The organism is Peribacillus asahii, from assembly GCF_003570725.1.
Lineage (GTDB): Bacteria > Bacillota > Bacilli > Bacillales > DSM-1321 > Peribacillus > Peribacillus asahii.
In genome coordinates this window covers 57,672-115,342 of sequence record NZ_QWVS01000028.1, presented here as the reverse complement: position 1 = coordinate 115,342, position 57,671 = coordinate 57,672, and the positions used below count along the sequence as shown (strand labels likewise).

The 57,671-nt window shown below is 35.7% G+C and carries 54 protein-coding genes, 1 other RNA gene and 1 riboswitch (2 of these 56 cut by a window edge); of the genes, 27 read left to right on the top strand and 28 right to left on the bottom strand.

Features of this window, described 5'->3' with window-relative positions; all coding sequences use genetic code 11:
- A protein-coding gene (locus D1953_RS14785) for a metal-dependent hydrolase (RefSeq protein ID WP_119117956.1) crosses the window boundary here: on the top strand, positions 1–303 show its 3' portion. The gene continues 324 nt to the left of window position 1, outside the view; the window shows 303 of its 627 coding nt (coding positions 325–627); its start codon lies beyond the left edge, outside the window; it ends in the stop codon at positions 301–303.
- Between the two features lie 60 nt (positions 304–363).
- Here the strand turns inward: D1953_RS14785 and D1953_RS14780 are convergent, their stop codons facing one another.
- Positions 364–1,476 carry an NAD(P)/FAD-dependent oxidoreductase gene (locus tag D1953_RS14780; RefSeq protein WP_119117955.1) on the bottom strand — a complete coding sequence of 371 codons (1,113 nt, stop codon included), beginning with the start codon at positions 1,474–1,476 and terminating at the stop codon, positions 364–366.
- A gap of 194 nt (positions 1,477–1,670) precedes the next feature.
- Here D1953_RS14780 and D1953_RS14775 point away from each other — a divergent pair, with 194 nt between their 5' ends.
- The 3 genes from D1953_RS14775 (at position 1,671) to D1953_RS14765 (ending at position 9,296) form a co-directional block, all read left to right on the top strand.
- Positions 1,671–6,014: a lamin tail domain-containing metallophosphoesterase family protein gene (locus D1953_RS14775; RefSeq protein WP_119117954.1), complete on the top strand. Its 4,344-nt coding sequence runs from the start codon at positions 1,671–1,673 to the stop codon at positions 6,012–6,014.
- A gap of 455 nt (positions 6,015–6,469) precedes the next feature.
- The gene (locus tag D1953_RS14770; protein ID WP_119117953.1) at positions 6,470–7,057 is read left to right on the top strand and encodes a branched-chain amino acid aminotransferase; all 588 of its coding nucleotides are present in this window, start codon (positions 6,470–6,472) and stop codon (positions 7,055–7,057) included.
- Positions 7,058–7,994: 937 nt separating this feature from the next.
- Complete coding sequence (locus D1953_RS14765) at positions 7,995–9,296, top strand: globin-coupled sensor protein (protein ID WP_281271565.1); 1,302 nt, start codon at positions 7,995–7,997, stop codon at positions 9,294–9,296.
- A 147-nt stretch (positions 9,297–9,443) separates the two neighbouring features.
- Here D1953_RS14765 and tatA read toward each other — a convergent pair whose 3' ends face one another.
- Entirely contained in the window at positions 9,444–9,668 is a 225-nt protein-coding gene (gene tatA, locus D1953_RS14760) for a twin-arginine translocase TatA/TatE family subunit (RefSeq protein WP_119117952.1), read from the bottom strand.
- A gap of 169 nt (positions 9,669–9,837) precedes the next feature.
- Between tatA and ssrS the strand changes: the two genes are divergently transcribed.
- The 5 genes from ssrS to D1953_RS14735 all read left to right on the top strand — a co-directional run bounded on the left by ssrS (position 9,838) and on the right by D1953_RS14735 (position 15,185).
- A non-coding RNA gene (ssrS, locus tag D1953_RS14755) (6S RNA) lies at positions 9,838–10,026 on the top strand.
- Positions 10,027–10,173: 147 nt separating this feature from the next.
- Positions 10,174–10,809: a GGDEF domain-containing protein gene (locus D1953_RS14750; protein ID WP_119117951.1), complete on the top strand. Its 636-nt coding sequence runs from the start codon at positions 10,174–10,176 to the stop codon at positions 10,807–10,809.
- 243 nt (positions 10,810–11,052) lie between these two features.
- Positions 11,053–11,253 carry a cold-shock protein gene (locus D1953_RS14745; protein WP_119117950.1) on the top strand — a complete coding sequence of 67 codons (201 nt, stop codon included), beginning with the start codon at positions 11,053–11,055 and terminating at the stop codon, positions 11,251–11,253.
- Between the two features lie 181 nt (positions 11,254–11,434).
- Positions 11,435–12,004, top strand: coding sequence for a TetR/AcrR family transcriptional regulator (locus D1953_RS14740; protein ID WP_119117949.1), 570 nt, complete (start codon positions 11,435–11,437; stop codon positions 12,002–12,004).
- A 64-nt stretch (positions 12,005–12,068) separates the two neighbouring features.
- On the top strand, positions 12,069–15,185 hold the full coding sequence (locus D1953_RS14735; RefSeq protein ID WP_119117948.1) for an MMPL family transporter: 3,117 nt from the start codon (positions 12,069–12,071) through the stop codon (positions 15,183–15,185).
- A 196-nt stretch (positions 15,186–15,381) separates the two neighbouring features.
- On the opposite strand, the gene mscL is transcribed toward D1953_RS14735, so the two are convergent.
- From mscL to D1953_RS14690, 9 genes are all read right to left on the bottom strand, one after another.
- Positions 15,382–15,762, bottom strand: coding sequence for a large conductance mechanosensitive channel protein MscL (mscL, locus tag D1953_RS14730; protein ID WP_119117947.1), 381 nt, complete (start codon positions 15,760–15,762; stop codon positions 15,382–15,384).
- Between the two features lie 105 nt (positions 15,763–15,867).
- Positions 15,868–17,103 carry an ATP-binding protein gene (locus D1953_RS14725; RefSeq protein WP_119117946.1) on the bottom strand — a complete coding sequence of 412 codons (1,236 nt, stop codon included), beginning with the start codon at positions 17,101–17,103 and terminating at the stop codon, positions 15,868–15,870.
- A gap of 143 nt (positions 17,104–17,246) precedes the next feature.
- A complete protein-coding gene (locus tag D1953_RS14720) occupies positions 17,247–18,266 on the bottom strand; it encodes a ThiF family adenylyltransferase (protein ID WP_119117945.1) in 1,020 nt (339 codons plus the stop codon).
- The gene (locus D1953_RS14715; protein ID WP_119117944.1) at positions 18,263–19,030 is read right to left on the bottom strand and encodes a thiazole synthase; all 768 of its coding nucleotides are present in this window, start codon (positions 19,028–19,030) and stop codon (positions 18,263–18,265) included. The genes D1953_RS14720 and D1953_RS14715 overlap by 4 nt, the downstream gene beginning before the upstream one ends.
- Positions 19,031–19,035: 5 nt before the next feature.
- Positions 19,036–19,242, bottom strand: coding sequence for a sulfur carrier protein ThiS (gene thiS, locus D1953_RS14710; protein ID WP_119117943.1), 207 nt, complete (start codon positions 19,240–19,242; stop codon positions 19,036–19,038).
- A 4-nt stretch (positions 19,243–19,246) separates the two neighbouring features.
- Complete coding sequence (gene thiO / locus D1953_RS14705) at positions 19,247–20,347, bottom strand: glycine oxidase ThiO (RefSeq protein WP_119117942.1); 1,101 nt, start codon at positions 20,345–20,347, stop codon at positions 19,247–19,249.
- The gene (gene tenI / locus D1953_RS14700) at positions 20,331–20,948 is read right to left on the bottom strand and encodes a thiazole tautomerase TenI (protein ID WP_119117941.1); all 618 of its coding nucleotides are present in this window, start codon (positions 20,946–20,948) and stop codon (positions 20,331–20,333) included. Before tenI ends, thiO begins: the two co-directional genes overlap by 17 nt.
- 91 nt (positions 20,949–21,039) lie before the next feature.
- Positions 21,040–21,149, bottom strand: a riboswitch (TPP riboswitch).
- 73 nt (positions 21,150–21,222) lie between these two features.
- Positions 21,223–22,482, bottom strand: coding sequence for a sensor histidine kinase (locus D1953_RS14695; protein WP_119117940.1), 1,260 nt, complete (start codon positions 22,480–22,482; stop codon positions 21,223–21,225).
- A 318-nt stretch (positions 22,483–22,800) separates the two neighbouring features.
- A complete protein-coding gene (locus D1953_RS14690; RefSeq protein WP_119117939.1) occupies positions 22,801–23,661 on the bottom strand; it encodes a DUF4352 domain-containing protein in 861 nt (286 codons plus the stop codon).
- Positions 23,662–24,038: 377 nt separating this feature from the next.
- Between D1953_RS14690 and D1953_RS21330 the strand changes: the two genes are divergently transcribed.
- Positions 24,039–24,176: a hypothetical protein gene (locus D1953_RS21330; protein ID WP_164853174.1), complete on the top strand. Its 138-nt coding sequence runs from the start codon at positions 24,039–24,041 to the stop codon at positions 24,174–24,176.
- 196 nt (positions 24,177–24,372) lie between these two features.
- The gene (locus D1953_RS14685) at positions 24,373–25,425 is read left to right on the top strand and encodes a zinc-dependent alcohol dehydrogenase family protein (RefSeq protein ID WP_119117938.1); all 1,053 of its coding nucleotides are present in this window, start codon (positions 24,373–24,375) and stop codon (positions 25,423–25,425) included.
- Between the two features lie 120 nt (positions 25,426–25,545).
- Here the strand turns inward: D1953_RS14685 and D1953_RS14680 are convergent, their stop codons facing one another.
- Positions 25,546–26,583 carry a PTS sugar transporter subunit IIC gene (locus tag D1953_RS14680; RefSeq protein WP_119117937.1) on the bottom strand — a complete coding sequence of 346 codons (1,038 nt, stop codon included), beginning with the start codon at positions 26,581–26,583 and terminating at the stop codon, positions 25,546–25,548.
- A 225-nt stretch (positions 26,584–26,808) separates the two neighbouring features.
- Here D1953_RS14680 and D1953_RS14675 point away from each other — a divergent pair, with 225 nt between their 5' ends.
- On the top strand, positions 26,809–27,249 hold the full coding sequence (locus tag D1953_RS14675; RefSeq protein ID WP_119117965.1) for a peptidylprolyl isomerase: 441 nt from the start codon (positions 26,809–26,811) through the stop codon (positions 27,247–27,249).
- 266 nt (positions 27,250–27,515) lie between these two features.
- Here the strand turns inward: D1953_RS14675 and D1953_RS14670 are convergent, their stop codons facing one another.
- From D1953_RS14670 to D1953_RS14645, 6 genes are all read right to left on the bottom strand, one after another.
- Positions 27,516–28,307, bottom strand: coding sequence for a DUF817 domain-containing protein (locus D1953_RS14670; RefSeq protein ID WP_119117936.1), 792 nt, complete (start codon positions 28,305–28,307; stop codon positions 27,516–27,518).
- Positions 28,308–28,351: 44 nt separating this feature from the next.
- Positions 28,352–28,570 (bottom strand): helix-turn-helix domain-containing protein, encoded by a 219-nt coding sequence (locus tag D1953_RS14665; protein ID WP_119117935.1) that lies wholly within the window; start codon positions 28,568–28,570, stop codon positions 28,352–28,354.
- 10 nt (positions 28,571–28,580) lie between these two features.
- Positions 28,581–29,063, bottom strand: a complete 483-nt coding sequence (locus D1953_RS14660; protein WP_119117934.1) for a DUF2975 domain-containing protein — start codon at positions 29,061–29,063, stop codon at positions 28,581–28,583.
- A 173-nt stretch (positions 29,064–29,236) separates the two neighbouring features.
- Entirely contained in the window at positions 29,237–30,433 is a 1,197-nt protein-coding gene (gene bioF / locus D1953_RS14655; protein ID WP_119117933.1) for an 8-amino-7-oxononanoate synthase, read from the bottom strand.
- Positions 30,430–31,224 (bottom strand): 6-carboxyhexanoate--CoA ligase, encoded by a 795-nt coding sequence (locus tag D1953_RS14650; RefSeq protein WP_119117932.1) that lies wholly within the window; start codon positions 31,222–31,224, stop codon positions 30,430–30,432. Before D1953_RS14650 ends, bioF begins: the two co-directional genes overlap by 4 nt.
- Positions 31,205–31,705 carry a hypothetical protein gene (locus tag D1953_RS14645; protein ID WP_119117931.1) on the bottom strand — a complete coding sequence of 167 codons (501 nt, stop codon included), beginning with the start codon at positions 31,703–31,705 and terminating at the stop codon, positions 31,205–31,207. The genes D1953_RS14650 and D1953_RS14645 overlap by 20 nt, the downstream gene beginning before the upstream one ends.
- Before the next feature lie 498 nt (positions 31,706–32,203).
- Between D1953_RS14645 and D1953_RS14640 the strand changes: the two genes are divergently transcribed.
- The 3 genes from D1953_RS14640 to D1953_RS21995 all read left to right on the top strand — a co-directional run bounded on the left by D1953_RS14640 (position 32,204) and on the right by D1953_RS21995 (position 35,429).
- Positions 32,204–34,783, top strand: a complete 2,580-nt coding sequence (locus D1953_RS14640) for a DEAD/DEAH box helicase (protein ID WP_342769259.1) — start codon at positions 32,204–32,206, stop codon at positions 34,781–34,783.
- A gap of 28 nt (positions 34,784–34,811) precedes the next feature.
- Positions 34,812–35,102: a hypothetical protein gene (locus D1953_RS14635; RefSeq protein ID WP_119117929.1), complete on the top strand. Its 291-nt coding sequence runs from the start codon at positions 34,812–34,814 to the stop codon at positions 35,100–35,102.
- A 201-nt stretch (positions 35,103–35,303) separates the two neighbouring features.
- The gene (locus D1953_RS21995; protein ID WP_281271562.1) at positions 35,304–35,429 is read left to right on the top strand and encodes a hypothetical protein; all 126 of its coding nucleotides are present in this window, start codon (positions 35,304–35,306) and stop codon (positions 35,427–35,429) included.
- Between the two features lie 115 nt (positions 35,430–35,544).
- On the opposite strand, the gene D1953_RS14630 is transcribed toward D1953_RS21995, so the two are convergent.
- The 3 genes from D1953_RS14630 to D1953_RS14620 form a co-directional block, all read right to left on the bottom strand.
- Positions 35,545–36,336, bottom strand: a complete 792-nt coding sequence (locus D1953_RS14630) for an alpha/beta fold hydrolase (protein ID WP_119117928.1) — start codon at positions 36,334–36,336, stop codon at positions 35,545–35,547.
- A 191-nt stretch (positions 36,337–36,527) separates the two neighbouring features.
- Complete coding sequence (locus D1953_RS14625; protein ID WP_245980165.1) at positions 36,528–36,794, bottom strand: hypothetical protein; 267 nt, start codon at positions 36,792–36,794, stop codon at positions 36,528–36,530.
- 184 nt (positions 36,795–36,978) lie between these two features.
- Positions 36,979–37,368, bottom strand: coding sequence for a thiol-disulfide oxidoreductase DCC family protein (locus tag D1953_RS14620; protein ID WP_119117927.1), 390 nt, complete (start codon positions 37,366–37,368; stop codon positions 36,979–36,981).
- Between the two features lie 251 nt (positions 37,369–37,619).
- On the opposite strand from D1953_RS14620, the gene D1953_RS14615 reads away from it, so the two are divergent.
- Entirely contained in the window at positions 37,620–38,009 is a 390-nt protein-coding gene (locus tag D1953_RS14615; protein WP_119117926.1) for a YidH family protein, read from the top strand.
- 92 nt (positions 38,010–38,101) lie between these two features.
- On the opposite strand, the gene D1953_RS21325 is transcribed toward D1953_RS14615, so the two are convergent.
- Positions 38,102–38,272, bottom strand: a complete 171-nt coding sequence (locus D1953_RS21325) for a hypothetical protein (RefSeq protein WP_164853176.1) — start codon at positions 38,270–38,272, stop codon at positions 38,102–38,104.
- A gap of 50 nt (positions 38,273–38,322) precedes the next feature.
- Positions 38,323–38,457: a YuzL family protein gene (locus D1953_RS14610; RefSeq protein ID WP_119117925.1), complete on the bottom strand. Its 135-nt coding sequence runs from the start codon at positions 38,455–38,457 to the stop codon at positions 38,323–38,325.
- A 172-nt stretch (positions 38,458–38,629) separates the two neighbouring features.
- Here D1953_RS14610 and D1953_RS14605 point away from each other — a divergent pair, with 172 nt between their 5' ends.
- The gene (locus D1953_RS14605) at positions 38,630–39,511 is read left to right on the top strand and encodes a hypothetical protein (RefSeq protein ID WP_119117924.1); all 882 of its coding nucleotides are present in this window, start codon (positions 38,630–38,632) and stop codon (positions 39,509–39,511) included.
- Between the two features lie 586 nt (positions 39,512–40,097).
- Here D1953_RS14605 and D1953_RS14600 read toward each other — a convergent pair.
- The gene (locus D1953_RS14600; RefSeq protein WP_119117923.1) at positions 40,098–40,580 is read right to left on the bottom strand and encodes a C40 family peptidase; all 483 of its coding nucleotides are present in this window, start codon (positions 40,578–40,580) and stop codon (positions 40,098–40,100) included.
- Between the two features lie 286 nt (positions 40,581–40,866).
- Between D1953_RS14600 and D1953_RS14595 the strand changes: the two genes are divergently transcribed.
- From D1953_RS14595 to D1953_RS14580, 4 genes are all read left to right on the top strand, one after another.
- Positions 40,867–42,021 (top strand): MFS transporter, encoded by a 1,155-nt coding sequence (locus D1953_RS14595; RefSeq protein ID WP_119117922.1) that lies wholly within the window; start codon positions 40,867–40,869, stop codon positions 42,019–42,021.
- Between the two features lie 351 nt (positions 42,022–42,372).
- Positions 42,373–43,407: a CapA family protein gene (locus D1953_RS14590; protein ID WP_425454281.1), complete on the top strand. Its 1,035-nt coding sequence runs from the start codon at positions 42,373–42,375 to the stop codon at positions 43,405–43,407.
- A gap of 129 nt (positions 43,408–43,536) precedes the next feature.
- Positions 43,537–44,703: an LL-diaminopimelate aminotransferase gene (locus D1953_RS14585; protein ID WP_119117920.1), complete on the top strand. Its 1,167-nt coding sequence runs from the start codon at positions 43,537–43,539 to the stop codon at positions 44,701–44,703.
- Positions 44,704–44,820: 117 nt separating this feature from the next.
- Positions 44,821–45,030 carry a LysM peptidoglycan-binding domain-containing protein gene (locus D1953_RS14580; RefSeq protein ID WP_119117919.1) on the top strand — a complete coding sequence of 70 codons (210 nt, stop codon included), beginning with the start codon at positions 44,821–44,823 and terminating at the stop codon, positions 45,028–45,030.
- A 470-nt stretch (positions 45,031–45,500) separates the two neighbouring features.
- Here the strand turns inward: D1953_RS14580 and D1953_RS14575 are convergent, their stop codons facing one another.
- The 3 genes from D1953_RS14575 to D1953_RS14565 form a co-directional block, all read right to left on the bottom strand.
- Complete coding sequence (locus D1953_RS14575; RefSeq protein ID WP_119117918.1) at positions 45,501–46,091, bottom strand: DUF502 domain-containing protein; 591 nt, start codon at positions 46,089–46,091, stop codon at positions 45,501–45,503.
- A gap of 129 nt (positions 46,092–46,220) precedes the next feature.
- Entirely contained in the window at positions 46,221–47,363 is a 1,143-nt protein-coding gene (locus D1953_RS14570; protein ID WP_245980164.1) for a CAP domain-containing protein, read from the bottom strand.
- Between the two features lie 130 nt (positions 47,364–47,493).
- Positions 47,494–48,183: a lysozyme family protein gene (locus tag D1953_RS14565; protein ID WP_425454280.1), complete on the bottom strand. Its 690-nt coding sequence runs from the start codon at positions 48,181–48,183 to the stop codon at positions 47,494–47,496.
- A 278-nt stretch (positions 48,184–48,461) separates the two neighbouring features.
- On the opposite strand from D1953_RS14565, the gene nhaC reads away from it, so the two are divergent.
- Positions 48,462–49,844, top strand: a complete 1,383-nt coding sequence (gene nhaC, locus D1953_RS14560) for a Na+/H+ antiporter NhaC (protein ID WP_119117916.1) — start codon at positions 48,462–48,464, stop codon at positions 49,842–49,844.
- A 237-nt stretch (positions 49,845–50,081) separates the two neighbouring features.
- Here the strand turns inward: nhaC and D1953_RS14555 are convergent, their stop codons facing one another.
- Positions 50,082–50,729, bottom strand: coding sequence for a 2OG-Fe(II) oxygenase (locus D1953_RS14555; RefSeq protein ID WP_425454279.1), 648 nt, complete (start codon positions 50,727–50,729; stop codon positions 50,082–50,084).
- A gap of 456 nt (positions 50,730–51,185) precedes the next feature.
- Here D1953_RS14555 and D1953_RS14550 point away from each other — a divergent pair, with 456 nt between their 5' ends.
- The 5 genes from D1953_RS14550 to D1953_RS14530 all read left to right on the top strand — a co-directional run.
- Entirely contained in the window at positions 51,186–51,590 is a 405-nt protein-coding gene (locus D1953_RS14550; protein ID WP_119117914.1) for a CidA/LrgA family holin-like protein, read from the top strand.
- Positions 51,560–52,252: an LrgB family protein gene (locus tag D1953_RS14545; RefSeq protein ID WP_119117913.1), complete on the top strand. Its 693-nt coding sequence runs from the start codon at positions 51,560–51,562 to the stop codon at positions 52,250–52,252. Before D1953_RS14550 ends, D1953_RS14545 begins: the two co-directional genes overlap by 31 nt.
- Positions 52,253–52,564: 312 nt before the next feature.
- Positions 52,565–53,440, top strand: coding sequence for a patatin-like phospholipase family protein (locus D1953_RS14540; RefSeq protein ID WP_119117912.1), 876 nt, complete (start codon positions 52,565–52,567; stop codon positions 53,438–53,440).
- Between the two features lie 157 nt (positions 53,441–53,597).
- Positions 53,598–56,855, top strand: a complete 3,258-nt coding sequence (locus D1953_RS14535; protein ID WP_119117911.1) for an ATP-binding protein — start codon at positions 53,598–53,600, stop codon at positions 56,853–56,855.
- Between the two features lie 127 nt (positions 56,856–56,982).
- A protein-coding gene (locus D1953_RS14530; protein WP_119117910.1) for a substrate-binding domain-containing protein crosses the window boundary here: on the top strand, positions 56,983–57,671 show its 5' portion. 520 nt of this gene lie beyond the right edge of the window; the window shows 689 of its 1,209 coding nt (coding positions 1–689); the start codon lies at positions 56,983–56,985; the stop codon falls past the right edge of the window.

The following is a 57,671-nucleotide window of genomic DNA, read 5'->3' as shown; positions in this document are numbered from 1 at the left end:
ACACTTACGGGAATCGGAGTTGTAGCAGCCGGTATATACATAGAAAAAAATTGGATTTTATTATTAGGTGTTTATATGATTATAGCTTCTTTTGTTGCGCATCGTAGTTATACCCATTCTATTATTGGGGTTCTTTTTTTTGGAATCATCGCTTATCAATTTGAAGCATCTGTTGGAATTGAGGGGATGTTTCTTACTTGCATGCTCGGTTATATCAGTCATTTAATTATGGATATGAAAGTGTTTCCCTTTAATAAAAGGGGAGTAAGATGGTTTTTACCTTTTTCAAAGAAGGAATTTTAATAACGTAATTTAAAAAGCACTATCCGTTTTTTTTTTTTTTCGGATGGTGCTTTTCAAATTTCACAAAGCAGTGCTCACATCATAGAGACTTAAATCAATTTCGACTTCTAGGCCTAAAGCCAGCTGAGCAAGCTGTTTTCCGATATAGGGGCCCATGGTCAAACCTGATGATCCTAGACCATTGGCCACAATTATCCCTCCCCAGCCCGGCAGCGCTCCTATTACAGGAAGAAAGCCTGGTGTAAAGGGGCGAAAGCCGACTCTTGCTCCAAGAAATGTACTATCTGCTAGACCAGGAGCGGTGTGCAGTGCTTTATTAAATACTTCCTGTAAGCCAGCTGTTGTCATCCGATAATCAAATTCTTCTATATTTTCATGGGTAGCCCCGGCTACAATTCGATGATTATCGAATGCAAGAAGATATTGATCACTTGGCGGCATAACGACAGGCCATTTATTTGTGTTTAGGTCCGGTAAAGAAAGATGAATAATTTGTGCCCGTTGAAAGCTTACTTTAAAGTCTACTCCTAGTGGCTGTAATAACTGTTTTGCCCAAGCACCCGCACAGACGATCACTTCATCGCTATGAATAAATGTATCGTTGACTGTTACGCCTGTAATCCGTTTTTCTTCATATTGAAGAATGGCATTTCCATGAATAAGCGTTACTCCATGCTTCTGCGCAGCGCGTAATAGCGCGTCACAAAGAGCACGGCCATCCACTCTTGCGGCTCCGCTTATATGTACGGACGCGTATTCTTCAGCGAGCGGGGGAAATAAAACATTCGTTGCTTCAGCATCAAGCCTTGTAATATTACCAATTTCAGGTGCATCCTCTCTTCGTTTTGTCGCTCGTTCCTCCATTCCAGCTAACTTTTTTTCCTCTGTATGTAAGCTAATCGCACCAACTTGGGCATATCCTGTATCGGTTTCTCCGTCCAATTCAAGCTCTTTGATTAAATGAGGGTAAAAGCGAGCTCCATTTTTAGCAAGTTGATACCAAGCTTTATTTCTTCTTTGTGAAATCCATGGACAGACAATGCCGGCTGCTGCTGCGGTTGCTTGTCCTTGGTCTTTTCGGTCTACAATAATTACTTCTACATCTTTCTTTGCCAGTTGATAGGCCGTCGAAGCTCCTAAAATTCCGGCACCAATTATAATGATTTTTTTCATGGTAAACATCCTTTTATATTCTTGTTTTACTTAGGAAACACTAATAGCTTGAAACGTATATCTTAATACTACTGTTATAGGCATTATTTTTCTACTTATCACGGCTTTTTTAGTGAGCATGTCACAAAGTATTTATTTTTTTATGAAGACGTTTATTTACGATATAAAATACATTCTACGATTAGGTGATTTCTATGAATAAGAAGTTTTTCCACTTCTCCTTTGCAGCTTATATCATGCTTTTATTATTATTTACGTCTATTCCTGTAGAAGCGAAGAAGCTAAGTGGAAGCCAGAGAAATCCAACTCTTTTTATTACAGAACTAGCAGTGGATACAACTAACCGTACAAAACAAGATGAATATGAGTTTATTGAGCTTTACAATAATAGCGATAAACCTGTCTCTCTTCACCATTTTAAGCTATTTGTCGAAGGTGTTGAATGGACGTTTACAGAGAACAAAACGATTCCTTCACAAAAAGCGATGGTCATATGGATTAAAAATAACAAGAATCAATCTTTAACGTTGAACGATTTTAATAAACATTATGAAACGAGTTTATCTAGTAAGCAGCTGACAACTGTCAAAGCAAATGGTTTATCGAATCAATCGAGACAAACACTTATACTCACTGATTTGGAAGGGAAGGCCCTATCAACGGCAACGCATCATCCGAAGCATGTAAATAAGAATAATGGCATTCACTTTCAAATTTCAATCAATAAAAAAAAGATGAAGGTGATGCAAGCTAAGCACCCCGCTACACCAGGATTCTTACTTACAAACCAAGTGCCGAAAAAACCTGTACATTTTATTGATCGAGAAGCACCTGTTATTAAGCATGAACCAATGAAATTGATTGCAGCAAAAGAAGACCTTTCTATTCAAGCAAAAGTGACCGATGAAACCAATTTAAAAAATGTGGAGCTTCAATATCGAACGAATAAAAATGATGTTTGGATTGAAAGCCCAATGAAAAAAACAGGTTCTAGTATATATACAGCGATCATTCCACAGGAAACATATAGCGGGAAGTATGTATATTACCGCATTTTAGCTCGCGACGGTACAAATACAAAGAAAACAAAGCAATATGCTGTTAAAATATATGACTCACAAAAAGTACCAGAATTATTAGTGACAGAATTAATGCCGCATTCAACGAATACGGGGAACTTCGATGCCTATCAATTCATTGAAATTTACAACAATACGACAAAAGCGATTAATTTAAAGGATTATCATATTCGGTACCGTTTTTCCCTCGAAGGGTATAATGCTGACCTTATTTGGAAGCCCCAAAAAGAAGATCTTATGCTTCCTTCTGGAGAAACTATGGTTTTTTGGATTATGAATGCTGGTAATCAAGATTTAACGATTGCAGATTTTAATCATCATTATGGTGTGAATTTAACTGAAAATGTTAACATCGTTCAAATACATTCTGTAGGAATGGCACATAGAGATCTTCGCGGGATTGTTCTTGCAACGAATACAGGCAAAGAAGTTTCGATTGCTTTTTATAATCAAGGGAATAAGAAAGACGCGAAAAAAAACAAAGCAATTCTCTACTCTTTTCCAAAAAAACCTGGTGATCTCTTAATGAAAAAATATAGCAGCAGGAAAAAGCCGGGGACACCGGGGAGAGTATCTAAAAGACAAGTACCATCTCAAAAGGTAATCCCAGTTGAGGATACACTCAAGCCAATTATCGAAGATCTTTCCAGCTATGAAGCACCGCTTTCTGAAATGAAGGATCTGTCATTAAAGTTCGATATAAAAGATAATCATGTTGTAAAAACAGCGCGATTATTTTATAAAAATAACAGTGAAAAAGAGTTTCATGCGGTCGATTTAACAGAAAGCTTTGATGATTCTTTGTTTCATTATACAATTGACTCCACAAATTTAATTGGAAAGCATTCACTTGACTATTATGTAGTAGCTTCGGATGGAGAAAATGAAACAAAAACGGAAATAAAATCAATTGCCATTCAACAAGAAGAGCCTCAACCAGGTGTGCGATTAAATATAACAAACAATCAAATATTACACGACAAAGTATTAATTAAAGCGTATGATATCGAAAACTTCTCACAAACCAAATTGCTGATTGATGAACAAGATGTAACAGACGCTGCATCGTATACGTTAGTAGAGCCTGCTTATTTTGCTTTTGATGTTAAAAATGTAAATCTTTATTTTAAAAACGCGGTGACGATTGGGAAGGAAACATTGTATACGCTTGATAATATTATCAATAAATATAAAGCAGTAACGATTCCAATTGATACAAAGTTTTTTAAAAGGGGAGAAAAGACGGTCATTTCCATTCGCTCAGGTACAAAAGTGTCTCCATTCGATCGACACTCTGAACAAAATCGGGATGACTTTTATATTAAAAATATTCGTCTAGTTTTAAAAGATGGGACCGTTATTTATGATCCTAAATACGCAGACCCAACAAAGGAACTGTTTATTGGTGACAGCAAACAAGCGAGGCCGATCGTTAATTTTACATTTTCTATCCCTAAAAATAAATATAAAGCGAAAATGTACAGCTGGGATACAACAAAGGTGGGGGAAGGCACTCATACAATCGAAGTGATCAATAATGGAAAATCAAAAAAATCAACCGTTATTGTCGATAATAGTGCACCTGTTATTATACCGTCTATTGAAGAAGGAAAAATATATAAAGGTGATATTAGGCTGCATGCTAAAACGAAAGATGCACTGTCTGGTGTTGAAACAATGACAGCGAAGCTCGATGGAAAGGATATTATATTGCCGTATCAAACATCATCAGCAACGCTTACGCCAGGAAAGCATTCGTTTCAGATTACAGCAGTGGATCGAGCAGGTAATAAAGCTTCTAAGACTGTACATTTTCAAGTTGCTGAGGAAAAGCCCGATAAACCTAAAGTTGTAAGTCCATTAAATGGTGCAAATCAGATATCATTAGCTCCAAAGCTTGGGGTGAGAGTATCTGACCCGACTAAGGATTCCCTCGATGTTTCTTTTATGAAGGGGTATCAATACAAAGCAAACGAACAGGAAAAAGTTGTCGTTTATCAAAATTCTGTTGATCATGAGCCGCCAAAAGAGATGATTCCTGAAGGAGAGAAAAAAGTTACAGCTTTACATGCTCTTACGGATGTTGATTCAAAATATGTGACAACAAAATCAACAAATCAATTTCCGTATCAGCGCTTTGAAATTACCCTTGATCAAAAAGTGAATCAGAACGACGAAGTAGAATTATATTGGGAAGGTAAGTCATTGATTGGTCGAAAAGTATCTATGTATGTTTGGAACTATGAAAAGTCGAAATGGGAACGAAAAAGTTGGAAAATTGCAGAAAACGAAGAGAACTTTAAGCTTCAGAGTATTGTAAAAGGTTCTCACTATGTAAAGGATCAAAAAGTGCAAGTCATGATTCAAGATGAAATTGCATCCACAAATCGATTTGATTATTCGTTTATTTGGATGTCGGATACGCAATATTATAGCGCTAGTTACCCTCATATTTATAAAAATATGACAGAATGGATTGTTGCTCAAAGAAAGGCGTTAAATATTCAATATGTGTTTCATACAGGAGATCTTGTAGATCGAGCAAGTGAGCCCAAGCAATGGACATATGCAGATGAATATATGCACTATTTAGAACATACAAAAATCCCTTATGGTGTTTTAGCTGGTAATCACGATGTTGGCCATAAAACAGGTGACTATCATCAATTTAGTAAATATTTTGGAGCTAATCGTTTTAAAAACAAAAATTATTATGGTGAGTCTTATCAGAATAACCGAGGTCATTATGATTTAATTAGCGTAAAGGGCAATGATTTTATTATGCTTTATATGGGGTGGGGAGTAAGTAATAAGGATATAGCTTGGATTAATAAAGTTCTTGCGGAATATCCTGAAAGAAAAGCCATTTTAAGCTTTCATGAGTATTTGCTTGTCACAGGAGAGCGCAGCCCGATTGGAGAGAAAATTTATAACGATGTTGTCTTACCGAATAAAAATGTGATTGCCGTATTATCTGGCCATTACCATGGCAGTGAAACATTAATTAATGAAATAGACGATAATCAAGATGGTGTCATTGATCGAAAAGTATATCAAATGCTTGCGGATTATCAAGGTGGGGCAGAAGGTGGACAAGGATTTTTGCGCATGATGCAGGTTAATACTGTAGAGAATAAAATCTATATGAAAACGTATTCTCCATATCTTAATCGATATAACTACTACAATCGGAAAAACTATCCTGGCAAAGATGAATTTGTCATAGAGACAGATTTAACACCGAAAGAAAAAGTGGTTTCCACCGATTTATTTGAAGTTAATATATACACTGATGAAAAAATTGGCGAAGTAAAGGATGTAGCGAATCAACAAATGGCAGAAATGGTATGGACAGGTCTTGAGAAAAATCGAGAATATGGCTGGTATGTAAAGGTGTCTGACAAGTATAACGGCCAGACTCGTTCAAAGGTTTGGACATTCCGGACAAACAATCGGTAATGTAAGAGGGAGCTTTGTTTTTTATATAAAACGTTCATTCATCGAAAAGAACTTAATGTCTTCCATCAGTGGAGGTTTTTCTTCATCCTCACTGATGGAAGGTGAACTAAAAAGCACCGCACATTATACCTGTAAGAGAATAGCTTCTCGAAGTGCCTGCTTGAACTGTTGTTAATTGCACTCTTAATCACCAAGTTAAACCTACCACAAACAACGATATAGGCACAAAAAAACAAAAAGACACTATAAAAGCGGTTAAATAACGGGTACGACTGATATTAATTGAACGTATATTTCTCCTCCTGCTTTTTATTAAAGCGTATAAACAAGTTTTTAAAAATCTATTTAAATATCTGAAGGACTAGAGCAATACCCCCGCGCCTAAACCAGATTGGACACTGAGCGATGAATGATTCATACTAGAAGAGATTGATATCATCAGGAGGAATAAAAGTATGCTAAGAACTCAGATTGAACAATATATTAAGACATTCAAGGGTGACCAGGTTGCCTTATATAAAGAAGAGAAAGAATATGTAGAAAAGCATCAATTGCTTGAAGGAGGCATGACGATTGTAGAAAAGGATGCAGAAGCGCGCTTTACCGACGCTTATATTGAGCGTTCCGATAAAGAATTTGAAAATCTTATCGCTGTAGAAACATCAGAATTTTTACACCAACCGTTAACTTTTCTAAAAACAAACAAAAAAGAATTTATTTATCTAGAATCGAAGTGGTTTGAGCTTATTGGTGTCGATGCCGTTTCATTAGAAGTCGATGATTTATTCGGTACATATGAAGCGTTATTAGGGTTAAAGCTGCAGAAGAAATATGACAAAGCAATTCGAAGCTATTTACAAGCTGAATTACAAGGAGAAAATGCAAAATTTGCGTTAATGTTTAGCGCAGAAGATGGTCTATGGAACTTTAATTTCTCCTTAAACGATGTAAAAGGATTTACAGAAGATATGACGATTGGTGAAGCATATCAGTTCATTTATCAATTTTTATTTAAGTTGATGGAAGCGATAGAAGAGAAGTAATAAGGGTTCGTATAAACTTTATTGGCGGTGAGTCATTAATATTTGGAGAAATATAAGTGAAAGTGATTGAGACTGCCGATGTGCTGCAGAACTATCAAAATGTAATCTACCAATAGATAAGAAAACCCTTGATATGACAAGGGTTTTCTTATCTTATCTGAACATAGTGGGAGGTTTCCCTCGTGCTAAATTATCTAAGTTACTAAAGATAATTTAGAAGAGTCGGTTACGTGCCGATTCTTTTTGTTTATATGGATGGTAAGTGGATGGGATATATTACATTTGTCGTGAAACTGACTGTCTTTTTTTATATATTACGACCTAAGAAATGCCCTGTACTGAGCAGGGCATTTCTTAGGTCGTAAAAGAAAAGTAACAATACTTTAATGTTTATGATACTAACACAATCAGAGAATATTGTATCATAATAATATGGATAGAATAGATATTGATAAATTGTTAGCAGAAACAGTGGTTTTAGTTGATGAAGAGTACAAATTTGAGGAAATCAAAAAAATAGACATTGATCAATTGCTCGATTCTTAGTGAGAAGCCGGATTTTAATCCTGGCTTTTTTTTTTACAACATCATGGCCATAGTTTGCTCCGCTTCGATTGAAGCTATTTTTTCGAAAAGTAGGTGACCACATTGGAATATCAAATTGGAATATACTAGGATTTGCGGTCGATCAGCTTCTTAACCTTTAATCTTTCATATTCGGGATAATCTAATGTTAAGGAAGAAGTTTAAATGATTTGGGAATGCTGGTTATGTTGCATGTGATTTTTCATTATATGAAAAATAATTAATGGTCTAAAGGAACTAGTACTAAAGTATCTAAATGAGGGTATTCTTAATAATTTTTACATATTTTATACATCGTGTGCAATAAAAGTACTATAATGAGTTTGGAATGGCAAAGAAAATCGGAGGCACTATGAAAAATTTATGGAAAAGAAATAAACCTACTGTTGATAGAGAATATTTTTTAACATATAAAAATGATGTTCGAATTGATTTACATAAATACTCAAAGTTATTAACGCAAATTGAGATGATTCATTTAACACATGAAGATTTATGCAGGATTCGTTCTATCCAAGATATGGTTAATGAACATTTAGTAGATTTAGTGAGTCGTTTCTATAAGAATCTTGAAAAAGAATCTTCGCTAATGCAGATTATTGAAAACAATAGTTCAGTTAGTCGGTTACGACAATCCCTTCAAAAACATATAGGTGAAATGTTTTTAGGCGTTCTTGATGATCAGTTTGTGGAACAGCGCTATACTATTGCTCATGTCCATGTTCGAATCGGCTTAGATCCTAAGTGGTATATGAGCGCCTTTCAGGATCTGCTGCAGTCTATATTAACGATTATTATGCCGACTTGTCATAGTGTACAGCACTATCATGAAATGGCGTTAAGTATTACGAAAATCATTAATTTAGAGCAGCAAATTGTATTAGAAGCATATGAACTAGAAAATAAGCGTATTCGCGATCAACACGATAAAGAGAAAAAAGTGCTTCGTGTACAGGTAAACAACAACGCCGCGCAATTGGCTGCTATTAGTGAAGAAACGAGCGCAACGAGTGTTCAAATCGTTAATAAAGTGTCTGATATTCATCAAATTACGGAAACAGGTTCAAAGATTGCGATTAAAACGGAAGAAAAGTCGAAAGAAGGTCTTCGACGTTTGAAAGCGCTGGAGGAATTAATGAATCAGGCACAGGATAATATGAAGTATATCGCTGCAGAAATGGAGCAATTAACTTCAACATCTAAGGAAATTGAGCGGATTGTTACAATGGTAACGTCGATTGCTGAACAAACGAACTTACTAGCATTAAACGCAGCGATTGAAGCGGCGCGGGCTGGAGAAAATGGAAGAGGTTTTGCCGTTGTTGCAGATGAGGTAAGGAAATTAGCAGAACACACGAAAACTTCTGTATCAGAGGTTTCAAAGCTTGTCGAAGGAATTCGTCGGTATACAAGCACTATGAATACGTCGATTTCTGTTGTAAATGAAGATATTAAGAAAAGCACACAAGAAGGGAAAGAGACGAGTCTCTTTTTTGATCAAATTGTTGAATCAATGAATAATGTTAAAGAACAAAATGTCAATATTGCTTCAGAAATGACAGAATTAAGTAATATTTTTGAAGGGATGAACCGATCATTTGAACAGGTTGCCCAGTCTTCTGATGAATTAACACAAATGACGAGGGTGCTATAAGAGAAAAGTTACTTGTGTTCTCCTTTTCAATATGTTATATTAATAAAGCGATGAGCTAATTTGTGTAAGTCGAAGAATATGCTTTATGCTAAACGTTGGGATGTGGCCCAACGGTTCTCGCCACAAACGCATCAAAGACACCGGCATTTAGTCGGTGTCTTTCTCTTTATTTGGGAGACTTTCTTTAGCCATTCGAATTTCTTCTTTTACTTGTTCTTGTATTTCATTAGGGATATCTTTTGCTGCTTCTTTAAATTCTTTTAATGCCAATCCAATAGCTCGTCCAATTTGTGGGAGCTTGCTTGGGCCGAATACGATAAGAGCTAAAGTAAGAATTAATAGTAATCCGGGGAAGCCGATATTAGAAAGCACGGCGCATTACCTCCTGAATAATTTATATATCTAGTATTATAGCCGATTTTTTAAATTTATCGCAGTCAATTCCTTTAATGGAGTTGCCTCAAATAATAATCAGAGATTAAGAAAGTTAATTGCTAAATTATTACATTGATTTTATTGAGGCTTTTCGGTACAATACTTTTATAAGCTGCGTTGTACGTAATGATAATTAAGTTTTAACCTTTAAGCTGTAATAGGGAGTTTTATATTAAAACAGGAATGTTAGGCCTAGTCACTGACCTGGACAACAGGAATGTTTTTGCAAACACCCACTTTGAGGAGTGGTGGTTTAAAACTTTCTTACTTGAACTACGGCAATTGCGGCTTTTAATTGTAATTAAGAAACAGTACAGTTCCATGTTGGGGCTGTTTTTTTATATGTAAAGAATCATTTTTCTATTAAAAAGGATTAGGGTAGTCTCACAGAAACAAACTAACAAAAATATCACGGAATTATTTGTACTTAAGAGGTATACATATGTTTGCTGTCGGTTTAATAAGTGGTTTAACAATTGGCGTTATGGTGACAAGCTTATATCATAGAGAGAAAGTAAGAGCATGTATGCTACAAAGCTCACTTCAAAAGGAATTACTCTATAATACTTCGCATGATTATATGACAAAGATTTACAATCGTGCGTATTTCGAACAGGAAGTTAGTAAGTACAACGAAGATATAGACGTACCTGTTGGCATGATTCTTTGTGACTTAGATGAACTGAAATATATAAATGATCAGGTGGGACATGAGGCAGGAGACGAATTAATTAAGAGTGCCGCTCAGTTTTTAAATCAGTATTCTAATGAACATATTATTGTATCCCGAATTGGCGGAGATGAATTTACGATTTTGATGATTAATATAGAGGAAAGTAACGTTATTCAACTTATGAAACAAATCGATTATGAATTAATGAAATATAATTTAGAAGATAATACACTTACTTTAAAAATTTCTAAAGGCTATGCGTATACAGATTCTTCATTAGGTAATATGAGACAGTTACGCATTACTGCTGATAAAGCAATGTATCAAAATAAACGGTTGAGAAAAAGTAACTTGGCTACATTATTTATACGAGATAGAGAAGAGCGGAAAGTTAGCTCGAGATAATTCGGATATCTTTTACAAAATTGATTAATGTATGCACACCCTCTACATAATACTCCATTGTTTTCCCCTCTTTAGGAAGAATATATGCATGGGATGAACAATCCGTTTATTAAAACGACAACCGAATCATTTTGTATCAAAATAACTTTTCGAGTAGTATGTATGAAATGCTTTATTTTTGGTCAAACTACAGACGCAAGGCGAAATTGTAGTTTGATTTACATATCTAGGAGGTTGCATTAAATGGAACGCGGTAAAGTAAAATGGTTCAACAGTGAAAAAGGATTTGGCTTCATTGAGCGAGAAGGTGGCGATGATGTATTTGTTCACTTTTCGGCTATTCAAGGTGAAGGGTACAAAACATTAGAAGAAGGCCAAGAAGTTACATTTGAGCTAGAAGAAGGCCAACGTGGACCGCAAGCAACAAACGTAAATAAAGTTTAATATATCTAATGCAGAGAGACTGTTCCAACTTCGGTTCAGTCTCTTTTATTTGCAGAAAAAAACTTTCCCGATGGCAGGAAGAATGATGCTTCCAATTCAAAAACAAATCGTTAGTTTTCAAATTCCTTTTTCTGTATAATAAAGGACTGAACGTTTATTCCGTTTTTAGAAGGAGGAATATATGATTACAAACAAACGTGATGATGTATTAGAGGCAGCTTTACTTTTATTTGCTGAACGAGGGTTTGACGGAACAACGATACCGATGATTGCCGATAAGGCAAAAGTGGGAGCAGGTACAATCTATCGCTATTTTGAAAATAAAGAAGCGCTTTTTAATACGTTATTTCAATATTGGGTCACTCGACTATCAGAAATAGTTAAGGATAATTTCCCAAGTGATCTAACAAATATTCGTTTACATCACCGTCATATATTTTTTCAAATTATTCAATTTGTGAATCATAATGAACATGCCCTGCATTTTATCGATTCCCATTGCAGCACTCATTACTTAGATGAGAAGAGCCAAAAGCTGTTTGCTGATTTTCTTGAATTTCTTCGTTCGATTTTAGAGAAGGGGAAAGAACAAGGAGATATTTGTTCATTGCCTGCTGATGCTTTAATAGCGATTGTATATGGCGCTATTGTTCAGTTATTCAAATTAATGCGCATGAATATACTTGAAGAGACACCAGAACTGTTAGTTAATATTGAAGAATGTTGTTGGAATGCTATCAAAGCTCATTGACTTGGGTAGCATTGTAATATGCGGAATGAATATTCATTCCTAAAAGGGGAGAAGGAGAAATACAATGAAGAAAGTAAAGAATTGGAGGACATTATCTTTATTTATATGGATTGTACTGACGGTTATAACAGTTCTTACAATGCCTGATATGAATCAATTAGTAAGAGAGAAAGGACAATTGACGATTCCTGAAAATGCACAAAGTGAAGTTGCGCAATCGATGATTAAAGAGATAGATGAAAATGGAGATGAAGCCTATCAGATTATTGCTGTTTTCAATAGTGGAAATGATCATAAATTAACGAAAGAACAAAAAGAACAAATTGAATCAGTTATTAATCAATTGAAGGCTAAGAAAGAACAGTTAGGAATTAAAGATATTGTTTCTCATCTGGATAGTAAAGAAGTTGAAAAACAACTATTTTCTGAAGATCAAACAACTATTCTAACGCAAATATCTGTGGAGAGAGAGACCGGGACGATAAGTGAGGTAACTAATCGCCTTTATAAAGGGATAGAGATAAAAGGGGTAAACACTTATCTAACAGGAAGTGAAGTAGTTGGAGAAGACTTTGTTCAATCCTCTCAAGAAGGCATTAAGACAACAGAAAAAATTGCTGTTATTTTTATTTTAGCTGTATTAATTCTTATTTTTAAATCGCCAATTGTTCCAGTCATTTCTCTGTTAACAGTTGGAGTATCTTATATTGTTTCCTTAGGAATTATCGCTCATTTAGTTGACCAATTTAATTATCCATTTTCTAACTTTACACAAGTGTTTTTAGTGGTGATTTTGTTTGGAATTGGAACTGATTATAATATTTTGTTATATACCCGATTTAAAGAAGAACTTAGTAAGCAAGAGGGTGTACTTTCTGCGATTGAAGTAACTTATAAATCAGCAGGAAAAACGGTTTTATATAGTGGCATTGCTGTTTTTATTGGCTTTATGGCGCTTATTTTGGCGGAGTTTAAGCTCTATCAAGCAAGTTCTCCTGTGGCCATTGGAGTGGCAATTCTGCTTCTAGTCTTAATTACTCTTAATCCATTTTTTATGGCTGTACTTGGCAAAAGAATGTTCTGGCCGATTAAACGGTTTGAGGGACATGCAGATAGTCGTATCTGGGCATTTCTTGCAAGCAAATCGGTGTTACGACCAATTATATCTATCATAGTAGTAGCAATATTATGTACGCCATTTTTATTAAAGTATAGTAGCATACTTAGTTATAATGACCTTTTAGAAGTGGATGATGTCTATGCATCTAAGCAAGGTATTCAGATTATTGATGACTATTTTCCACCAGGTTTTTCGTCACCAACTACTCTAGTTATTCAATCAAATCAGAAGTTAGATAACCAAGAATCACTACAAATTTTGGATGAATTATCCAATAGATTGTTGAAGATTGATGGTGTATCAAATGTTTATACGCCTATACGTCCAGCTGGTGAAAAAATAGAAGATTTATATATTGATAATCAAACAAACACCCTTTATAAGGGAATCGGCGACGCTAATGAAGGAATTGGGAAAATAAGCGAAGGTTTTTCTTCTACTGGAGATCAGCTAGCAAGTAATACGAATGGACAAGACAGTGTACAGCAGTTAATCGATGGCACAAGTGCATTACAAAATGGCGTTTCAGCCATGGGAGAGGCCATGAATCAAGTAACGGCAGGAATGAATGATGGGGCCAAAGGAGCAGAGCAATTAGCAACGGGTCTTGCTTCATTAAAAGACACAGTCGGGACATTATCAAACGGGACTGCTGAATTAGCTAAAAGCTATAATCAATTACAAGTGGAATTAAGCGCTGTCGGTAATCAATTTTCTAGTATCGAACAAGCAATAATGAGTGCTAAGGCTGGTTACGAACAAATTGAGACCTTAATGACAAGCTATATTGAAACTAACCCAGAAGCAGCCAATGATTCAAATGTACAGAAAACAATTGGAATTGCTAAATCAGGAAAAGAACAATTAGAAAAACTTGCTGAAGAGTTGAGTAAAGTAACACCTCAATATAATGAAGCGATGTCTTCCTTTAAAGAAGCGAATACAGCACTGATACAAGTGGGCAATGGCTTAGCACAAATGGAGACCGGAGTAGGTAAGTTACAATCAGGAGCGGTAAGTTTACAAGGTGGTTTACGAGACGGTGCAGCGGGTTCTAGCCAAATTGCCAATAAAACGACAGATTTACAATCTGGTTTACAACAAATTAATGTGGGACAAAAACAACTGCAAACAGGACTAAATGATTTAGAAAAGAAAATGAAAAAACTACAATCTGGTCTTTCAAAAAGTTCAGAGGGATTGGATGAAGTAAGTAATGGACTGGAGGATGCTCGTGGCTATTTAAATGGACTTAGTGAGTCAGAAGCATCTGATCAATTGTATATTCCTAAAGAGGTAATGAAAAGTGAGGATTTTCAAGAGGCATTAGATATGTATATGTCTAGCAATCGTCAAACGGTTCGAATGAATATTATTTTAGATGTGAATCCTTATTCAGCAGAAGCGATGTTAGTTGTTAGAGATATTGAAAAACAAGTGGGAGCCTCGTTAAAAGGAAGCGAATTATCAAAAGCACAAGTAGCGATTGGTGGAAAAACATCTCAAAATGCAGATTTGCAGGATATTGCTAGTGGTGATTTTAGTCGCACTGCAATAATTATGCTAATTGGCATAGGGCTTGTTCTTGTTATCATCACTCGCTCATTTTGGCAGCCTATTTTCATTATCGGTTCTTTAATACTAGCGTATAGTACATCTATTGGAATTGCGGAAATGATTTGTACAAAAATTCTTGATATAGATTATTTAAGTTGGAATGTCCCGTTTTTTAGTTTTATTATGGTCATTGCATTAGGAGTCGATTATAGTATTTTCTTAATGATGCGCTATCGTGAAATAGAAGAAGGTGTATTTCATGTGACCGCTATTATAGAAGCGGCGCGTCATATTGGTGGAGTTGTTATTTCAGCTGCGATTATTTTGGGAGGAACGTTTGCTGCTTTGTATCCTTCGGGAGTTGTCACACTCATCGAAATAGCAACGGCTGTTATTATTGCATTAATTCTACTAAGTTTTGTCATGCTGCCGATTTTTATACCAGCGTTAATGGCATTGATGGCTAAATTAAACAGCTTTAGTCGTAGTACAAAAGAGAATTAGGAAAAGTTAACCCCCTGATTTTACTTCATCGTATCAGGGGGGTTCTCTAATCTTTTCTTTCATTGAAATGTAAAAGGTACATAGTAGTCTACTATTTTTGGTAATGCTTGATGTTATTGGATAAGTAAAATAGGCGAACAATCACGTTTATAGCACATAAAATGGCCTACCTAGTTCTAGGTAAGCCTTATCTTTCTTATTTTTGTGCTTTTAATAAATCACGAATTTCCGTTAATAATTCTTCTTCACGCGTAGGCTTTGCTGGTTCTGCAATCTCTTCTGTAGCTTTCTTTCTTTGTAAACGATTGAATACTCGAATGAATATAAAAATAGAAAAGGCCACAATAAAAAAGTCAACAATCGTTTGAATAAAATTTCCGTATTTTACAACAGCGTCTCCTAATGTAAATTGCAAGTTTGTAAAACTGATGCCCCCAAGAAGCAAACCAATCAGTGGCATAATAACATCTTCTACTAGAGATGAGACAATTTTACCGAAGGCAGCTCCAATAATAACCCCGACCGCTAGATCGACAACATTTCCTTTTAAAGCAAATTTTTTAAAATCATTTAACATATACGTCATCCTTTCGAGTTCTGTAGTAATAAGAACTGTTCAATATGTTATAGCATATTTTCATCGGTAATAAAAGCTAAGGATGTTTAAAAATAGAAAACAGTATCAAACAGGAATAGTAATGAGAAAAGTGGTTCCTTGTCCAACTTCACTTTCTACCTCAATTTTTCCTTTCACTTTGCTGATTGTACTGTATACCATAAGCATGCCCAGTCCTGTCCCTTCTTTTTTCGTAGAATAATAAGGTTTCCCTAAATGTGCAATTTCTTCACTTGTCATTCCCGTTCCGGTATCTCCAATTTGGATGAAGATCTTTTTCTTTCGTTCTGAAACATCGATATATAGAGTACCGCCGTCTTTTTTCATTGCTTCGATTCCATTTTTGTACAAATTAATTAAACATTGCTGAATTTGATTTTTATCAAATGTTTTATATAATGAATTATTAAAATTTACTTGTATAGCAACTTGATGCATATTTGCATAGGGCGTCATGATGTTTGTTACATATTCTATTTCTTCTTTAAAATTAGAGTAAACCATATTATTTGATTGTGGTTTAGCAAAAACTAAAAAATCACTTACAATTTTTTCAGCACGCTCTAATTCAAGTAAGGAATATTCAATGTACTTCTTTTCCTCCATACTTATCGTTTTGGATGTATTTAATAATTGGAGAAAGCCATTTGTAACAGTCAGTGGATTTCTTATTTCATGAGCTACACTAGCTGATAATTCACTCACGATATTTAACTTCTCTGAATAAATAAACGTTTCTCGTGCTTTCATATTAGCGATAATTTTTTCTATTAAAGTAGTAATAATCATTATTGCAATACTGTAAGTAATGATAGCGTAGAGTGTTAATTCCCAAAATTCTTGATTGATCGGTACTTGAAAGCTTAAGGTGAGAAGGTACAGGAACATAGTAAAAAAAGCTGCCGCTGCTGCATATAAAACCTTATTTCTCGAATTTAGCTGAATATATTTTTTTGTAAATAAAGGAACTACTAGGAAAATAACAGTGGAGAACAAGAAAGACTGTATAATGCCTTCTCCGCTAATAAAGAATCGATAAATATTAAGTACTACATAAAGGGGGAACACCGTTTTGTATCCATTGTAAAGAGCCAGAATGAGAAAAGGGACGAAGCGTAAATCAAAAATAAATCCTACTTCTAATTTAATAGGGTAGGCCATACATAAAAACATGGAAGCAGTTGAAAGTAAAATATAAATGAATTTATGATGCCTAGTCGGTAATCTATCTTCAAAAAAAATAAGAAACGTTAAAACGGGAAGAAGTAAAAAGAGAAAGTTTAAAAGTAAAATTTCAATCAAAGCAAGCTTCCTTTCATAGGGACTTAGATACATATCATACAGTAATATTTACTTTCTATCATACTATAATTTTATATCGATAAATGTAAAAAGGTAAGTATCTATCTTTTATAATAGACACTTACCTCATTGTTATAAAGTCTTTAGAATGAATAACATTGAATGATTCGATTATATACGACTCGTGCTTTTTTCGAATCATGTGTGCCGTGAATAATTGCACGACCATCTTTAAATATAACGATTCGATAGTTTTCGAATGTGCATGACAGTAAATAAGGGTTGACCGTCACTTGAGTAACCAACGATTGTAAGCTTTCTTTCAAGCGATCTAGTGAGAGAGCAAGCGAGGTACCTGGTCGAATTTGCACGGCATCTCGACCACATAAAACATCTGTTTTTGTTTGGTTTTCAAATGATAGATATGGATAGGTCGCTTTCTCACCGCATGTAGGGCAATGTTTATTTTTCATAGTGGCGATTGTAATGTCCGCTTTTTCATTTTTCCAAATATCGATTGATTGAAGCGTTGGTATAAGCTCGTGACCAGAGAGTAACTTTAAAGCCTGTGTCACTTGAAACGATGCGATGATTTGAACAATCGGATCAATAACGCCAACTGTATCACACGTTATGCCATCAAGGGGCAAGTGATTCATTAAACAATGTAAACAGGGAGTCTTACCTGGAATGATAGAAAAAGTTAGACCGTAACTAGCTACACAGGCACCGAATATAAAAGGTACGCCTTGTTTAACAGCGGCATCATTTACAACCATTCTTGTTTCAAAGTTGTCTGTTGCATCAATAATAATCGATTGATCTTGGATAAATGCTTCAATATTAGAGGCATTGATATCGACAATGTGACTGTTAATAGTAATCTCACTGTTTATTTGCTGCAGACGATTTTTTGCTGCCACTGCTTTTGGTAGCTTATTCATCGCATCTGCTTCTGTATAAAGATGTTGTCGGTATAAATTACTATATTCGACATAATCACGGTCCACAATCGTAATAGTCCCAGCACCTGCTCGTGCAAGCATTTCTGCATTAGCCGATCCTAGTGCACCTGCTCCTATAATGAGTACATGTGCTTGTTGTAATTGTTCCTGTTCAGTATTGCCTAAAAATAATGCTTGTTTTTGATAGCGATTAATCAAGAAGTCACCATCCCCGTTGTAGGGCTGCTTGCTTCACCATAGTTTTTCTCTGTTATTCTTCCAGCTTCATAGCCAAGGTGTCCAGCTTCAATCGCTAGTTTCATAGCTAGTGCCATCTTGACAGGGTCTTTTGCACCTGAAACAGCTGTATTAAGTAAAACGCCATTTGCGCCTAGCTCCATTGCATACGCAGCGTCTTTTGGAGAACCGATACCGGCATCAACAATGACAGGTACGGAAGACTGTTCGATAATAAATTGAAGATTTAACGGATTGATAAGTCCTTTTCCAGAGCCGATTGGTGATGCACCAGGCATAATCGCATGAACTCCAAGTTGTTCAAGCCTTTTAGCTAATACAACATCATCAGACGTATAAGGCAGGACAATGAATCCTTCTGCTAACAGCATTTCGGAAGCCTTTAGTGTTTCAACAGGATCCGGTAATAAAGATTTGTTACAGCCGATTACTTCAACTTTAATCATATCGCATAAACCCGAAGCTTTTGCTAGTTTAGCAATTCTAACAGCTTCTTCAGCTGTTTTGGCACCGGCTGTATTTGGAAGCAGTTTATATTTAGTTAAATCTAATTGTTCAAGAAAGTTTGGTTGAGATTCTTCAAAAATATTCATTCTGCGAACCGCAAACGTTAAAATCTCAGTTCCAGAAACTTCAACGGCTTGCTTCTGAACCTCAAAGGAAGGGAATTTCCCTGTTCCTAGTAAAAGTTTTGATTGAAATGTGTGATGAGCTATTTTTAACATGATTATCATCCTCCTCCTACAAAATGAACAATTTCTACTGTATCTCGATCTGATAATGCTTGTGCTGTGTATTGCTCTTTATAAATAATTTCTTTATTTACTTCTACGACAACAATGCGGTTTTCCAGTTTATATAATTCAAGCAAATCTTGAATACAGTGTACGGTTTCTGGCAGTTCAATAGTTTTTCCGTTTAATTGAATCGACTTCATGATTTCACCTCTTTTGGCGCTCGATTTTAAAGGCTTCTATCCAATCTTTTTTTATTTCTTTTTTCATAATAAAATCTCGAATCATTTGTCCTGTGGCAGGAGCTAGCAAAATGCCATTTCGATAATGTCCTGTAGCGAATAAAATGCCTTCATCATCAGGATGATGCCCGATAAATGGCTTTTGATCAAACGTTTGTGGACGAAGACCTGCCCAAAAGGACTCGATTTTCATATCGATGATGGACGGGAGCATCGTTTTTGCTTTAGCAATGAGCTTCTCGATGCCGCCAAGACTTGCTTGTTCATTCCAATCATTTTCGACCATGCTGGCTCCAAGTACAAGTCTGCCGTTGTTTCGAGGTACAATATAGCAGTGTTCATGAAACAAGGTATGCTTTAACAGCGGCTTTTCACTTGAAACGGATACACATTCGCCTTTGACAGGAATAAGCGTATTGGTTAAACCAAGCTGATGGAAAAAATTCGAGCTCCATACACCATTGGCGACAACGATATATTTAGCTTGGAAATTACCTTTACTTGTTTTAATCGTATAGGAACTGTCTTGTTTTTGAATCGAGAGAACCGATGTATATTCAAAAACCGATGCCCCCAATACTTGAGCACTCTTTCCAAATGCTTGACAAACAGAACTAGGTAAGACATTAACATCATCTTCAATAAAAGCGGCTCCAATAATATTCGTTGAAACAGAGGATTCTTCATGTCGTACATTATCTCTGTCATACCATCTGACGGTAGGAAGAGAGAGGGTAGAGCTTAGCTCACTTTTTTCAGCCTCTGAATAAGCGAGCTGAAAAATTCCGCCTTTTCTTAATTCAATATCGATACCGCTTAGCTCTTTTAGCTCATCTTGAAGCTGAAAATAGGCTAGTTGGCTCTTTCTTGCAAAAGGATAAAAAATCTCAAGGTCATTACATTCTGAATGAGCACCTAGCATACCAGCCGCTGCACTTGTTGATTTACTAGCTAGTTGCTTTTCCTCAAACACAGCAACATCAATCTGTTCTTTCGCTAAATAATAAGCAATTGAGCAGCCGATAATTCCACCGCCTATAATAGCTACTTCATAATTTGTTTTCACATGAATTCTCCTTACATAATTTTAAAAAGTCTAATGCGGATGCATAGGGATTTGGTGAAGAAAAAATGCCCGACATAACCGCAATGCCATCTGTTTTTAGTTGCTGAAGGGCATGTACTCGATTTGGCGTAATTCCACCTATGGCATATACAGGGATGTTGAGTGTTTGTTTCATGTTGCTAATAGTATGTATACCATTTGGAGTTAGTCCCTTTTTACAATCTGTTTCAAAACAATGTCCATATAACACATAATCCGCTCCATCTCTTTCTGCTTGTTTGGCTTCTTCTAAAGAATGAATCGAACGACCAATCCGTAAGTGCGGAAAGTTTTCTCTTACTTTTTGGATAGGGAAACTATGTGATGGAAGATGGATATTTGAAATTTGTGTGAGTAACGCAATATCTAAACGATCATGAATGACGAGTTTTTCTTTGTTTACATCTGCTTGTTCTAAAAGCTGAATGAGTGACAGAATTTCATGAGCCGTTTTTGATTTTTCACGAATATGGACATAATCAACCATATTTTGAATAGAAGAAATAATACTTGTCAGCGCGTCAACCGTATGTGAATCATCTGTTACGGCAATCAGTTTCATATTCGTTTACTCCTTTTACTAGTAGTACACGCAAAAAAACCACTAACCTTAAATAGGAAAGTGGTTTTGTTATTTGTACACAAATAAGCACAAAGAATAACGAACACTTCCCTACGCAGGTGCGAACCTGTTCAGGTTATGAGGGTTTAAAAGTAACTACTTTATTCTCAGCCCTTATCAAGGGATCCCCTAGTGAATTAACTAAATAGTTTTAAAATTTATATTTAAAATATCATAAATCTGGAAGGTATACAATAAAAACTTTTAAAAAAATTTATTGATAAATAGGGAGCTTGATAGAAAAGCAAGTTCCTATTCCTTGTTCACTGACGACTGTAATCTGGCCATCCATTTGATTAATAATACTATACGAAACCATCATTCCAAGTCCTGTTCCTTTTTCTTTTGTTGTAAAATAGGGCTCCCCAAGGCGATGGATTTGTTCTTGTGTCATACCTGATCCTTCATCTCGAATATCGATTTGAATCGTATCCTCATTATTGGTTAGGATAACGTGTAATTTTCCGTTAATCTCCATAGATTCTATGCCGTTTTTTAATATATTAATTAAACATTGTTGAAACTTTTTTCGCTCTCCCTTAACGACATATTGGTCATCTTCTAATAAAGATAGTTTGATTCGTATGCTGTTCATATTAGCTAAAGGAGTAATGATATTGATGACATGCTGAATCTCTTCTGCGACATTGATTTTTTCTTCCTTGTCAAGTGCGGGCTTAGCAAATGTTAAATAATCATTGATTACTTCTGTGGCTCGATCTAATTCTTGTAATGCAATTTCTGTATATTGTTTTCTTTTTTGTTCAGAGGTTTCTTCAGATAGCATTTGGATAAATCCTCTACTTGCGGTGAGGGGATTACGAACTTCATGAGAAATACTAGCTGCTAGATGACTCACCATTTGTAATTTCTCAGCTTTCACTAACTTTTGTAATACTTGAAAATTTGCTTGGATGACTTCCCACAGCAGGTTCGTAAACACCATCGCAATAATCTGTATGGAAATATACTCCGCCCATAGATTTGCTCCTCTGTTTATGTGAAATAGTTGCTCAGATACCAACAGGGAGAGCATTAAGCCGATAAAAGTTAGTGAACTGCTTATTATCACTTTATACTTCACGGAAAATTGCGAAAAATATTTGGATATAAAGAATAGTACAATAGAAAAAGAAAAGAAGGTAATACATGCTATATAAAAGCCGTTATCGCCATTGAGCCAAAAGCGAATGACTAACATTAAGAATAATAAAGGAATTCCTAATTTATATCCGCCATATAACCAACCTAGGATAAAGGGAATCCAACGAAGATCCCATACATAATAAGGACCTGTATCAACAGGGAATATCATGCAAAGAATAAGGGAGACGATAGGAAAAATGGCAAATGTCCTTTTTTTGAAGTTTTCAAATCTATAAGAATATTTGGCAAAATAAATCATTTGTACTAAAAATAACGGAAGAATAGTAAATAAGAAGTTAATTAACAAATCTTTTGTTATTAAAGACATAGTTGCACCGAACTTTCAATAATTTATAACTTTAAATATTCGCTATTATTAGGTGAAATTCCTTTCGTTATTTTAAAAAATGGTATAAAAATACACATTTGTTTTCTGTTCCTATAAATGATAAATACTTTACAGAAGCGGAAATTAGAATTGTACTCGGTATCTCTATCTTTGTGTTACCCATCGTGATTTCATTTATCGTGCTTTTTTGTTAATGCAAAAAACTTAGCTAGTAATAAGGGTAAATAATAAAAGACTGATCACCATCATTCTGTGATCAGTCTTTTTCCGTACTTCTGTACTATAGAATGAGTTGTATTAATTGGTTCCGAAAAATATAATGCTATCAAAGCTATCAAAATCTCTATACACTAATTCTAATTTTTTACCTGGTGATACTTGATAAGTCAAATATCCACTTAAAGTTTTGCCTTTAGCAAGCTTCACAATGGTATCCAATTCATTGTATTTAGCCGAATAAAACTGTAAATCGAGGGCATCGCTGAATTTATCGTTAATATATAGATCTGGGAAGGACCCAGGAATCTGTGTCGGTCCATAATTTTTAATGACAACATAAAGTGAGATATAATTTGCATCGTCATATAGATAACTGCTTCCGTACTGATTGACTGGGTTGCTTACTTTTACTGTAAAATTACCGATTCGCACTGTTTGTCCGAAAGGAACCTTAGATACTTTTTTAGTAGATAAATTTGAAGCATATACATATCCAGTTTTACTGCCGTATGTGACTTTATACATTTTATCTGTTTTTACAGAGGTTGTGGTTACTTTTGTATTGATTGGAAGAGCATCTAATTTCACCTTTTTACTAGTAGTATTACTGTACAATCCAGCACTTTTTTTGACAAAAAAGCTTAATTTTACTTTTGCTTTTGAAAGGTTGGAAGAATAAACATAACCTTTTTTACCTTTATAGGTAACCTTATACATCTTGCTGGATTTACTAGTCGAAGTAGTTAATTTCGTATTGATTGGTACTGTTGTTAGCTTCTTTTTGCTAGAAGATGTACTGCTGTACAAATTTGCAGTTGTTTTAACATAGTACGTGTAAGTGCTGCTGGCTTCCGCAGTTGGTAATGGAGATAATAGTTGGAAAAATAAACCGATACTGCATACCAATGCGATAATTAGTTTAGGAGAAAAAATCTTCAATATAATCCTTCCTTCTTACATTTAATTAATTATATAAAGCTAAATATACAATGTTAATGGAAATAAAATATAGGCTTCAGCATTTTTTGATAAGTATGTATTTTTATAGACAATAAACAATGAAATTATAAGTTTTCCAGATGAAGCGATAGTGGCACATCGTAAAAATGTATATCCGAATCTAATATTAATTTACGTTACATCTAAACGCTATCGGTAATTTATGTTAATTAAAAAGAGGGATAATGGTAAAAAATCAACCGGAAAATTTGTTATATAACAGTATTTTATTTATTGGAAATGTATTGACACAGCGGTTGGTCTGTTATATATTTTATATAACTTAAATAAATTGTTATACAACAGGGGGAGCGAAAATGGAAACATATCGTGAAGCATATGAAAGCTATAAAAGAGCATGTGAAAATTACGGAATGGAGTCGATGACTTTTTATCATTTTGTAACACACTTAACGAAAGAACAATTGAATGAATATGATAATCAAGCTAGTTAATGAAAAAGGACGTGATGACTACGAATCTCGCAGTTGAAGTCAAATAGAAACCCTGCCCGTTTATATATAAAAACAGGCAGGGTTTAATTATGTTTGTCGAAGAAAGTTTTTGTTCATATTTAAACGACTTGCGGAATATCTTTGATAAAGAAGGCGTTAATAATATGCAAATACTATAATTAAGGAGGACAAGCATATGAGGGCTGCTCAAATTATCGAACAAAGAAAACCGTTAAGAATAGGTCATGTACCTGACCCAACTCCAGGTCCGCATGATGTCATTGTGAAAGTAGAAGCAAGCGGAGTGTGCCGTAGTGATTGGCATGCTTGGATGGGAGATTGGGAGTGGATCGGCTTAAGTCCTGTTCTTCCGATTATTCCAGGTCATGAATTAGGCGGTGTTGTTGAAGCGGTAGGAAAAGAAGTGAAAAACTTTCGTCCGGGGGATCGAGTAACGACTCCTTTCCATGAAGGCTGTTCACATTGTTTAAATTGTTTGAGTGGTCAATCAAATCGCTGTGATTCTTTACAAATTTTTGGATTTAGTTATGATGGAGCGTATGCAGAATATGTGAAAGTACCAAACGGGGATTTTAACTTAGTTGCTCTTCCTGATGAAGTGGACACGCTTACAGCTGCAGCTATTGGTTGCCGCTATATGACTGGCTATCATGGCGTCATGCGCAGCAATATTAAGCCGGGGAATTGGCTTGTTGTTCATGGTGCAGGAGGTGTTGGGCTATCTGCTGTTCAAGTTGCCAATGCAATAGGTGCTCAGGTTATTGCCGTTGATGTAGATGCTGCTAAATTGGACAAGGCTAGGAAAGAAGGTGCCGTTGTTGGTGTGAACGCTCGTCAGGAAAATGTTGTGGAAGCCATTCGAGAAATAACAAAGGGTGGGGCACACGCGTCCATCGAAGCGCTTGGAATTCAAGAAACGATTTTAAATTCCGTTACTTCTTTACGCAAAGGGGGCCGACATGTTCAAATCGGTTTAACTACAAAAAATGAAGGGGGCTTAGTTGGCCTTCCGATTGATGCGATTACAGCGATGGAGTTAGAAGTGGTCGGAAGTCTAGGTAACCCTCGCTCGGAGTATAATGGTTTACTAGCATTGATTGCTCAAGGGAAGTTAAATCCAAAATCGCTCGTTTCACGTGAGATTGCCTTAGACGATGTATCTGAGGTGCTTCATGATATGACAAGTTATAAAACCTATGGATTTAATGTAATTACACAATTTAAATAGAGGTGATTTTGACACAACTTTTTTGAGTTGTGTCTATTTTTTTGAGGGAAATAAAAAGCTTGCAGACAGCCCTTGATATGGAGGTGTTGTCTACAAGCTTTTATGAAGATGCTTAAGATATTAATCAAACTGTAACTTATAATCTTCTGCTTTAATCATTTTTAATTTTTTAGAGAATAGGTAGATTAGAACAAGATTCAATCCAATTGGAATAATGAAGAATGTACTTAGCATAATAGTGATATTTTTAGTAGTCCAGCCACCGTCTGCTAAATTTATATAATTGAGCGGTCCAACTAATCCTGATAACCCGAAGCCAGCACTATAAGGTGTTCCTTGAATATTTAATACACCAGCCAGAGCTCCGAGAACCGCTGCTGTGATTAACATTGGAAAAGCGATTTTCGGCTTCATGAAAAAGTTTCGCATTTGAATTTTTGGAGAGCCTAACACATGTGCTAATGCTGTTCCAAGTGAATTAGCTTTATAACTAGCAATCGCTAAACCGACACCTGCTGCTACAATACCTAAGTTTGCGGCACCAGATCCAATACCAGAAAGCATAATAACCGTTGCAACTCCTACTGTTGAAATAGGTGATAATATAATGATACAGAAAATAACAGAAATAAGTGCTCCCATTAAAACAGGTTGTAATGCTGTTATATTTGCAACAGCGACACCTAACAAACCAGTAGAATGTTTGACAAATGGTAGAATGGAATAACCAATCATACCTGGCATTAAAATACTCAGCGTTGGCATTAAAAGAATGGAGTACTCTTTTAATCGATTGCCAAGAAATTGAACAAATAGCACCGTTAACGCAGCTGTAATCCCAGTATTAATAACGATTCCAATTCCATTAAGCGTAAAGGCCCCTTCTGCTGTTTTTTGAACAACACCGCTACCAACCATCGCTGCAATTCCAATACTTGCTGTTTGAATGGAGGTTAATTTAAACGTAACCCCTACCATTACCCCAATCATAACGGGTAAGAAGCTCATGACAATGACTGTAATGTCTAAAATGGGTTGTAGGGCAGGGAAGTGTGGAATTAATAGTTTAAGAATTTCCCCTAATAAAGCATTTGGAATCAATGAAACAACAATACCAATGCTCATTCCAGTTAATAACTTGCTGAAAAAATCTTTCATTTTAACTAGCTCCAATCTCGTTGATAATAGAAAAATTATAGAGAATATTCTGATAGTAGTCAATGAAAATTTTAACACTTTACTGCAAAGGTGTGTAAAAGCGTTCCCGTGAAAGGAAAATTATTAAAAAGAGACATTCACTTTGTTCCTAAAGGGGGATTTTTTAGGAGAAGATGAATGTTCTGTGATAGAATGAAAAAGATGAAAAATGAAGGAGATGTTAACATGGCTAAAAAAGGTTACATTGTAATGGAAAACGGAGAAAAGATTGAGCTTGAATTTTACCCTAATGAAGCTCCTAACACAGTAGCTAACTTTGAAAAACTAGCTAATGAGGGCTTTTATGATGGAGTAGTTTTTCATAGAGTAATTCCAGGGTTTGTGAGCCAAGGTGGAGACCCTACAGGTACAGGAATGGGTGGAAGTGGTACTACTATTAAATGTGAGACTGAGGGAAATCCTCATAAACATGAAGCAGGCAGCTTATCTATGGCTCATGCTGGTAGAGATACAGGATCTAGCCAGTTTTTCATTGTTCATGAGCCACAACCTCATCTAAATGGAGTCCATACTGTCTTTGGTAAAGTGACATCAGGCCTTGAGACTGCAAGAGCTATGAAAAACGGTGACACGATGAAAGAAGTAAGAGTATTTGATGCGGATTAATTAAATCATGTAAATGAGAGCAGGGCTGTTAATTAGCTCTGCTCTTTTTTGGTTCCTTAATTTTTATAGCCTATCACAGTTTTTGAATGCCTCTAAGAATATTCCTGAGAAAGGATAAAGATTGGATTATATACAATGCTTTATCAGGACCTAAATAAAAGGACACAACATATTTTATATTAACAAATATGCTATGTCCTTTTTCCAATTTATTTTATTCGGCATTTTGTACGCTAGGAGAACTTCAACCTAAAGATATTTAACAGTTATAAAAATTGACTAGTATCCATTCTAGCGGAACTTCTTCCTTTAACCTGCTTTAACGTCGCTACTATAAGAAAGCTAACAATCACCAATAAGAGCCATGAACTTACCTTTCCTAGGTGAACGAGACTCCATGCTTCGGTTTGGTTTGGGTATTCCCACGCTCCAAAGAACGTTGCGATATTTTCAGCTATCCATATAAAAAATCCGATAAGTACAAAAGAAAGTGCGAGTGGCATACGATAACGAGTTCCATCAACCTCATATGTAACCCATGATTGCCAAAAGACGATTATTACAAGTCCAGATAACCACCAACGAACGTCAATCCAATAATGGTGGGTGAAAAAATTCAAATAAATCGCAGCTGCAAGAGGTACAACTACCAAAAACGGCGGCCATTTAACCAGTTCAACTTTCAACCGCCTCCATGCCTGGCAAAGATAACTCGCTACACTTGCGTACATGAATCCGCTATACAAAGGCACTCCAAAAATTTTGAAATATCCTTCCTCTGGATAAGACCAGGAGCCCATATGTACCTTGAAAAGTTCAAGAGTAAGCCCAATAAGGTGGAACAAAGTAATAACCTTTAGTTCATCCCGTGTTTCAAGCTCAGAACGCACCATGTACCACTGCATCAGAAGGCAGATGATGAGCAGCCAGTCATACCGTGGCAGGAAGGGAAGTGGCATGATTTGTGTAAAAGCCAAAGAGGTAAAAATAATGACAGGAAACAAACACGATAGGGCTTGCTCCCAACCAAAACAAACGAGATGTTTTAGTGTTCCCATGATTGGTACCTCCAAAAGTTTTTCTGAATATGTGTAAGTCTTGCTTATTGGGTGTCTTCGTCACTTTTGTATTCTAAAATATCTCCAGGCTGACATTCTAAAGCCTTACAAATCGCTTCTAAAGTGGATAATCGAATCGCTTTTGCCTTTCCATTCTTCAATATAGAAAGGTTAGCCATTGTTATGCCAACTCTCTCGGATAGTTCTGTCACGCTCATTTTCCTTTTCGCCAACATCACATCAATATTGATTATAATTGCCATTGTTTTCACCTCAGACCGTTAAGTCATTTTCTGATTTTATATCAATCGCTTCTTTTAACAGTTTTTGAAGAACAGCAGCAAAGACTGCAATCACCATTGAAGCAAAAGGAACAACCAATCCGATAAAGATGACACCGGGGGCGCCGTCTTTATCCGCAAATAGATAGAAAAGCGGCAAGACTAGTACATGCAAGCTACTGATTGTGATGGCACAGTATTTGATTTTCTTTAAAGCTTTTACAGATAATTCGGAGAAAGCTTCGTTCTTGTCAATATATCTTAAAAGTTTAAATGCCTGATATAGAGCAAAGTAAAAAGGTATCGCCGATGCATAAAAAATGATGGAAACGAGATATTCCATATAAGCAAACTCTGGAAGCAATTGTGCTGTAATATTCCCTATCTCAGGCACCAAAAAGATACATAAAGCAAGAACTGGGATTCCAATAAAAATAACAGCTATCTTTAAAAAGAGTGTCGTAACTTGTTTCATAAAAAGTACCTCACTTATTTATTTTCAATTTGAATCTAACACAGTATTTATCGTTTTACAATAAAAAATTATTTATTTTAATAGTATTTTTATTGTTATTTAATTATCCTTTGATTTAGATAAAATAAAAAGCATTCCTCATTATTTACAGAGAAATGCATTCTTTTTGATTACTATTTCGATTGCATGACATTTTTTGTAGAAAGAAGATTCATCTCTTTTCCGATTTTCACAAAGGTATGTAAAGCATATTCCAACTGTTCCTGCCGATGCGTGGCCATTATGGTTAATCGAATACGGCTCATGCCTTCAGGTACTGTAGGTGGGCGGATAGCTGGAGCAAAAATTCCTTCTTCTTCTAATCTTTTGGAAAAATGAACAGCATCTTGTGCAGAACCAATTAAAACTGCAAGAATGGGAGTGGAGCCATCTACAAGCGAAAAGCCTGATTTTTTCAATCCGTTCCGTAAAAATTCCGCATTTTCAAGCAGTCGTACGCTTCTTTCTCTTTCTTCACGAATGATGCGAATTCCTTCTATACTCGCAGCGACAACACTAGGAGATAAAGCCGTTTGGAAAATAAAAGAACGAGCTTTATTGCGTAAATATTGAATGAGGGAATGAGATGCCGCGACATATCCACCCTCTGCCCCAATTGATTTACTAAGCGTTCCCATTAATAAATCAATCTGATTTGTCAATCCAAAATATTCGGCTGTACCAGCACCTGTTTTACCCAGAATTCCTGTAGAATGTGCATCATCGACCATTACCATAGCTCCGTATTTTTGTGCAAGTGAGACGATAGCAGGGAGTGGAGCAATATTTCCATCCATGCTGAACACACCGTCTGTAACAATGAGCTTTCGCTGATAAGAGGTTACACTTTGTAATTTTTTCTCTAAATCGTTCATATCAACATGATTGTAAATAACCGTATCAGCTTTACTTAAGCGGCAGCCATCAATGATACTAGCGTGGTTTAGGGAATCGCTTAAAATAACATCACCCTGCTTCATCAAGGTAGAAATAATGCCGACATTTGCTAGGAATCCACTGCTAAATACAAGGCTAGCCTCCTTTCCTTTAAAAGAGGCAATGTCACGTTCTAACTGTTCATGTAAAGAAAGATTTCCTGTCGTTAGACGAGAGCCGCCGCTTCCTGTACCAAATTGTTTGATTGCTTCAATAGCTTTTTCTTTCATACGTGAATCATTGGCTAAACCTAGATAATTATTAGAAGAAAATAGAAGCACCTTCTTTCCTTCTAGCACTGTTTCTGTATCACTTGATGCATCTATCCTTCGCAGTGTTCGAAATAATCCTTGTTCTCGAATTTGCTGTAATTCCTGGCTAAGATAATCTGTCATGAGCTTGTCCTCCTTCCATGCTTGGTTGCGTTTTCATATGTAATACAGACAGGTGTTGTTTCTAAATAAGAAATATAGTCATCTAGAGGACAATGTTGTTTAACAAAAAAGATGCGTCCTCCACAATCTTCTCCAATATTTTTTAAATGGGTAATCCGTATATAACCAGTAGCAGAACTTGCCACATAGCCAGTTATATAATCTAGGTCATCAGACCAGCATAATTCAGCTATTGTATAAGGAGAAGCTGCGACCTTTGAAGCGAGAGCGAGTGCCTCTCTAATACGAGAAGAGGCAAAAGGTTGGTAAAATGCAGACCAGTTACTCCAACTTTGTGTATGCCAATCCATTCGGGATACCCGTACACCTTTCAGTTCTCGATGATCTAGCCGTTTTCCGGTTTGGCTGTCTACAATAATGGCACCTCTTTGATGTGTTGATTGTTTGAGAAAGTTTAGCCCTTGTGTAATCGCTTCATCTGAAATTCCAAGGAATGAAAGAAGAGATACAGCTTTTTTTCGTCCTTCTGTCACGTTTTGTACATGTTCAGTGGAAACAGGAAGAGGGCTAATTGTCTTGATTTCTTGATTTTGGAGTTTTTCAATTACTAACTGAATGAAATCACAATCACCACGTGAATGATTAAGTGATTTAGTAAGCAGTTCTGTTGCTAATTTATGTAGTTCTTCTTTTTGTCCGAGGCGCTCTCCGCCCGATATATGCCGACCGCCTTGCTCATGGGCTCCTCCTTCAGCTGCTCTCATTCTAATGCTATAAAGCTCGTTTAACATGATGATGTCTCCTTTGTTTTTCACTAATTTTTTTGAACACTTCTTTTAATGGCCATACTGTTAAAGCGGTAAAAGTCATTCCTGGGATAGCCGCTAAAAGCAACGGACCAGAAGGAACGCCGAGAGTGATGGCAAGTACGAAGCGAGCAACCACAGTCCCAATCGGTCCCGCTAGTATTAAAACAGGAAGAGAAGTTCCGAATAAAGCTACTATTCCACCAGCGACGATTCGAAAAGTCATAGCTATTTCGATGTTTAATAGGTTATGAATGCCAAGCAGAAATAAAATCAGACTAGCAAGGATACCTGCAAGAAGGTAGCGTTTGAATCCAAATATAGCCGCAATTGCTACAGCAATAGGAGCAGAAAGCTGGAATTCTGAGCCTGGAATACCGATAGGAATCTTAATTGCTCCTGTAATCGCTATAAAACTAGCAAGTAAAGCAATCAGTGCAAGATCGTAAGTTGTCCATTTTTTCATAAGAACCTCCCAATAATGTCAACTTAAATATAAACAAGTTGACAATTGAGAATATTAAAACATAATACGGTGATATCGTCAATATAGGAAAAATTGAATTTTTTAATGCTCCTATATTAGAAATAAAATGTTATTTAGTCTTCTTTAAGTATCTAGGTATAATATCCTAATAGGATAATCATGTTTCAATCTGTAGATGAGTTGAACATCTGAAAAAGTGGCACAAATAATGGTAGGACAATCTTGGCTTTTTAGCCAGGTTATAAAATAAAAAAGGGAGCTAACAATAACAAATACATACATTTAGTTAGTCAATTAAATTTGCTAAGGAAATGACTAAAATAGAACGAATGTTTTTGTTTTCAATTCTGGTTGATATAATATGGATATTAAAGAAAGAAGTGTCATGCGATTAAAATTTATAAAGGCTATTAGTTTCAAATCTAACTAATTGAACAACACTGCATAACTACATATTGTGACACGTAAAAGGGGATTATGATGGGAAAATTAGAAGAGATATATCCGATCGCAATTGAGCAAACGAAACAAAAGGTTATCCAGGATATTGAGCGCTATTTAGAAACACAAGAGATGCTTCCTGCCTGGCAAACATATATTTCTGACAGACAGTCTTATATTGAGCAGATTTGGATTAATGTTTGGCTAAATAAAGCTTCGAATGATGTACCGAGAAAAGAAAAAAAGGCCTTTTTGAATGAAAAGGGATATGTTACCGAAGGGACAGATAAAAAGATAGTTAATCAATTATTCCGGAATGAATTAAGAAATTATTATCCTTTTGATGTGCTGCCTTGGCTGAAACAAACTTTATCTGAAAATGAGCAAGACTGGGAGCAAAGGTATGTCAATGCAAGGCAAACCTTTTTTAAGAGGCAAGAAGAGAAAAGGCAAGCTGAACAGCGATGGCATATTCGAGAAAAACTACAAAAGGCTGCATATGAATTTTTGGATAAGAATGCTTTTCTTTCATATCTGCATGTCCGTTATCACGTAGCTCGAATGTTGTCTGATGATATTCAAAATAAGAAAAAGTATCATTATACAGAGCCCTACTTACTTGAAGAACCATTGAGGGTGCAGGGGGAACTTAACGCGACAGATTATGTAATGCTTACTGATTTCTTTGAAGAATTGACAGGTGATATTCACTCGCTATTTGTTTGGGGAAGAAGCGACTTTGAATATGAAACTTATTTCTATCGCTATGAAAGAATTGTGTCGGAATTTATTTTAGACTTTGCTCCGAAAAAAGTTATCGAACATTTACCTGAGAAGCTAATGAAGGAGTATACGGAAATTTATGGTGAACCCCTGACTGCAGGAACTCTAAAAGGGGTGTTGCGAGATGAATTAGCAGATTTATCTGAGGCTTGTTTTGATGAGCTTCAGGAGGAATACCTTTCTGATTTGTTGAGACTGGCAGAGGTTCCTTTTGACGAAACTTTGCATCAGGAGATCTTTGAGAAAGACGAAGCGACTAGAGAACAAAGACTGGCCGAAGAATTGGCAGAGCAGGAACGCAGAAAAGCAGAAGAGGAAAGAATCCTTGACGATATTTTTGGTAAGGCGTATAGCGCGGCCTTAGGAAAAAACACGAGATATGTGCTCCATATTGGGGAGACGAATACAGGAAAGACTTATCAAGCGCTACAAAAAATGAAGAGCGCTCAAAGTGGTTTATATCTTGCTCCTCTTCGGCTTTTGGCACTTGAAGTTTATGACAAGCTGAATGCAGAGGGTGTCCCGTGCTCCTTAAAGACTGGGGAAGAAGAAAAGCTGATGGAGGATGCACGCCATATTTCCTGTACAGTCGAGATGTTTCATGAGAAGGATTATTATGAAGTGATGGTCATTGATGAAGCACAAATGATTGCTGATAAAGATCGCGGTTTTTCATGGTATCGAGCCATCACGAAGGCAAATGCAAAAGAAGTACATATTATTGGAAGCCAAAATACTAAAATGATGCTGCTTAATCTTCTAGATGGAGTTGATATTGAATTGCATGAATATAGCCGTGAAATTCCCTTGGAGGTAGAGAACGAAGAGTTCAGTTTGAAAAACACGAAAAAAGGGGATGCTCTTGTTTGTTTTTCAAGGAGGCGGGTTCTTGAAACAGCTTCCAGTTTACGACGGAACGGACATAACGTCAGTATGATATATGGCAGTATGCCTCCAGAAACAAGAAAAAGGCAAATTGAGCTTTTTAATCGTGGTGAAACATCTGTTGTTGTCGCAACAGACGCAATTGGAATGGGGTTAAACTTGCCAATTCGTCGTATTGTCGTCTTAGAAAATGAGAAGTTCGATGGAACGAGCAGGAGAAGATTGACCTCCCAGGAAGTTAAGCAAATTGCTGGGCGAGCTGGGCGGAAAGGCATTTATAACACCGGTAAAGTTGCATTTACATCTGACATTAAAATGATGCGTAAGCTGCTAGAGCAGGCAGATGAACCGATTAAAACTTTTGCCATTGCCCCTACATCAGCTGTATTTGAACGGTTTCAGAAATATTATCGAAACTTAGGGATATTTTTTGAACTGTGGGATCGATTTGATCCACCAAAAGGAACAAAAAAAGCCTCTCTTTCAGAGGAACGCGAGCTATATGAACTGGTTCGTGATACAGAAATTGAAGTTCGCTTTTCTTTAATGGATTTATATGGATTTCTCCATCTTCCGTTTTCAACAAAAGAACCAAGACTCGTCAATCAGTGGTTGGATACCATATTCGCGATTGCCGAGAATCGGGAGCTTCCAGAGCCAGTCATCAAAAGGGGAAATCTAGAGGAGCTTGAGCTTTCGTATAAAGCTATTGGCCTTCATCTATTATTTTTATACCGTATTGATCGGAGAAGTGAAGCGATATACTGGGAACGGGTCCGCGAAGAGATTAGTAACGGTGTGCATGATCAATTAAAAGATGAAGTAATTAATTACCAGAAAAAATGTAAACAATGTGGGAAGAAGCTACCGGATGAATCACGTTTTCCAATATGTGACTCTTGTTATCATAGTAGATATCGAAGAAGGCACCGATCAAGTCAACATTAGGTTAGCTTATTATGGTGGAGATGTTTATATGAAGTGGAAAGCTCATCAGCCGTACTATAAAATTCTTAGAGAAGTCACCTATAATGAACAAAGAACAGTCATTTCCAATCGTGATATGTATTTATACGAAAATAGAATTACTACAAAATATCGTGAATTTCCTATTCATACTGTTCACGATATATCTTTTCGGAAAATGGGAGATGAGGAAGGAATATTGTACCTTCATACAAGTGCGGGTGTATACCCTTTTACTGTTAAGAATGACCCTGGGACATTTATTCAAGTGTTTAAAGAGAGTAAAGCTCTTAGAGGATAACCAATAGTTGGTCAAGGGTGCCTCTGGAGCATGTTTTCATCTTAGATGGGGAAGCTATTAATGCTTGTTTAAAAGCGATTTTTATCACAAATAAACGAGGGGTAAGACCCCACAATTGATGGAAGTTTCAAGCAGTTCAACATACAAGATGAGACCTAACCATCATCAAAATTTAAAACATATAGATAGGGGAGTTCAATAATGGGTAAAAAACATCGTAATCGCATCAATTCTCCAAAAAAGAATAACCATGTTCCAGACGAAGCTGTTATTGCAGAACAAGAGGCACATGGTAAAGAATTTTCTGCGCAAAAGCGAAAGAAATAGTCTTGGTCCAATTACTAAATTTTAATGGGAGTAGGCCCTTTTAAAAAACAATCTGTCTATATAGTCAAATACCGCTCATTTCATTATAAGGTGAGCGGTATTTGGCGTTCTTGTATCAATGTTTTCCTGCGACTTCATTCATAGTCGTCTCAATAAAATGTGTAATAAGTTGATTTAAATTGTTAGCTGATTTTGTAGGAATTTGATGCTTTGCATAATTGATGACTTGTAATTCGTTATAGGGCAAGTTTTCATGTAATAGCTTAGCATAATAATGGAACTGTTTATCTTTTTTTCCGTAAACAAGTAAAACAGGCAGGGGAATGTTCTTTAGCTGATTAGTACAATTATAATGTAAGCTATAACGAAAATACTGTTCGATATTTATTGAATCTCCTGTTAGAGCCTCATTAAAAAGGGTATTGAATAATTTTAAACTGTTTGAATTACCATATGAAATGGCCAGTGCAAGAAGTGGCACTGCTTTGTTGTTTGCAAGTGATATTGCCAAGGAAATCTTTTGTTTTAACTCTCTGTCTTTCACTTCAGACATACCGCTTATTACGATTCCTCCTAGAGCTCGGTCAGAGGCATTCAATAAATATTCGAGTGCAACAGAGCCACCGGTTGAATAGCCGCATATGACTGCTTTTTGAATGTTTAAATGATCTAATAAACGCTTGATATCTTCTACAATTAGCGAATAAATAATTGGTATGTCCGAATATTGACTTCTGCCATGACCTCTAATATCAAAGGTAATCACTTTAAAGTTTTGAGATAATCCTTCTAATTGGTATTTGAAGTTTGAACCGGTGAGCACAGGGGGATGAATAAATACAATAGGAATCCCGTTTCCTTTAACATTATAATATAGGCTTGTACCATCTATATCTAACATTGGCATGTATATAACCACCTCACTAAATCTGAAATTATTTCTAAAACCTTAAGCATTATTCTTTATTCAAAATGGTTAATATGTATTGCTGTATTTTTATATATGAACACTAACAAAGAAATCATTGTTTACTTTAATTAAAGTGTTTTATCATAAAAATACCTACATTGATGTAGGTATTTTTATGTGAATGAAATTTATTTTTTTGTTGAAGGATCTTTATCAAGTCCTAATTCCTCTGAAAACTCTGCTAGAGCAGCTTTTAGCATTGGATTAGCTGTTTGTGTTCGGCTCCTGTTCGTTACATGTTCAACAGGCTTCTGCATATTTCCGTTTCGATTTTTGCTTAATCCATAAGCGACTGCACTAACTCCCAGACCTAATAAAGACGCCCACATCATCCCGTTATTGTTTCTTTTTCTGCCAAATATTTTAAACATGTTTTTTCGTATCCCTGTATTCAATCTTAAACACTCCTCGACCAATCATTTGGAAAGCGAAATTATAGCTTCCATCATCTAATATTGACGTTTTGGTGTTTGATAATGCGGGGAATGTTTTGGTAGACCTTATTTTAAAGCATGTACTATATAGGTGGAAAAATACATTGGAACAAAACCTCTACGACAAGGTTTGTTGTTTATAGGATTACAAGAACCGATTTCTAATTTCAGGAGAAGGTAATAAACAACTATCTTTCTTACCAAACCATTTGTATCTGTTTTTGGCGATTATTTCATAAAAGAAATCTCTAATAGGCCTTGGAATGATTAGAAGAAAATAGGGGATTTTCCAAAGGCCCTTTAAATTTTTGCAAACTTGAAGAGCTGCTGAGGATTTAAAATAACATTTGTTATGATCTATCAGAAAGAAACTATCCATATCTTCTGGAGCATTATATTGTTTTAACAATTTTTTGCCAATATCACTTTGCAGGGAGGCAAACTTATAATAGCCTATAGGGTCCCTTTTGATGATGAATTGAACACTTTGGTCACAAAAATTGCACTCTCCATCAAATAAAATAACTCTGTTCATTTTCATTCCCCTTTTTAATAATATTCTATCAATATATGGCTAAAAGTAAAAAAGAAACCATTCCAACAAGCTATGTACTGGATAATCAAGGTCTAATTAGGGAGGAAATTGTTGTTACAATGAATCAAGAGATCATAAAAGAACTGGGGAAAGTATAAAAAGAAGTAAATATTTTATCATTTTAGTGTTATATATATAAGAAGGGCTTAACAACGAAAATAACCTCTATTTTAGTAAGTGAGTGATTGTTTATGAAGGAAAATCAAACAAACAAATTAGAAAGCAGTTCTCCAACTGTCGATTCTACATATATTCAGCAGCATCTAGCTAATGAACGTACATTTTTAGCTTGGATTCGTACAGCGATTGCTATTATTGGAGTAGGGTTTCTTGTTACAAATGTCCATTTTACAATGAAATCAAGCCTTTCCCCAATAGGTGATTTATTAGCTAATATTATTGGGATATCTTCAGTTATATTAGGTATTTTGACGATTATTATGGCTACCGCTGTATATATGAAAAAAATTACTGCTATTAATAATCAAACATTTCAGGCACCTAAAAAGACTGTGGTAATACTTAGTATCTTTATTATTATCATTTCATTAATTTTTTGTATATACTTTTTAATTGCCTAATTTATTTGTCAATCTTTATGGGGAAAATAGTTTAAGAACATGGTTGTAGCCAGGAATAAAAGAGGGCGACCCATCTGAGTCGCCCGAACATATTATTCATCGAAAAATTCTTTGAATTCTTTCTTGTTAGGGCTATTTTTTTGTTCATATGGATTTTGTTCTGTTGCATTTTGATCCAAGTTTGTAGTAATAACAAGTTTTGGACTTTCTGAGGGTTCAGCGTAAATTCTTGGAGTATGTTGGGTTTGTTTTTCTGTTGTCATAGCTTCAGCCTCATTTCAATGGTTTGGTTAACATATAAAAGAAAATAGGATTAATCACGTTTTTGTTTTTTATTCGATGAAGGCACTTCTATAGAACCTGTTTCTTGTGTAGTTGTGCCTTGACCTTCGACTTGTGAAGAACCAAGGACTGACTTGGAACGGTCTTCTTTAATTTTTTTACTCATTTCGTTCACCTCCAATGTTACTTTTTGCTTAGAGGTAAGAAACTATGCAGGGGAAGACTATCCGTTAAAAAACAAAATAGTGTACAATTTTATTAATGATTGCAACAGGATTTACTGTATAAGAAGTGAGTGTCGCAACTATGTTGGTGTATACATAAAAGGAGAGATATTTTTGGAAGATTTTCAAAGGGAAATGAATGAAAATAGAGATAAATCAAGAAGAGAGAAATGGGAGGGTCATCGTAACCAAGTAAGTGGCTTATTTCATGATGTTTTTTCAAAAAAAGCGTCCGTTGATAAAATAGCTATCTTTGGAGCGGGTAATTGTGATGATTTAGAGTTGAATTATTTAGCATCCAACTGTAACTCAATTTATTTATTTGATCTCGATATAGAAAGTATGAAAAGAGGGACTCAGTATCTCTTAGCAAGTACTCGTAACAAAATCAAACTCGTTGAGCTGGACGTGACAGGATTAAAGAACATCAATTTTGAACATCATTTGTCTTCTTTATTGAAATGTGGTGAGAAGGTTGAGAGCGTTCTACAGTATATGAAGGATACAGAGAAGTATGTAGTTGAAAGCACAAAGGATGAATGGGCAGATTTTCTTGATAGCTTTGACATTGTTGCATCATCAGCTATTTATACGCAATTGTTTTATAACTGGGCTTTGGATACGTTATCTCAATATGAAACCCAATATAATAAGGAAGAATTGGAACAAATCAAAGAAGGGTTCTTAGATTTAAGAGATAGCATCATTCTTGCTTACCACAATTCCATTTTTAAATGCTGTAAGACAACAGGCTTCGCCATTACATGGACGGATATTTTAAAGATGGAACCGGAGTACATAGACACGATTAAGCAAGGACCAAATGCCATTTTTGCTTTAGCCTCGAATATAGGATATGGAGCTGCACTTATTGCTATAAAAGATTTTATCGAGAATGCAAATAAAGCAGATTTTTCACTAAAATATTGGCCGTGGGATTTTAATGAAGAGAAGCAGTATTTGACGATGGGGCTTTTAGGAAAGCTGAATCGTTAGTTGATTGAAATCAAGGTGGATAGAGTTCTTGCGTGGCACAAATGAGTTATAATAAAGAAAAAAGGGCTTGTGCAGCCCGGCGCATATTATTTATTACGACAATTTTTACATACTTGAATCAATTGGTTTGTCTCTGTTCTATGAGGATACAATAACTTAATTCTTGTTTTCTTACACAATGGGCATTCTCCGCGTCCTTTTGATGGTAGGTTTTTTAAGGTTTTCCCTCTATATCTTTTAGCCATTTTCATCAATCCTTACTTTAATAATATTCTTTCTTTATTTAATGATGAAAAGGTCTAAATATTGATAGGCATTTAATGATTTTCCGCTAAGGTATTTAATTCTTAGTTATGTGAAAATAATCCGTTTTGAAAATAGCTCGAAAAATGGCTCCGGATTTGTAGTCCGGAGCTTGTTTTTATCTATTTTTTTAGTTGGCTATGTTAATAGAACATTGTTGATTTTGGCCCCATTTCCCTTGTTTCATGGGGCTAGAGCAACCTTTCAGCAGAGCTGGGTGTGTGTGACCACTGTCTCACAAATGTGAGCCAAAAATCTATCCATAATCCTGTCTCATCAAGCCTTATTTAATTACGCGTTTTGCTCCAATGTAGCGCTCTTTCCAATACTTATCACTCATTTTAATGATTTTTACTCCTTTTGAAGTAGTACCGATAAATGTGCCATTACCATTGTAAATTCCTACATAGGATACTTTTCCTTTTTTACCTGTAGCATAAAATACTAAATCACCTTGTTTTAATGCGTTCTTTTTAACAGCTTTCCCGATTTTATATTGAGCGGTACTCGTTCTTGGAATCGTTAATTCTGTTGCCGCATGCTTATAAACATATTGAGTAAAGCCGCTTGCGTCAAAGCCTTTTGGTGTAGTTCCTCCATATTTATAAGGTGTACCAATGTATAACTCCGCTGTTGCTGCTACTTCTTCTCCATAGTTAATAGATGCTGAAGCATTAGAAGTAGAACTAAAGATGAAGGCCATTGCTAAAGCGAAAATTGATACAATAACTGCACCCCATCTTGGAAACTGTACACTCATACTCATTTTTTCTCCCCCTAAAATTGAATTCCAAGCTAACACACAATGCTAAGTTTATGAGCGCTTTTTATTTTTATTCCAAAAATACCCGGTAGATATTTGTGGAGCAGTATCCTTTTAAGAAGTGATAAATGCTTATTGAATATCGTATTCGTTTTCTTTGTGTTACAATTACTTCCACGAATTTGTTTGCTTTTAAGGGTAAATTTGCATGATAGCAAGTTGCTCGTTAGGCCCAACAAATAATTGATTTGTAAATCCATAGTGAGCTGAAATTCTAGGGAGGATTTAAATGAATAGTCAACGTTGGTTATCTTTAAATTTTTATACTTTTTTCTTTACGTGGGGTATTTTTTTGCCATACTGGACCGGTTGGCTTATTGCAGAAAAAAATCTTTCAGTTTCGGCTGCAAGTATGATTATGGGGACGGGGATGATTGTACGTGCCTGTTCAACCTTATTCCTATTTCCACTGTTCACTAGGATATATTCTTTAAGTGTTGTAATGAAGTGCTTGGCTGTCGGGTCCTTAGGAGTAGTACTGTTATACATATCATTTGATACATATAGTTCATTATTCATCATTACAGTGTTATTTAGTGCTGTTTATCCAAATCTTTTACCTGCTATGGAAAGCAGTGCCTCAGTCTTGGTGAGCACTGGAAAAATCCATTATGGAAGAAGTCGGTCATGGGGCTCGCTTGGCTATACAATTGCTCTTTTAATCGTTGGTGCAGGAACTGCGTTATTTCAAGAGGCAGCGATTTTATGGCTGATGATTATAGGTCTAGTCGCCATTGTTTTTTCTCAATTTCAAGCTGCTCCAGTTGTATTACATGTAAAAGCTAAGCTAATTAATCAAGTAGATGAAAAAGGGAGTTTGAATAAATTATTTGCATCAGAAGGATTTGTTATTGTTCTTCTTATTTCTATTTTATTGCAAGGGTCTCACGCTTCTTATTACAATTATGGGTTTGTTTATTTACAAGATTTAGGGGTGGATAGCTTCTATATCGGATTAATTTTAAATGTTGCTATAGTATGTGAAATTGTATTTTTTACAAAGGTGGATCAGTTTTTTTCAAAAATGAAAATATCTACGATGTATAGTATTGCTGCGATTGGTTCTACTGTGCGATGGGTTATGATTTATTTATTTCCAAACGTTGTTGTATTTATCTTTTCCCAAGCTTTACATGTTTTATCATTTGGTGTTGCACACTATGCATTCATTCAGTATATTTCGCAAAAATTAAAGCCCAATCAAATTCCAACGGCTCAAGGTATGTATGCTGCTTTTGCGATGAGTTTAAGTATAGCACTCCTTACGTTTTTAGGGGGCTTCTTATACGAAGTATCCCCGAAGCTATCGTTTTTAGGTATGACTTTGTCTTCGGTCCCGGCCTTATTACTCACTTTATTTACAATGAGAAAATATAACTATTAAAAATATGATGACCTCTTTTGAATACCGTTGTGTAAAGTCGAAGCTAAAATATGCTTCTAAAATATAAATTCGTACTTTATGATTATAATTCCTTTTAGAATAAGGGATTATTTTTTTACGAATTATTACCCGAAAATACAAAATATTCAATATTAATAGTAAATTATATATACACAATTGGTTAATTAAGGTATAATGTGCATGTGTTTTGGGAAAAGTAGGGGGTCGTCAAGTATGGATAATAGAGATATGGGGCGAATGAGAAAACGGAAGCGGTTAAAAAGGTCGGTACGACGTATATTAACGGCGGGAGTGCTTTTAATTATCGCACTGCTTATTTTTAATAATATTATGACGAAAGACCAGCCAGTTACAAGCGGTGTGACAGAGGAAGAGAAAAAAGAGAAAACGCAAGCCGGGGAGGAAAAGGCACCAGTTGAACCTGTTATTGAAACGATTAAAATCAGTGCAGCGGGGGATTTCACACTCGGAACGGATGAAAGTTTTACATATGCAGGTTCATTTCCAGATGAAGCTTCTAAAAATGGACTGCCTTACTTTGTCGAAAAATTGGATCATATTTTCGAAGAAGATGATTTAACAACCGTTAATTTAGAAACTACATTAACAAATGCTACTGAAAAAGCAATCAAAAAGTTTCGCTTTAAGGGAGATCCTTCTTATGCTCAAATTTTAGAACTTGGTGGAATCGAAGCGGTCAATCTAGCAAACAATCATACTATGGATTATTTACAACAAGGGTATGATGATACAATTGCAACACTAGAAAAGCAAAAAATTGGTTATTTCGGATACGAACATCACTATGTTACGACGATTAAAGGCGTGAAAATAGGGGCTCTTGGATATGAAGGCTGGGAAGATACACCAGAAACGCGTGCTATTGTTGATGCGAATATAAAGCGTCTAAGAGAACAAGGTGTCCAGATTGTTTTAATTCATTTTCATTGGGGAATTGAAAGAAGCTATGTTCCAACTGAATCCCAGCAATCACTGGCTCGTTATGCAATCGATAGCGGAGCGGATTTGATTCTAGGACATCATCCTCATGTTCTTCAAGGAATTGAGGAGTATAAGGGGAAGTTTATTGTCTATAGTTTAGGAAACTTTATGTTTGGTGGGAACCGAAATCCAGCAGATAAGGATACATATGTGTTTCAACAAACATTTCACTTGAAGGATGGGAAACTGACAGACCAAAAAGAAATAAAGGTTGTACCGTTCTCGATTTCTTCTGTTACGTCTAGAAATAATTATCAACCATTGTTATTAGAAGGAGCAGAGGCAGAGCGAGTGAAGAATAAAATCATTGACGCCTCTAATCAAGTTAATGGGTCAGACTGGCTTCAATATGAAACTGAATAAAGATGATAGTAGGATGGAAGGAAGAACACTAAAATAGGGTGTTCTTCCTCTTTATTTTGCTATAATAATATTATTCAAGATTCAAAAAGTAGAGAAAATTGGATATAAACTTTAAAAGGGGAATGTTACATGCAATTTACAGCGTCAGAAAAAGTGGCACAGTTAACAACAGGAGTTTTTATGGAAGTAGCAGGTCGGAAACAAGAGGCATTGCAAAAAGGGAAGGATGTAATCGATTTAAGTGTAGGAAGCCCGGATTTACCCCCTCCTTCCTTTGTCATTGATACGCTAATTGAATATGCGAAAGATACAAGCAAATATGGTTATACGTTAAAAGGGATAACGGAATTTCATGATGCAGTTTGTTATTTTTATAGAAATCGTTACGGAGTTGAGCTTGATGCAGAACAAGAAGTGCTGCAACTTATGGGTTCACAAGATGGGCTTGCCCATTTAGCGACAGCTATTATTAATCCAGGAGACTATGTATTAGTACCAGATCCTGGTTATCCAATCTATGAAGCTAGTGTATCACTGGCTGGAGGAATCATTTATCCAATGCCTTTAACGGCAGAAAATCAATTTTTGCCGCAGCTTAATCAAATTCCAGAAGATGTATTGAAAAAAACAAAAATGATGATTATTAGTTACCCGGGAAATCCAGTAACAGCCTTAGCAAATGAAGAGTTTTTTAAAGAGGTTATTGAGTTTGCGAAAAAGCATCACATTTTAGTTGTTCATGATTTTGCTTATTCTGAATTAATTTTCGATCATCATCCGCAAATTAGCTTTATGTCTATTCCGGGAGCAAAAGAGGTAGGAATTGAGTTCAATTCTTTATCGAAAACTTTTAATATGGCAGGTTGCCGTATTGGTTATGTAGTTGGAAATAAAGAAGCGCTAAATATTTTAGCTACATTAAAATCTCATATTGATTATGGCATTTTTTATCCCATTCAAAAAGCAGCTGAAAAAGCACTTATGGCAGATCCAGATATTCTTTCTGAACAAGTGAAAGAGTATGAGGAACGTCGAGATGCTTTGTTATCTGGACTAGCTAAAGCTGGCTGGGAAGTACCTAAATCAGCTGCGACGATGTTTGTTTGGGCAAAAATTCCTGCTGGTTGGAAGTCGCGTGAATTTGCTTATGAGTTGATTGATAAAGCCGGCGTCGCAGTCGTTCCTGGAGATGCTTTTGGAAAGGAAGGGGAAGGATATGTTCGCATGGCTTTAGTGCAGCCGGCTGAAAGACTGAGAGAAGCAGCGAAGCGAATTCAAGAATTTTTACAGAAATAAATGAATGAGAAACAGGAGGGGACGTCAAGTGTCCCTTCCTTTTTTGAGTTAGGAGTTACATGGATAGATAAATGGCGGCATACATTAGGGATAGGATCTTGGGGTAAGGGGGGTACTATGCTTATTCATGTTGTAACACCGGGAGAAACATTGTGGCAGATTGCGAGTCGTTATGGCGTAGATTTTGCACGGCTTGTGGCAGTGAATGAACTTCCAGATAGTGGCCGATTAGTAATTGGTCAAGCGCTCATCATTCCTCGCGCTGCTCGTCAACATACTGTCGAATCTGGAGAAACATTATGGAATGTGTCGAAACTTGTTGTATGAAAGTTATTGGAAAATGTAAGCGTTTTCTTTATAATTATAGATAGGTGGATGGCATGCGTGGCCATCATGGTATTAGGCGTAGGTGGGGCCTATACAACATAATTTCTTGTGAATGGTTTTGTGAGGAGCTCTATTGGATATTTACAAAAACTTAAAAAGGGATGTCTAAAACAATAATAGCCAAGGGATTATAATAAAAAAATAAGGGAGAGAGGGAGAAGCGATGTCTACAGAAAATAAATTACGATTATCTGATTTTGTTCAAGAAGATCGATTTGAATTAAATTCGTATTTGACATATTTATTTCATCAATTTTATAGAGATGCTTCGGGTCAATTAGATAAGGAAAAAGTGCGAATATCATGAAGATAAAAGTATAAGCGATCGTGTTAGTAGTATTGAATAACACGGTCGCTTTTTTGTTGACAAATATTAAATGTTGTACGATTTTAATCGAGGATGACTATATTTACATCTTCTGTTTTTCTTTTTTAGAGGTCATTCCCCCGGATAGAATAAATTTCATTGCTTCTTCCGGCTTTACATCAATCACCTCTACCTGATCTTTTGGAATCAATAAGGTCACACCAGCTATTTGAAAGGTTTGCTGAATATAAACAGCAACATAGTTTTTTAACGGATCATAAAAACTTTCTAAATCTTCTGTTGTAATGAATCCCATGCTTTTGATGTCTGTGCCGGGTATCGTAATTAGGGCTACCTTCGAAAAAGATTTTTTCTCACCAAGAAATGAATGAATGGTGTCTTTAATTACAGAGTAGATTGTTTTAACAATTGGGATATGTTCAAGAAGCTTATCAATCAACCCAATTATTGTTCCTGTCAAAAACTTCGTAGACAACCAGCCTAAAAGTGTGATGAGGGCAATCGTCGCTAATAGACCAATTCCAGGGATGTAATCTTCCTTTAAATAAGGTTTTAATACATTACCAAGAATGCTATCTAAAAAAATAAATGTTTTAAAAACAACATATATAACTAGAATAATGGGTACAATCGTTAAAATACCCTTAATAAAATTTTGTACAATACTCTTCACTTTTTAAATCTCCTACATATTTTCTACATGTATGAACATAACTCACTGTTCATCATATGTCACAAGTAATCCGCACTTATTTTCCATCATAATAAGGAGGTTGGGTGCATTATTCAAGGGTATATGTTCTTATTTTGTTAAAAAATTCTCTGTATAATATGGTTTGTATTCCGAATTAAAGGCTACGCCTACTCCTAATGATTCAAAGTCATTATGCAAAATATTTTCACGATGTCCAAGTGAGTTCATAAGACCTTCATGAGCAAAGATGCTGCTTAATTGGCCAGCAGCAAGGTTTTCACCGGCTACTCTAAAGCGAATATTATCTTCTTTCATTCGATCAAAGGGGGATTGCCCTTTCAAATTTGTATGATCGAAATAATTATTTGCAGCCATATCTGAACTGTGATCGCGGGCTGTTTCTTTTACAGTATTATCCCAAGAAAGAGCAGGAAGATTGTGCTCAACTCTAGCGGCATTTGTTAAATCAAACAGTTGAAATTCAAAGCCTTCCTTTAATTGTGGACTTGCTTCGACATAAAAATCTTTCTTTTGTTCTTCTAGTTCTTCACTTATGATTTGTACAGCTGTTACGGTATTGTCTTCATGTTTATCATAAAAGATGGTCACATAACTATCATCTAAATGAAATAAATGATATTCATCGTTGTTTTGCAGTTGATAAAAGACAAAACCTTTTCGAATCTTTGTAATCGGTTCACCGAATTGCTTAAGAACGGTATCTTTTGCACTTCCTAATTTAATCCCTTGTTTCGCCGAAATTAAATCTTGATTTGTATATAAACCGACTACTTTTTCATTTTCATCATAAGCGGCCATGAAGAAGTTGTGATAGTTTTTATGATAAGCGTACCATTTTACACCGTATTCATTATAAGAAGAACGCTTGGCTGTACCTGCTTGTTTTTCAACGTCTTCTTTAGAATCACCAAGCTCAATATTATAGACAGAGAGAGATTGTTTGTCAGGTGTTTTTAAATTAGGCTGTTCTACTTGTTCTTGGATTTGTTGTTTGTCTTCACTTGGGATCCGATCTAATACTTGGTTTAGTTCCCCAACTAAATAATCGAGACCATCTTGCAGTGTATCAAGCGAAGTTGAAACGTTAGGATTATTAATGACAGTACGAATATCAGATTGCATATCTTCGTATGCTGCTTGGTAGTTAGAATCTGCAAGATCTTCTCCATATTTATACCAAATAAAGCCGACTAGGCATAGAAGGACAAGAATTTTGGTAAGCCCCCTCAATGTAATACCTCCTTTGTTTAACGTATTAACCGGGATGCAGTAAAGTTATTGTATAATGATTAATCATCAAAAGAAAAGGTAACGACCTTGTAAAAAGTGGAATTTCACAAAAACAAATCACAGGTAAACCTCAAAAAGCTTTACCTGTGATTTGTTCTGTGCTCATGGTTGGAATGCTATCATTGGAAATCATTTCAATGTTTTCAGTGACTTTAGTTGTATAAGTGAAGTCTCCATAGCAGTAAGGATAGCGAAAATTGTCTTTATCTCCGCCGCAATTATAGAGCTTTGGATTTTTTTTCACTTGAATCATTGAAAAACTCTTTGCTAGCTCTTCGCTATGTGTGCCGCCGTTTTTTGCGATGTAATGAATATAGCCTATCCCCATATTGTATGATTGAATAATCGTTGGAAAATCAACATCTTTTTTCTTTCCATATTGAAGAACACGACGAAAGTGCTTTACGCCCTGTTTAATACTTTCTTTAGGATCTGTAATTGTATTAGGGGCAAGGCCTGCTGATTCAGAAGACTGCATCGGATCTCCGCCTTTTCCTCGACTTTCTTGCTGCATCAAGGATAAAAGAACGATTGTATATTCCTCAAGCTCATACTTTTCTAATTCATCTTCAAGGAGAGAACTGTATTTTTTAACATCTGCAAAAGAGTCTACTTTCGTTTCTGCTATTGTCTCAGTGGTTGTTTTTGTTGAGTGTAAAAACTGTTCGATTGTATGAAATAGAAGAATCATTACACAAATAAAAAATAGGGTAGCTATTCCAAAAGTTATATTAAATCGTGTTCGTTTTCTTTTCATCATCTACTCTCCAAATTATTTTTACAAATCTCCTATATGAATAGTTTAACAAAAATATAAGATTATCACTATTTTAGTATTATAAAGATGTTTGAAGAGAGATGGATAGATACATAAATGAATTGAGTGAATTATCGGAATTGTAGGTATAAAAGGGATCTCATTGACTTACATACTATTTTCCCTTAAAATCTTTTTATGCTTTTATGCGCAAAAGCGTTTATGTATAAAAATAATATAGACATTAGAGAAATCGACATTATTAAAGTGGGGAAATGTTTATGAAACTAGAAAATGCGAAACTTAAACTCCCATGGCTAGAAGCAACGATTATACTTGCTTGCTTATTTATTATCATTGGAATGGGGATTATTCATTTTAAAATGACTCCTCATATGCCGATACTAGGAGGAGTTTTCTTTCTATTATTATATGGCAGGATGAAAGGAATTTCGTTTTCTGCTATGGAAAGAGCGATGGTGCAAGGGGCAACATCTGGTTTAGGAGCAATTTATATTTTCTTTTTAATCGGGATGTTAATCTCTAGCTGGATGGCAAGCGGTACGATTCCGACGATTATGTTTTACGGTTTTGAGTTTATTTCGGGTCAGGCTTTTTACGCGGTGGTCTTTTTGATTACGTCTTTAATTGGCTTATGTATAGGTAGTTCATTAACGACGTCAGCAACAATCGGTGTTGCTTTTATCGGAATGGCAGGTGCGTTAGATTTATCATTAGCGATTACTGCGGGCGCAATTATTTCTGGTGCATTCCTTGGGGATAAAATGTCACCACTATCTGATACTACGAATCTAGCTTCTGAAACAGTTGGTGTTCCATTATTTGAACATATTAAGAATATGTTGTGGACAACGATTCCTGGTTTTGTGGTAACGCTTGCACTCTTTTTCTTCCTTTCACCGCAATCTAGTGGAAGTAAAGTGCAGGAAATTGAAGATATGGTAACAGCGTTGAGTATGTATACAACAATTAGTCCTTGGAGCTTATTGCCGTTTATTATCATCGGAGGAATGGCTTTGAAAAAAATATCTGCGATTCCGACATTAGCTGCGGGTATTGTATCTGCGATCGTCATTACGTTTATAGAAACGCCAGCACAAACAGTTAAAGAAATGTCAGATGTATTATACTCTGGCTTTGTCCTAAATAGTGGAGTAGAGCAGCTTGATACAATATTATCTCGCGGTGGAATTCAAAGTATGTATTTTTCCATTTCGCTTGTGTTACTAGCTCTTGCAATGGGAGGACTATTATTTGAACTTGGTATTATTCCATCGATTTTACATGCGATTCAAAAAATGCTGATTAATGTAGGTCGATTAGTTTCAGCAACCGTTTTCGCAGGAATTGGTGTGAATTTCCTAGCTGGGGAGCAATATTTATCTGTTTTATTACCAGGGAAAGCTTTTCAAAACAAATATAGCGAATTAGGGCTGGAAGGGAAATCTTTAGCCCGAGTATTAGAGGACGCAGGAACGGTTGTGAACCCGCTTGTCCCGTGGGGGGTTTGTGGTGTATTTCTTACGCAGGTGCTCGGTGTTACAACGCTTGAATATGCACCGTTTGCATTCTTCTGCATTCTTTGTCCATTTTTAAGTTTAATAAGCGGCTGGACGAAAATGGGCTTGCATTTTAAGAAATAGACAAATGGTTTTCTTTTTTCTTCTTGGTATTTCGATTATCAATTCATCGTAAAAGAGCGATAAATCCTTATATAACAACAAAAAAACGAGTATAAAATCTTGTCGATTTTATACTCGTTTTTGTATGCTATTTCTATTGTCTCTTTACGTGATAAATGGATAAGTTTTAGTTAAGTCTCTACAATGATTTCTGAGAGGGTGCGTCTGTTTTAGAATGTAAGAGTGCAGGTGAAGAATCTACTGTTTTTGTCTTCTCATCCATTGTGTAGCAACCCATTTTTCGCCAGTTATAACTGGCGCTCCACCATGTAAAGTTAGTTCGTTTATGTTTTTGTCGTTATAGAAATATTCGAAATAAACGGCCATTCCTTTTCCTGGGGATATTGAAAAATTTAGTTTAGGAAAAAAAGTTTCTCCTCCATGTTCCACATCATTTAAGTACATGACAATCGTGCTGATTCTATTATTTTTTGTTGCTTTACTTGCAGAGGTGAAAAAATCAAAATGAGCTTTGTACTCTTGACCAGGAGTATATTTAAGAATTTGAATACCTTCTCCATGTTCAATGGGTATATTCATAATAGATGATATTCTTTTTTCAATTCTAGTAATGATGTCATTTTCATTTAGTTGGAAAAACATACCACTACTTGTTCTGATCTCATTTACTTCGCGTGTGACTCCAATTTTAGAACGATGCACTTTGTCTTGTGACAATCTAATTAGTTCGTCACATTCTTCTTCACTCAAAACATTTCCTAAAATTACTATTAGTGGTTCTTCTAATCTAGCAATTATATTAATTTCTCTATCTTCTGTTTTGATTTTATTTCCGATGTGATTAAAAATAGTTTGTTCTTTACTAATTGATTGTTTACTATCCATTATCAACTTTCATCGCCCTCTCAAAAGGTTTAATTTTTAGAATGGTTGCTTTATTTCGTTTCTCGAATGGTTATTTATGATAATTATACCATAAACTTTCTGTTATTTACCTGCTCCTTATTCAACAAGAAATAAAAAACGGGTCGTATATATTAGACATGTCTAATATATACGACCCGTTTATGTTCATACGTTTGCTCCATTCAACTTAAATATAACAAAATAAGGGGTTCCTTTTAGGTTTGCTTATTCTTATTTTACTACTTTCAATACTTCATCAGAAACATAGAAGAAGATTGTTAATAAAAGGTGGAAATGATGTAAAAAGAGAGCTTCAATTGTTAAGGTTTCGTGAAGGGGGAAAAGGGAGTATAATGATTTTGAAAGAATACAGGATTTAACATAGTCTAAAAGAGAAGGAGGATAGTTGTCCTAAAAAGGGATAACTATTTATTTATGAATATCATCAGAATTATTGTACAAATTGCAATATTATTCGGTTTTTCATTTCTTGGTGATCTAGTGCATACCTACCTACATATTCCATTACCAGGGAGTATTATAGGATTACTGTTACTTTTCCTTGGATTATCTTTAAATATTTTCTCCGTTAAATGGATTAAACAAGGAGCGGGATTTTTATTAGCTTTTTTACCACTGTTATTTGTCCCAACGCTAGTAGGAATTATTAAGTACCCGGAGCTTTTTACCGGCAAGGGAGTTTTAATCCTTTTAGTTGTTGTTATTAGTACAATCATCACTATGATCGCAGCAGGGAAATCTAGTGAAGTTGTTGGAAATAAAACGAAAGAAAGAGAGCAGAAGAAAAAGTGGCACAAACACTCATCGCAATCCTTATAATTACGTTAACAGTTATCATCTATTTAGCTATGAATCGGTTATATGTACGTTTCTCTTCACCGCTTTTATCACCAATTTTAACAACAGTGCTAATCATTATAGCTTTTCTTATTTGTTTCCATATTCCTTATAACACATATCTAATCGGCGGAAAATGGATTAATTTTTTGCTGGGGCCAGCTGTTGTCGCTTTAGCTTATCCTTTATATAATCAAAGAAAAATGTTAATGAAGCATTTAGCACCCATTGTTACAGGTGTATGTATTGGGTTGTTTGTGGGAATAATTAGCGGTTCTATATTGGCATTTGTATTTGGGCTACATAAAGATATGATTCTCTCGCTTTTACCAAAATCGATTACAACCCCTATAGCAATGGAAGTTTCTGCTCAATTAGGTGGTATTCCAGCTATTACCGTTGTATTTGTGATGATTGCAGGCTTTGTTGGAGTTATATTAGGACCTTCTTTTTTGAAATGGAGCCGTATTAATAGTGATATGGGGAAAGGAATTGCTCTTGGCAGCGCATCACACGCACTAGGAACGTCGAAGGCTTCTGAATATGGAGAACTGAGTTTCTCGATGAGTTCGATTTCAATGGCATTAACGGCTATTTTAGGTGCGATTATTGGCTCCTTTATTCCATTCTTTTTTCATATATAGCACAAAAAATCCTTTGCTGAAATAGGCAAAGGATTTTTTGTGTACGGATGAAGAGTCAGTACTCCACATTGGGTTGTTGGAAGTTTTACTTTATTTCGATATAACTAATAAAATGGTGCTAAACGATTCGGTTGCTTCTATATTAAGGGTCATAATGCTAATTACTGTTACATATGTTGAATGAATGATATCCTTAAAATGGAGAAAATATTACTTTGAAAAAGTGTATGCTAGATTAATATACTTGTTAATGATTATGAATAGTACACGTACACGAACTTATTTTGTTTTATGTCAGTTGGGAGGATTTTAATGAAGAAAGAAAAAATTGGACTAGTTTTAGAAGGTGGGGGCATGCGCGGATTGTATACGATTGGCGTTCTTGACTCGTTTATTGACCAACAAATTATGACAGATTATGTAATTGGTGTATCGGCAGGAGCTTGTAATGGTGTATCTTATGTTTCTCAACAACATGGTCGAAATTATCGCGTGAACACAAACTATATCGAGGATAAAAGATATGTAAGTTTGTCAAATTTTGTGAAAACAAAATCGTTATTTGGAATGGATTTTCTTTTTGATGAAATCCCGCATCAATTAGAAATTTTTGATTATGATGCTTTTCTAGCCTCTTCCTGTGAGTTTGTAACAGGTGTAACGGATGTGATAACAGGAAAGCCTGTTTATTTTGGAAAAGGACATCTGAATTATGATTCGACTGTTCTTCGTGCTTCTTCATCGATTCCGGTATTTTCTCCTATAGTTGACTATAAAGGTGGAAAATATTTAGATGGTGGAACATCTGATCCAATTCCTGTACGGAAAGCGATTGCGGATGGATGTGACAAAGTAATTGTCGTTTTAACGCGTGATCGAAATTATGTGAAAACACCTGAGAAATTCCGAATCATCTATAAACGTCTATTTAAGAAATATCCGGAAATGATTCGTCTGCTAGATGAACGTCATGAAATCTATAATGAAACTCTTCATTATGTGACGAAGCTTGAACGTGAGGGAAGAGCACTTGTTATTGCGCCAAGTTCTCCGATTACGATTAGTCGTTTTGAAAAAAATAAGGAAAAGCTTAAGAAGCTTTATCAGCTAGGAATACAGGACGCACAAGCAACAATGAATTTGATTGTCGAAATGGTACATGGGACAGCGTCTAGTTATTCTAAATAGAAGGAATAGGGTTTATTGTAGTAAGCAGATGAAAGATGCTGATTTAGGGAGTTATGTTTTTGGATAACTTTCCCTTTTTGTTTTTATCGTGTAATATCAGAATGAAAGCGCTTATATAATAGTGAATCTGGATAATTATGAAAAAAGGGTGAAGCTTATGAAACCACTTGCTGTGATTAGTACTAAGCTAAAGCCTCCAATGATTCGCGAACCGAAGATTAGGCGTGCTGGGTTATATCGAAAATTGAAACAGATTAATCAGTATCCTTTGACAATCATCCATGCCGGTGCTGGCTATGGAAAAAGTACAGCTTTAGCCCTTTTTGTCCAAGATGTGAAAGAAAAAGTATGTTGGTACGATGTTTCTTCGCAAGATGATGATTTTTTTCAATTTTATCAGTATATGATTCATAGTATTCAACAACTCTATCCTTCTTTCGGACAAGTTTTACTAGAAAGGGCTTACGCAAGCATTCCGTTTTCTAAAACAGATGAGCTGGTAGAATGGAGTGCTTTATTTATTAATGAACTGGCTGCCTTATCTGAAGAAGTGATTGTGATTATCGACAATTTTCATCATGTAGAAAAATCTATGTCTATTCAATTGTTTATGGAATATCTTATCAACTATTATCCTTCGAACCTTCACCTTGTTCTATCTAGCCGAAATAAACCGCAGTGGAACTGGATTCCTCGTTTAAAGATGAATGGCCATATGCTTGAAATCAATCAAGATTATTTAGCGCTAACAAAGGAAGAGGCTGAGCTTCTTTTTATCGACTTTTACCATCTGACGTTATGTGATGAAGAGTTAACACGTATTTTTCAGTTAACGGAAGGCTGGGCTATTGCTCTGGAAGTTGTTGCTCAACAATTGATGGAGGGAACACATCTTCATGAAATCATCACCAATTGTTCTTCTTATTTAGATGATTTTTTTCAATATATCACGTTAGAAGTATTAGGTAATCACTCTTCAACAGTTCAATCTTTTTTGGAACAAACAAGTATATTAGAAGAATTGTCTCCTGAAGCATGTAATTATATTTTGAATATCGAGAATGCTCAGGAAATGCTGCAATATTTGAATCTTCAAAACTTGTTTATTGTATCAACTAGTCATCAACAATACCGTTATCATCCCTTATTCCAAGAGCTATTGGAGAACCGATGTAAAGACATGCAATCAGACCGTTTTTTCCAATTAAATAAGAGAGCCGCCCGCTATTATGAAAATAGGGGTTTGTTTGAAAGAAGTCTTTATCATTTGGAGAAACTTGTTGATTTTGGTGGGATGGCTAGAATTTTGCATATGCACGGGATGAGTATGTTGAAAAAAGGAAAGATTCATTATTTATTGGAGAAAGTAACCGCTCTTCCTGAAATAGAAAAAGATGAACATTATTTGCTATGGTTGATTGAAGCGGAAGTGATGCGGCTTTGTTCTCAATATGAAAGAGCGGAATTTTGTTATAATCGATTGATTTTTTTTAGCAGGCAATATGATGATAAACAAATAATAAGTCGTGCCCATGAGGGGAAAGCGAGGATATATTTAGACACGCTCCAGCCTGGTAAAGCTGAACGGCATTTACAAGCAGCCATTCAATTAAGGGAGAATAGCTATGATGTGGATGAAGAGGAAATCGCAGAGCTGCATCAATTGTTAGTTGAAAACTTAATTAATTCTGGAAAAACGAATCAAGCAGAACAATGGTTAACACGTATTAAAAAAATCAACACAAGTAAAAATGGAAATTTGCTAGCTCGTTTATATTTGCGAACAGGAAGATTAATGATGGCAAAAGAAATTTTACAAGAAAGACAAAAGGAGTACTCTTTTAATCAAGAAACGCATATTCCTCAATTCCATCGAGAAACGGAACTTATTTTATCATTAGTAGAGACCTATATCGGTAATGCTGAAGAAAGCAAACGTTTAGCTCAAGCCGCGATTGGACATGGAATTCAACTAAAATCATCTTATATAGAAGCCTGTGGCTGGATTAGAATGGGGCATGCTATTCAATTGCTTTCAGTCTATGATCCGGCTTTATCGATACAGTGTTATGAAACGGCATTAACGATTATGGGAGATATAAAAAATTCAAGAGGAAAAGCAGAACCGTATTTAGGCTTATGTTTGTACTATGCAGGAAGAAAAGATGATAAACAAGCGGTTGAATACGGACGATTGGCTCTGGAGGAAACAGAACAGGTACATGACCAATGGCTGACAGCTTATATTCGTCTAAGTATCGCTATTGCTTATGTTTATACGGAAAGTTGGACGATGGCTGAGCAAGAATTGGACGAAGCGGAGCAGCTGTTTTGGCAATGCGGCGATGCTTATGGGCTTACTCTTGTTACGCTGTGGAAAGTTCAGCTTGCTTATTCCGTAAGTTCCTGGCATGTATTTGAGCAGGAATGTATAAAATTATTTCAAAAAATTCAACTTGGACAGTATGAGTATTTGCTTTTAAAACGAACACTGTATGGTCCGGTGGATGTCCAGCAGTTCGTCCCCATTCTTCTGGAAGCTCAAAAACGGAATATTGGGCAACCGTTTGTTTCTAAAACGTTAAAGGAACTAGGGTATCATGATCTTTTGACACACCCTGGCTATACACTAAAGATTTCAACACTTGGACAATTCAAAGTCTTGTTGGGCAATCAAGAAGTAAAGGATAAGGGCTGGCAAAGAGGCAAGGCAAAAGAATTGTTTCAACTATTTCTTACAAAGAGAAATAAACTGCTGCAAAAGCGAGAAATTATAGAGATACTATGGCCTGAACAAGATGAGAAAACAGCAGACCGAGATTTTAAAGTAGCTTTAAATGCTCTTAATAGTGTACTAGAGCCGGAACGGAAAGCAAGGTCACAATCTTTTTTTATTAAAAGAGTGGGCAGTAGTTACGGAATAAATGATCAGTCAGCTTATATGCTGGATACTACGATGTTTGAACAGTGGATGCTAAGCGGGTTAGAAGAACGTAATCAGAAGCAAGCGAAAGAATATTTAAAAAGAGGATTAACACTTTATAAAGGAGATTATTTACCTGAGCGCAAATTTCATGATTGGTGTTTAAATGAACGAGAACGATTATTGGTTCTTTTTCTGAGAGGAGCGGAGAGGTATGCCCAATTAAGTATTGTCACAGAAGCGTACCATGAGGCCATTTACTGGTGTGAAAAAATTCTAGAAAAAGATCGCACTTGGGAAGAAGCGTATCGTCTCTTAATGTATTGTTATTATATGCATAACAATCGTCCGCAAAGTTTAAAATGGTACAAAAAGTGCTGTGATATGCTTCAGGAAGAAATCGGTGTCGAACCGCTTGCTGCTACAAAAGAAATGTATAAGATGATTATGGAAGCAACAGATATCATCCTATCCGAAACGGACTCAATCTAAGCTGAATGAGGGAAGCCTCTATTCAGCTTTTTATTTGCTCCCGATTTTGTAACTCCTTTGTAACTCCCTTTTTTTAAGATGATATTAAGCGGTAATGGATTTCATTTTAAAAATAGGAGGAAAACGAATGAGGAAAATGAAAGGTGCTTTGTTTGTAGTTTTACTTATGATGGTCTTTACATCAGCTTGTAGCTCTGGTTCTTCATCCTCTGAGCAATCATCGGAAGAAGGAACAATCAAAATTGGTGTGCTGGCTTCGATGACAGGGGCACTTGAATCATATGGTAAGCAAACAACGAGAGGGTTTGAGCTAGGGCTTGATTATGCAACGGATGGAACGCGAGAAATCGATGGGCGAAAAATTGAATTCATTATAGAAGATACAGAAACGAAAGCAGAAGTAGCTGTACAAAAAGCAACGAAACTACTTGAACAGGATCAAGTAGATTTTCTAGTGGGCTCATCTAGTTCTGTTGATACGCTAGCTGTTGTACCGCTTGCAGAAGAATATAAAAAAATCTTTGTTGTAGAACCAGCTGTTGCAGATAGCATTACTGGTTCAGAATTCAATAAATACGTGTTTAGAACAGCGCGAAACTCTTCACAAGATGCTGTAGCAGGAGCAGCAGCGATTGCTAAAAAAGGAGTGAAAATCGCTACGTTTGCCCCAGATAACAGCTTCGGGCATGATGGAATAACTGCATTTAAGGAAGCAGCAGAAAAGTTGGGAGCAACCATCACTCATGAAGAATTTGCTGATCCGGCTGGAACAGATTTTACTTCCAATATCCAAAAAATTATTAATGCTAAACCAGA

Excerpts from the sequence above, each read along its gene's own strand:
- D1953_RS14780 (WP_119117955.1), bottom strand. The coding sequence starts at position 1,476 with ATGAAAAAAATCATTATAATTGGTGCCGGAATTTTAGGAGCTTCGACG.
- D1953_RS14775 (WP_119117954.1), top strand. The coding sequence starts at position 1,671 with ATGAATAAGAAGTTTTTCCACTTCTCCTTTGCAGCTTATATCATGCTT.
- D1953_RS14770 (WP_119117953.1), top strand. The coding sequence starts at position 6,470 with ATGCTAAGAACTCAGATTGAACAATATATTAAGACATTCAAGGGTGAC.
- D1953_RS14765 (WP_281271565.1), top strand. The coding sequence starts at position 7,995 with ATGAAAAATTTATGGAAAAGAAATAAACCTACTGTTGATAGAGAATAT.
- D1953_RS14750 (WP_119117951.1), top strand. The coding sequence starts at position 10,174 with ATGTTTGCTGTCGGTTTAATAAGTGGTTTAACAATTGGCGTTATGGTG.
- D1953_RS14745 (WP_119117950.1), top strand. The coding sequence starts at position 11,053 with ATGGAACGCGGTAAAGTAAAATGGTTCAACAGTGAAAAAGGATTTGGC.
- D1953_RS14740 (WP_119117949.1), top strand. The coding sequence starts at position 11,435 with ATGATTACAAACAAACGTGATGATGTATTAGAGGCAGCTTTACTTTTA.
- D1953_RS14735 (WP_119117948.1), top strand. The coding sequence starts at position 12,069 with ATGAAGAAAGTAAAGAATTGGAGGACATTATCTTTATTTATATGGATT.
- mscL (WP_119117947.1), bottom strand. The coding sequence starts at position 15,762 with ATGTTAAATGATTTTAAAAAATTTGCTTTAAAAGGAAATGTTGTCGAT.
- D1953_RS14715 (WP_119117944.1), bottom strand. The coding sequence starts at position 19,030 with ATGTTAAAAATAGCTCATCACACATTTCAATCAAAACTTTTACTAGGA.
- thiS (WP_119117943.1), bottom strand. The coding sequence starts at position 19,242 with ATGAAGTCGATTCAATTAAACGGAAAAACTATTGAACTGCCAGAAACC.
- tenI (WP_119117941.1), bottom strand. The coding sequence starts at position 20,948 with ATGAAACTGATTGCCGTAACAGATGATTCACATACGGTTGACGCGCTG.
- D1953_RS14695 (WP_119117940.1), bottom strand. The coding sequence starts at position 22,482 with ATGTCTTTAATAACAAAAGATTTGTTAATTAACTTCTTATTTACTATT.
- D1953_RS21330 (WP_164853174.1), top strand. The coding sequence starts at position 24,039 with ATGGAAACATATCGTGAAGCATATGAAAGCTATAAAAGAGCATGTGAA.
- D1953_RS14685 (WP_119117938.1), top strand. The coding sequence starts at position 24,373 with ATGAGGGCTGCTCAAATTATCGAACAAAGAAAACCGTTAAGAATAGGT.
- D1953_RS14680 (WP_119117937.1), bottom strand. The coding sequence starts at position 26,583 with ATGAAAGATTTTTTCAGCAAGTTATTAACTGGAATGAGCATTGGTATT.
- D1953_RS14675 (WP_119117965.1), top strand. The coding sequence starts at position 26,809 with ATGGCTAAAAAAGGTTACATTGTAATGGAAAACGGAGAAAAGATTGAG.
- D1953_RS14670 (WP_119117936.1), bottom strand. The coding sequence starts at position 28,307 with ATGGGAACACTAAAACATCTCGTTTGTTTTGGTTGGGAGCAAGCCCTA.
- D1953_RS14665 (WP_119117935.1), bottom strand. The coding sequence starts at position 28,570 with ATGGCAATTATAATCAATATTGATGTGATGTTGGCGAAAAGGAAAATG.
- D1953_RS14660 (WP_119117934.1), bottom strand. The coding sequence starts at position 29,063 with ATGAAACAAGTTACGACACTCTTTTTAAAGATAGCTGTTATTTTTATT.
- bioF (WP_119117933.1), bottom strand. The coding sequence starts at position 30,433 with ATGACAGATTATCTTAGCCAGGAATTACAGCAAATTCGAGAACAAGGA.
- D1953_RS14650 (WP_119117932.1), bottom strand. The coding sequence starts at position 31,224 with ATGTTAAACGAGCTTTATAGCATTAGAATGAGAGCAGCTGAAGGAGGA.
- D1953_RS14645 (WP_119117931.1), bottom strand. The coding sequence starts at position 31,705 with ATGAAAAAATGGACAACTTACGATCTTGCACTGATTGCTTTACTTGCT.
- D1953_RS14640 (WP_342769259.1), top strand. The coding sequence starts at position 32,204 with ATGATGGGAAAATTAGAAGAGATATATCCGATCGCAATTGAGCAAACG.
- D1953_RS14635 (WP_119117929.1), top strand. The coding sequence starts at position 34,812 with ATGAAGTGGAAAGCTCATCAGCCGTACTATAAAATTCTTAGAGAAGTC.
- D1953_RS21995 (WP_281271562.1), top strand. The coding sequence starts at position 35,304 with ATGGGTAAAAAACATCGTAATCGCATCAATTCTCCAAAAAAGAATAAC.
- D1953_RS14630 (WP_119117928.1), bottom strand. The coding sequence starts at position 36,336 with ATGCCAATGTTAGATATAGATGGTACAAGCCTATATTATAATGTTAAA.
- D1953_RS14620 (WP_119117927.1), bottom strand. The coding sequence starts at position 37,368 with ATGAACAGAGTTATTTTATTTGATGGAGAGTGCAATTTTTGTGACCAA.
- D1953_RS14615 (WP_119117926.1), top strand. The coding sequence starts at position 37,620 with ATGAAGGAAAATCAAACAAACAAATTAGAAAGCAGTTCTCCAACTGTC.
- D1953_RS21325 (WP_164853176.1), bottom strand. The coding sequence starts at position 38,272 with ATGACAACAGAAAAACAAACCCAACATACTCCAAGAATTTACGCTGAA.
- D1953_RS14610 (WP_119117925.1), bottom strand. The coding sequence starts at position 38,457 with ATGAGTAAAAAAATTAAAGAAGACCGTTCCAAGTCAGTCCTTGGTTCT.
- D1953_RS14600 (WP_119117923.1), bottom strand. The coding sequence starts at position 40,580 with ATGAGTATGAGTGTACAGTTTCCAAGATGGGGTGCAGTTATTGTATCA.
- D1953_RS14595 (WP_119117922.1), top strand. The coding sequence starts at position 40,867 with ATGAATAGTCAACGTTGGTTATCTTTAAATTTTTATACTTTTTTCTTT.
- D1953_RS14590 (WP_425454281.1), top strand. The coding sequence starts at position 42,373 with ATGACGAAAGACCAGCCAGTTACAAGCGGTGTGACAGAGGAAGAGAAA.
- D1953_RS14585 (WP_119117920.1), top strand. The coding sequence starts at position 43,537 with ATGCAATTTACAGCGTCAGAAAAAGTGGCACAGTTAACAACAGGAGTT.
- D1953_RS14580 (WP_119117919.1), top strand. The coding sequence starts at position 44,821 with ATGCTTATTCATGTTGTAACACCGGGAGAAACATTGTGGCAGATTGCG.
- D1953_RS14565 (WP_425454280.1), bottom strand. The coding sequence starts at position 48,183 with ATGATGAAAAGAAAACGAACACGATTTAATATAACTTTTGGAATAGCT.
- nhaC (WP_119117916.1), top strand. The coding sequence starts at position 48,462 with ATGAAACTAGAAAATGCGAAACTTAAACTCCCATGGCTAGAAGCAACG.
- D1953_RS14555 (WP_425454279.1), bottom strand. The coding sequence starts at position 50,729 with ATGGATAGTAAACAATCAATTAGTAAAGAACAAACTATTTTTAATCAC.
- D1953_RS14550 (WP_119117914.1), top strand. The coding sequence starts at position 51,186 with ATGAATATCATCAGAATTATTGTACAAATTGCAATATTATTCGGTTTT.
- D1953_RS14540 (WP_119117912.1), top strand. The coding sequence starts at position 52,565 with ATGAAGAAAGAAAAAATTGGACTAGTTTTAGAAGGTGGGGGCATGCGC.
- D1953_RS14535 (WP_119117911.1), top strand. The coding sequence starts at position 53,598 with ATGAAACCACTTGCTGTGATTAGTACTAAGCTAAAGCCTCCAATGATT.